Source organism: Glycomyces amatae (assembly GCF_020991375.1).
Classification (GTDB): domain Bacteria; phylum Actinomycetota; class Actinomycetes; order Mycobacteriales; family Micromonosporaceae; genus Glycomyces; species Glycomyces amatae.
Genome location: NZ_JAJLQZ010000009.1, coordinates 57318 through 111881, shown reverse-complemented (window position 1 = coordinate 111881; position 54564 = coordinate 57318). Strand labels below are relative to the sequence as shown.

General features: G+C 72.6%; 52 protein-coding genes and 1 pseudogene (2 of these 53 running past the window's edge). 16 read left to right on the top strand and 37 right to left on the bottom strand.

The features are described from left to right. The 11 genes from LO763_RS15630 to LO763_RS15580 all read right to left on the bottom strand — a co-directional run. Positions 1–1126 carry the 5' portion of a CocE/NonD family hydrolase gene (locus LO763_RS15630; protein WP_230785963.1) on the bottom strand. It extends 215 nt beyond the left edge of the window, so only the first 1126 of its 1341 coding nucleotides appear in the window; its start codon is at positions 1124–1126; the stop codon falls past the left edge of the window. A gap of 40 nt (positions 1127–1166) precedes the next feature. Next, on the bottom strand, positions 1167–2099 hold the full coding sequence (locus tag LO763_RS15625) for an HpcH/HpaI aldolase/citrate lyase family protein (protein WP_230785961.1): 933 nt from the start codon (positions 2097–2099) through the stop codon (positions 1167–1169). Further along, complete coding sequence (locus LO763_RS15620; protein WP_230785959.1) at positions 2096–3283, bottom strand: CaiB/BaiF CoA transferase family protein; 1188 nt, start codon at positions 3281–3283, stop codon at positions 2096–2098. The genes LO763_RS15625 and LO763_RS15620 overlap by 4 nt, the downstream gene beginning before the upstream one ends. Further along, the gene (locus tag LO763_RS15615) at positions 3280–5295 is read right to left on the bottom strand and encodes an SUMF1/EgtB/PvdO family nonheme iron enzyme (protein WP_230785957.1); all 2016 of its coding nucleotides are present in this window, start codon (positions 5293–5295) and stop codon (positions 3280–3282) included. The genes LO763_RS15620 and LO763_RS15615 overlap by 4 nt, the downstream gene beginning before the upstream one ends. Beyond that, positions 5282–6199 (bottom strand): ribokinase, encoded by a 918-nt coding sequence (locus LO763_RS15610; protein ID WP_230785955.1) that lies wholly within the window; start codon positions 6197–6199, stop codon positions 5282–5284. The genes LO763_RS15615 and LO763_RS15610 overlap by 14 nt, the downstream gene beginning before the upstream one ends. A gap of 322 nt (positions 6200–6521) precedes the next feature. After that, positions 6522–7880, bottom strand: coding sequence for an ADP-ribosylglycohydrolase family protein (locus LO763_RS15605; RefSeq protein ID WP_369432008.1), 1359 nt, complete (start codon positions 7878–7880; stop codon positions 6522–6524). Beyond that, positions 7880–9037: an ADP-ribosylglycohydrolase family protein gene (locus LO763_RS15600; RefSeq protein WP_230785951.1), complete on the bottom strand. Its 1158-nt coding sequence runs from the start codon at positions 9035–9037 to the stop codon at positions 7880–7882. The genes LO763_RS15605 and LO763_RS15600 overlap by 1 nt, the downstream gene beginning before the upstream one ends. Before the next feature lie 82 nt (positions 9038–9119). Then, positions 9120–10397 (bottom strand): ABC transporter substrate-binding protein, encoded by a 1278-nt coding sequence (locus LO763_RS15595; protein ID WP_230785949.1) that lies wholly within the window; start codon positions 10395–10397, stop codon positions 9120–9122. 33 nt (positions 10398–10430) lie between these two features. Beyond that, complete coding sequence (locus LO763_RS15590; RefSeq protein ID WP_230785947.1) at positions 10431–11285, bottom strand: carbohydrate ABC transporter permease; 855 nt, start codon at positions 11283–11285, stop codon at positions 10431–10433. Next, the gene (locus LO763_RS15585; RefSeq protein ID WP_230785945.1) at positions 11282–12190 is read right to left on the bottom strand and encodes a carbohydrate ABC transporter permease; all 909 of its coding nucleotides are present in this window, start codon (positions 12188–12190) and stop codon (positions 11282–11284) included. Before LO763_RS15585 ends, LO763_RS15590 begins: the two co-directional genes overlap by 4 nt. Then, positions 12187–13200 (bottom strand): LacI family DNA-binding transcriptional regulator, encoded by a 1014-nt coding sequence (locus LO763_RS15580; RefSeq protein WP_230785943.1) that lies wholly within the window; start codon positions 13198–13200, stop codon positions 12187–12189. The genes LO763_RS15585 and LO763_RS15580 overlap by 4 nt, the downstream gene beginning before the upstream one ends. Before the next feature lie 306 nt (positions 13201–13506). Between LO763_RS15580 and LO763_RS15575 the strand changes: the two genes are divergently transcribed. Together LO763_RS15575 and LO763_RS15570 are read left to right on the top strand one after the other, a co-directional pair. Continuing rightward, positions 13507–14520 carry a hypothetical protein gene (locus tag LO763_RS15575; RefSeq protein WP_230785941.1) on the top strand — a complete coding sequence of 338 codons (1014 nt, stop codon included), beginning with the start codon at positions 13507–13509 and terminating at the stop codon, positions 14518–14520. Beyond that, the gene (locus LO763_RS15570) at positions 14517–15500 is read left to right on the top strand and encodes a PLP-dependent lyase/thiolase (RefSeq protein WP_230785939.1); all 984 of its coding nucleotides are present in this window, start codon (positions 14517–14519) and stop codon (positions 15498–15500) included. Before LO763_RS15575 ends, LO763_RS15570 begins: the two co-directional genes overlap by 4 nt. Before the next feature lie 140 nt (positions 15501–15640). Here LO763_RS15570 and LO763_RS29890 read toward each other — a convergent pair. Both LO763_RS29890 and LO763_RS15565 read right to left on the bottom strand, forming a co-directional pair. After that, positions 15641–15985, bottom strand: a pseudogene (locus LO763_RS29890) (NUDIX hydrolase); the annotation flags it as partial. Between the two features lie 75 nt (positions 15986–16060). Beyond that, positions 16061–16906, bottom strand: coding sequence for a hypothetical protein (locus LO763_RS15565; protein ID WP_230785937.1), 846 nt, complete (start codon positions 16904–16906; stop codon positions 16061–16063). Positions 16907–17167: 261 nt separating this feature from the next. On the opposite strand from LO763_RS15565, the gene LO763_RS15560 reads away from it, so the two are divergent. Next, positions 17168–18130, top strand: coding sequence for a hypothetical protein (locus tag LO763_RS15560; protein WP_230785935.1), 963 nt, complete (start codon positions 17168–17170; stop codon positions 18128–18130). Positions 18131–18133: 3 nt separating this feature from the next. Here LO763_RS15560 and LO763_RS15555 read toward each other — a convergent pair whose 3' ends face one another. From LO763_RS15555 to LO763_RS15535, 5 genes are all read right to left on the bottom strand, one after another. Further along, positions 18134–19603, bottom strand: a complete 1470-nt coding sequence (locus LO763_RS15555; protein ID WP_230785933.1) for a serine/threonine-protein kinase — start codon at positions 19601–19603, stop codon at positions 18134–18136. A gap of 210 nt (positions 19604–19813) precedes the next feature. Further along, a complete protein-coding gene (locus tag LO763_RS15550; protein WP_230785931.1) occupies positions 19814–20284 on the bottom strand; it encodes a hypothetical protein in 471 nt (156 codons plus the stop codon). Next, entirely contained in the window at positions 20281–20817 is a 537-nt protein-coding gene (locus tag LO763_RS15545; RefSeq protein WP_230785929.1) for a YwqJ-related putative deaminase, read from the bottom strand. The genes LO763_RS15550 and LO763_RS15545 overlap by 4 nt, the downstream gene beginning before the upstream one ends. Before the next feature lie 235 nt (positions 20818–21052). Then, the gene (locus LO763_RS15540; protein WP_230785927.1) at positions 21053–21547 is read right to left on the bottom strand and encodes a WXG100-like domain-containing protein; all 495 of its coding nucleotides are present in this window, start codon (positions 21545–21547) and stop codon (positions 21053–21055) included. Positions 21548–21634: 87 nt separating this feature from the next. Then, on the bottom strand, positions 21635–21976 hold the full coding sequence (locus LO763_RS15535; protein ID WP_230785925.1) for a WXG100 family type VII secretion target: 342 nt from the start codon (positions 21974–21976) through the stop codon (positions 21635–21637). Between the two features lie 277 nt (positions 21977–22253). On the opposite strand from LO763_RS15535, the gene LO763_RS15530 reads away from it, so the two are divergent. Beyond that, positions 22254–22811, top strand: coding sequence for a GNAT family N-acetyltransferase (locus LO763_RS15530; RefSeq protein ID WP_230785923.1), 558 nt, complete (start codon positions 22254–22256; stop codon positions 22809–22811). Here the strand turns inward: LO763_RS15530 and LO763_RS15525 are convergent. Continuing rightward, positions 22790–23725, bottom strand: a complete 936-nt coding sequence (locus LO763_RS15525; RefSeq protein ID WP_230785921.1) for a phosphotransferase family protein — start codon at positions 23723–23725, stop codon at positions 22790–22792. The two genes, LO763_RS15530 and LO763_RS15525, sit on opposite strands and share 22 nt — an antisense overlap. A gap of 70 nt (positions 23726–23795) precedes the next feature. Here LO763_RS15525 and LO763_RS15520 point away from each other — a divergent pair, with 70 nt between their 5' ends. The 5 genes from LO763_RS15520 to LO763_RS15500 all read left to right on the top strand — a co-directional run bounded on the left by LO763_RS15520 (position 23796) and on the right by LO763_RS15500 (position 27428). After that, a complete protein-coding gene (locus LO763_RS15520; RefSeq protein ID WP_230785919.1) occupies positions 23796–24254 on the top strand; it encodes a GNAT family N-acetyltransferase in 459 nt (152 codons plus the stop codon). Positions 24255–24308: 54 nt separating this feature from the next. Continuing rightward, complete coding sequence (locus tag LO763_RS15515) at positions 24309–24959, top strand: HEAT repeat domain-containing protein (protein ID WP_230785917.1); 651 nt, start codon at positions 24309–24311, stop codon at positions 24957–24959. Next, the gene (locus tag LO763_RS15510; protein ID WP_230785915.1) at positions 24946–25953 is read left to right on the top strand and encodes a HEAT repeat domain-containing protein; all 1008 of its coding nucleotides are present in this window, start codon (positions 24946–24948) and stop codon (positions 25951–25953) included. Before LO763_RS15515 ends, LO763_RS15510 begins: the two co-directional genes overlap by 14 nt. Before the next feature lie 68 nt (positions 25954–26021). After that, the gene (locus LO763_RS15505) at positions 26022–26828 is read left to right on the top strand and encodes a nucleotidyltransferase domain-containing protein (RefSeq protein ID WP_230785913.1); all 807 of its coding nucleotides are present in this window, start codon (positions 26022–26024) and stop codon (positions 26826–26828) included. A gap of 69 nt (positions 26829–26897) precedes the next feature. Beyond that, positions 26898–27428, top strand: a complete 531-nt coding sequence (locus tag LO763_RS15500) for a hypothetical protein (RefSeq protein ID WP_230785911.1) — start codon at positions 26898–26900, stop codon at positions 27426–27428. Positions 27429–27464: 36 nt separating this feature from the next. Here the strand turns inward: LO763_RS15500 and LO763_RS15495 are convergent, their stop codons facing one another. The 3 genes from LO763_RS15495 to LO763_RS15485 all read right to left on the bottom strand — a co-directional run bounded on the left by LO763_RS15495 (position 27465) and on the right by LO763_RS15485 (position 29672). Further along, positions 27465–28229 carry an NAD(P)-binding domain-containing protein gene (locus tag LO763_RS15495; protein ID WP_230786207.1) on the bottom strand — a complete coding sequence of 255 codons (765 nt, stop codon included), beginning with the start codon at positions 28227–28229 and terminating at the stop codon, positions 27465–27467. A gap of 2 nt (positions 28230–28231) precedes the next feature. After that, on the bottom strand, positions 28232–28651 hold the full coding sequence (locus LO763_RS15490; RefSeq protein ID WP_230785909.1) for a YkvA family protein: 420 nt from the start codon (positions 28649–28651) through the stop codon (positions 28232–28234). Positions 28652–28751: 100 nt separating this feature from the next. Then, positions 28752–29672 carry an AraC family transcriptional regulator gene (locus tag LO763_RS15485; protein WP_230785907.1) on the bottom strand — a complete coding sequence of 307 codons (921 nt, stop codon included), beginning with the start codon at positions 29670–29672 and terminating at the stop codon, positions 28752–28754. A 144-nt stretch (positions 29673–29816) separates the two neighbouring features. On the opposite strand from LO763_RS15485, the gene LO763_RS15480 reads away from it, so the two are divergent. Next, entirely contained in the window at positions 29817–30845 is a 1029-nt protein-coding gene (locus LO763_RS15480; RefSeq protein ID WP_230785905.1) for a saccharopine dehydrogenase family protein, read from the top strand. Between the two features lie 169 nt (positions 30846–31014). Then, on the top strand, positions 31015–31371 hold the full coding sequence (locus tag LO763_RS15475) for a VOC family protein (RefSeq protein ID WP_230785903.1): 357 nt from the start codon (positions 31015–31017) through the stop codon (positions 31369–31371). 36 nt (positions 31372–31407) lie between these two features. Here the strand turns inward: LO763_RS15475 and LO763_RS15470 are convergent, their stop codons facing one another. From LO763_RS15470 to LO763_RS15445, 6 genes are all read right to left on the bottom strand, one after another. After that, positions 31408–32127, bottom strand: coding sequence for a cation efflux transmembrane domain-containing protein (locus LO763_RS15470; RefSeq protein ID WP_230785900.1), 720 nt, complete (start codon positions 32125–32127; stop codon positions 31408–31410). Next, positions 32127–32456: an ArsR/SmtB family transcription factor gene (locus LO763_RS15465; RefSeq protein WP_369432002.1), complete on the bottom strand. Its 330-nt coding sequence runs from the start codon at positions 32454–32456 to the stop codon at positions 32127–32129. The genes LO763_RS15470 and LO763_RS15465 overlap by 1 nt, the downstream gene beginning before the upstream one ends. Before the next feature lie 125 nt (positions 32457–32581). Continuing rightward, positions 32582–33508 carry an LppU/SCO3897 family protein gene (locus LO763_RS15460; RefSeq protein ID WP_230785898.1) on the bottom strand — a complete coding sequence of 309 codons (927 nt, stop codon included), beginning with the start codon at positions 33506–33508 and terminating at the stop codon, positions 32582–32584. Positions 33509–33589: 81 nt separating this feature from the next. Next, a complete protein-coding gene (locus tag LO763_RS15455) occupies positions 33590–34663 on the bottom strand; it encodes an alpha/beta hydrolase (protein ID WP_230785897.1) in 1074 nt (357 codons plus the stop codon). Further along, positions 34660–35778 (bottom strand): serine hydrolase domain-containing protein, encoded by a 1119-nt coding sequence (locus LO763_RS15450; RefSeq protein WP_230785895.1) that lies wholly within the window; start codon positions 35776–35778, stop codon positions 34660–34662. The genes LO763_RS15455 and LO763_RS15450 overlap by 4 nt, the downstream gene beginning before the upstream one ends. Before the next feature lie 141 nt (positions 35779–35919). Beyond that, a complete protein-coding gene (locus LO763_RS15445) occupies positions 35920–38205 on the bottom strand; it encodes an NACHT domain-containing protein (RefSeq protein WP_230785893.1) in 2286 nt (761 codons plus the stop codon). Positions 38206–38659: 454 nt separating this feature from the next. Here LO763_RS15445 and LO763_RS15440 point away from each other — a divergent pair, with 454 nt between their 5' ends. Next, a complete protein-coding gene (locus LO763_RS15440) occupies positions 38660–41098 on the top strand; it encodes an HNH endonuclease signature motif containing protein (protein ID WP_230785891.1) in 2439 nt (812 codons plus the stop codon). On the opposite strand, the gene LO763_RS15435 is transcribed toward LO763_RS15440, so the two are convergent. After that, on the bottom strand, positions 41095–41931 hold the full coding sequence (locus tag LO763_RS15435) for an MBL fold metallo-hydrolase (protein ID WP_230785889.1): 837 nt from the start codon (positions 41929–41931) through the stop codon (positions 41095–41097). The genes LO763_RS15440 and LO763_RS15435 overlap by 4 nt on opposite strands. A gap of 52 nt (positions 41932–41983) precedes the next feature. Beyond that, positions 41984–42235: a dihydrofolate reductase family protein gene (locus LO763_RS15430; protein WP_230785887.1), complete on the bottom strand. Its 252-nt coding sequence runs from the start codon at positions 42233–42235 to the stop codon at positions 41984–41986. 464 nt (positions 42236–42699) lie between these two features. Between LO763_RS15430 and LO763_RS15425 the strand changes: the two genes are divergently transcribed. Both LO763_RS15425 and LO763_RS15420 read left to right on the top strand, forming a co-directional pair. After that, positions 42700–43533 carry a hypothetical protein gene (locus LO763_RS15425; protein ID WP_230785885.1) on the top strand — a complete coding sequence of 278 codons (834 nt, stop codon included), beginning with the start codon at positions 42700–42702 and terminating at the stop codon, positions 43531–43533. 139 nt (positions 43534–43672) lie between these two features. Continuing rightward, positions 43673–44269 (top strand): O-methyltransferase, encoded by a 597-nt coding sequence (locus LO763_RS15420; RefSeq protein WP_230785883.1) that lies wholly within the window; start codon positions 43673–43675, stop codon positions 44267–44269. A 67-nt stretch (positions 44270–44336) separates the two neighbouring features. Here the strand turns inward: LO763_RS15420 and LO763_RS15415 are convergent, their stop codons facing one another. Continuing rightward, positions 44337–45218 (bottom strand): LysR family transcriptional regulator, encoded by an 882-nt coding sequence (locus tag LO763_RS15415; protein ID WP_230785880.1) that lies wholly within the window; start codon positions 45216–45218, stop codon positions 44337–44339. A 121-nt stretch (positions 45219–45339) separates the two neighbouring features. Here LO763_RS15415 and LO763_RS15410 point away from each other — a divergent pair, with 121 nt between their 5' ends. Further along, on the top strand, positions 45340–45969 hold the full coding sequence (locus LO763_RS15410) for a dihydrofolate reductase family protein (protein WP_230785878.1): 630 nt from the start codon (positions 45340–45342) through the stop codon (positions 45967–45969). Between the two features lie 43 nt (positions 45970–46012). Here LO763_RS15410 and LO763_RS15405 read toward each other — a convergent pair whose 3' ends face one another. Next, positions 46013–48193: a DEAD/DEAH box helicase gene (locus tag LO763_RS15405; RefSeq protein WP_230785875.1), complete on the bottom strand. Its 2181-nt coding sequence runs from the start codon at positions 48191–48193 to the stop codon at positions 46013–46015. A 335-nt stretch (positions 48194–48528) separates the two neighbouring features. Between LO763_RS15405 and LO763_RS15400 the strand changes: the two genes are divergently transcribed. Then, a complete protein-coding gene (locus tag LO763_RS15400) occupies positions 48529–49758 on the top strand; it encodes a glycosyltransferase (RefSeq protein ID WP_230785873.1) in 1230 nt (409 codons plus the stop codon). 360 nt (positions 49759–50118) lie between these two features. Here the strand turns inward: LO763_RS15400 and LO763_RS15395 are convergent, their stop codons facing one another. The 5 genes from LO763_RS15395 to LO763_RS15375 all read right to left on the bottom strand — a co-directional run. Beyond that, positions 50119–50778: a hypothetical protein gene (locus tag LO763_RS15395; RefSeq protein WP_230785871.1), complete on the bottom strand. Its 660-nt coding sequence runs from the start codon at positions 50776–50778 to the stop codon at positions 50119–50121. 98 nt (positions 50779–50876) lie between these two features. Then, positions 50877–51917: a LacI family DNA-binding transcriptional regulator gene (locus tag LO763_RS15390; RefSeq protein ID WP_230785870.1), complete on the bottom strand. Its 1041-nt coding sequence runs from the start codon at positions 51915–51917 to the stop codon at positions 50877–50879. A gap of 77 nt (positions 51918–51994) precedes the next feature. Next, a complete protein-coding gene (locus LO763_RS29005) occupies positions 51995–52786 on the bottom strand; it encodes a carbohydrate ABC transporter permease (protein ID WP_369432007.1) in 792 nt (263 codons plus the stop codon). Between the two features lie 86 nt (positions 52787–52872). Continuing rightward, on the bottom strand, positions 52873–53772 hold the full coding sequence (locus LO763_RS15380; protein ID WP_230785866.1) for a carbohydrate ABC transporter permease: 900 nt from the start codon (positions 53770–53772) through the stop codon (positions 52873–52875). Between the two features lie 80 nt (positions 53773–53852). Further along, positions 53853–54564 carry the 3' portion of an ABC transporter substrate-binding protein gene (locus LO763_RS15375; RefSeq protein ID WP_230785863.1) on the bottom strand. It continues 602 nt past the right edge of the window, so the window shows 712 of its 1314 coding nt (coding positions 603–1314); its start codon lies beyond the right edge, outside the window — the gene reads right to left on this strand; its stop codon occupies positions 53853–53855.

The window sequence follows — 54564 nt, the reverse complement described above, 5'->3', positions numbered from 1 at the left end:
CGCCGGTGACGGCGGTGAGGCCGTCGCACACGTTCCAGGAGCGGCCCTGCGGGTCCACGTCGCACAGCCGCACGAAGACGTCGGCGGACGGCAGGCTGGAGCGGAACCAGACGGTGGCCTTCACGTGCCCGGCGACCTCGAAGTCGACGGTGAGGACCTCGGTGGTGAAGGTGAGGACGTCGGGCCGGGCCTCCAGCCAGGTGTTGTCGACCTTGCCGCCGCGGAACTCGCCGGTGCCGCCGAAGGACGGGGTCGGGTCGTCGGGGTCGTAGCGGTAGCCCGCGGCGCCCTCCCGGAGCTTCATGCCCAGGGTGCCGCCCGCGCCGAGGTGGACGCGCCGCGGCCGGTAGCCCGGCGGCGGCCAGGTGTCGAAGTCGCGCCAGGCCTCCTCCCCCATGACGTACAGGCGCACGGGGGCGCGCACGGCGGGCACCTGGCCGCGGGCCAGCGGCAGGGAGAACTCCAGGCTCTCGGAGACGGCCGCGCCGACCGCGTCGTCGTGGGTCCAGGGGCCGATGGTGAGGCGGGCGTGCCGCCCGGCCTCCTGGAGCGCCTCGAAGTCGCGCACCTGGCCGGGCAGGGACGCGTCGTACCAGCCGCCGACCAGCGAGGCGGGGACGCGGATGTCGCGCCGCATGAGCTCCTTGGTCATCGCGGACGCGGTGGCGACCGGCGCCATGGCCTTGAGCTGGGGCGGCGCGTGGGCGGCGACGGCCCACGGGGTGTGGTCGACGCGGCCGAGCCCGGCCAGGACCATGGCCCCGCCGAACCAGGGCTGGGTGAGGATCCAGGTGATGAGGTCGAGGCCGTCCTCGCTCGCCCGCCGGTGCGGGTCGGCCGCGACGCCGGGGTCCCAGCCGTCGCGCGCGGCGACGCTGAGCACCTGGAAGCCGCGTTCGGCGAGGGGGCGGGCGATGAGCCTGCCGTGGAGGCCGCGGTGCTCGTACGTGGTGCGCACGAGCGCGGTCGGGAGGCCTTCGGGGCCGTTCTTGGGCCGCCAGTGGTCGGCGATGAGCTGGACGCCGTCGCGCATGGGGACGGCCAGGTCGCGTTCGATCCTGAGGCTGCGGGTCTCGGGGGCGGGGAGCTTGAGGTAGTGCTGGACGGCGTGGCTCATGAGGCTCATCGGCGATTCCCCCCGCGATCTGGACCCGATGCCGGGAAGCTTACCGGCGGGAAGGGCAGCTCAGGGCGGGTTTGGGCATCCCGGTGGGCGGTGTCCGGTCCGTTGCCCGCTCGCAGGGCGGCGGGGCCTCTGCGCACCGGTGCCGTACGCGGGGGCGCGGCGCAGCGGCGGGCGGGCCGGGTAACGGCTGCCGGGGGTCGAGGATCCTCTTGGCGCGGCCGAGCATCGCGGGGTCGACCATCTGGCCGTCGGCGAGGGTGGCGACGCCGCCGTGCTCGAGGGCGTCGAGCACGGCGCGGGCCCAGGCGCGCTCCTCCTCGTCGGGGGTGAAGACCTCCTTGATGACGGCGAGCTGCCGGGGGTGGACGGCGGTGCGGCCGCGCAGGCCGAGGGCCTTGCCGCGCTCGGTGTCGGCGCGCAGGCCGTCGAGGTCGCGGATGGCGGGGTAGGCGGAGAGCATCGGCGCGGGGAGCCCCGCGGCGCGGGCGGCGAGGAGGAGGCGGACGCGGAGGTGGTCGCGGACGAGCGGATCGGTGCTGCCGAGGTCGCTGGCGAGGTCGGCCTCGCCGAGGGCGACCTCGCGGACGGCCGGGTGGGCGCTGATCGCTGCGGCGGCCTCGACGCCGCGGGCCGACTCGATGAGCGCGGTGAGCGGGAGGCCGTCGGCGAGCACCGCTATGGCGTCGAGCTTGCGGGGGTCCTCCACTTTGGGGATGCGCAGGCCGACGTCGGCGCCGGTGGCGCGGACGGCGCGGATCTCGTGGGCGGCGCGCTCGTTGACGCGGACCTGGAGGGCCACGCCGGGCGGGGGCGAGGCGAGCCATTCGACGACGTTGGCGAGCGCGTCGGCCTTGGACTGGTCGGGGACGGCGTCCTCGAGGTCGAGGATGACGAGGTCGGCCCCGGAGGCGGCGGCCTTGTCGAAGCGGTCGGGCCGGTCGCCGGGGACGTAGAGGGCGGTGAGCGGGTTCAAATGACGCCCTTCTCGCGCAGGAGCTCCAGTTGCTCGCGGGTCACGCCCGCCTCGGCGAGCACCGCGTCGGTGTCCTGGCCGTGGCGGCGCCCGGTCCAGCGGATCGCGCCGGGGGTCTCGGAGAGGCGGAAGAGCACGTTCTGCATCTTCACGGGCCCGAGCTCCTCGTCGTCGACGGTCTGGACGGTGCCGATGGCCCGGTACTGGGGGTCGGCGAGGACGCCGCGCACGTCGTAGACGGGGGCGACGGCGGCCTGGGCGCCTTCGAACGCGGTGAGGACCTCGTCGGTGGGGCGGGCCCCGATCCAGGCCGAGACCGCCTCGTCGAGTTCGTCGGCGTGCTCGGCGCGGGTGTGGCCGGAGGCGAACCAGGGCTCGGCGACGAGGTCCTCGCGGCCGACCAGGCGCATGACGCGTTCGGCGATCGACTGGGAGCTGGTGGAGACGGCCACCCAGTCGCCGCCGCCGGTGCGGTAGACGTTGCGGGGGGCGTTGTTGACCGAGCGGTTGCCGCTGCGGGGCTGGAGGATGCCGAGCTGGTCGTAGGCGGTGATCTGGCCGCCGAGGAGCATGAGGATCGGCTCGATGATGGCGAGGTCGACGACCTGGCCGCGGCCGTCGCGGTCGGCGGCGCGCAGCGCGGTCGTGACGGCGAACGCGGTCGCGAGGGCGGCGATGCCGTCGGCGAGCCCGAACGGGGGCAGGGTCGGGGGCCCGTCGGGCTGGCCGGTGAGGGCGGCGAAGCCGCTCATGGCCTCGGCGAGGCTGCCGAATCCGGGCCGAGACGAGTAGGGGCCGGTCTGGCCGAAGGCGGTGACGCGGGCGATGACGAGGCGCGGGTTGGCCTCGTGGAGCGCGTCGGGGCCCAGGCCCCAGCGTTCGAGCGTGCCGGGGCGGAAGTTCTCGATGAGCACGTCCGCTTCGGCGGCGAGCCGCAGGAGCAGGTCGGCGCCCTCGGGGGTGCCGAGGTCGATGGTGGCGGTGCGCTTGTTGCGGCCCAGGGTCTTCCACCAGAGGTTGACGCCGTCCTTGGCGGGGCCGTGGCCCCGCGAGGCGTCGGGTTTGCGCGGGTGCTCCACTTTGATCACGTCGGCGCCGTAGTCGCCGAGGAAGGTCGCGGCGATGGGGCCGGCGAAGAGGGTGGAGACGTCGAGGACCCGGAGTCCTTCGAGCGGCGCGGTCATGCGGTCGTCTCCTCGTCTTCGGCGGTCAGGTCCCAGGCGATGCGGAAGCCGATGCTGCCCGAGCGTTCCAGGCCGAGGCCGGGCAGGAGGAGCTTCAGGCTGAAGGAGGGGTCGCGGAGCCCGCCGTCGGTGTACCAGTCGGAGCCTTCGGAGCGGTGCTCGCTGCCGCCCTTGAGCATCGCGAAGCGGGTGACGCCGTCGGAGTGCTCGCTCTCGGTCCAGTTCCAGACGGCGGGGGTGCGGCGCTCGAAGCCGGGCCGCTCGGCGGCGAGCTGCCATTCGAACTCGTCGGGGAGGCGGGCGCCGGCCCAGGCGGCGTAGGCGCGGGCGTCGGCGAGGGACACGCCGGTCACGGGGCCGTCGGGTTCGCCCGCGCCGCAGAGGAAGCGGTGCCCGACGGCCGGGCGGTAGCCGGTGGCGTCGAGGAAGGCCCGGTACTCGGCGGCCGTGACCTCGGCGGCGGCGACGGCGACCGGTCCCGCGAGGTCGACGTCGAGCGTCTCGGAGCGGTCGTCGTGGAGGCGCGGGGGCAGGGGCTTCCACTCCTCCACATAGGGTGCGCCCTGGTAGAAGCCGGTCTCGCGGCGGCGGAACGTCACTTCGAGGCGGCGCGGCCCGGCCTCGACGCGGACGCCGCGGCCTTGGCGCGCCGAGGGCGCGGGGACGGCCCGGACGGCCACGCGGCCGGGGAAGGTCGCGTCGGCGGCGCCGGGGTCGGCGGCGGCGGCCTCGAGGAGGCCGGCGAGCCACGCGGGGTCCTCGGCGCCGGGGGCGAGTTCGAGGATGCCGGTGACGCCGCGGGCGGGGACCTTGACGGCGCCGGTGACGGCGCTTCCGGCGGTCACGTCGTGGCGGCGGCCGCCTGCGGGGAGGGCGGCGGCGAGCGGGTCGCCGACCCAGTCGAGCGCGCCCCGGTTGACGACGGTCCACAGCGTGGCGTCGCCGCGGGTCCAGCGCGAGACGTAGATCCCGGCCTGGACGGCCTCGGGGGTCGCGCCTTCGAGCGGGGACCACTCCCCCGCCGCGAGGATCTCGTGGGCGGCGCGCTGGACGCGGAGCATCCGGCGCAGCGTGGCCTCGTCGCGGCGGTTCCAGCCGACCCAGACGCCGAAGACGGCGTCCCACACCAGGATGCCGGTGCCGTTCATCCACGCGGACTGGAGCTCGCCGCTGTGGTCGCGGTTCCAGCGGCGGATCGAGTGCATCATGTGGCGGCGCTCGTACCAGTGGGCGCGCTGCACGCCGGGCGCCTCGGAGTCGGCGAACCACTGCGCCCAGCTCAGCAGGTGGTCCTCGACCCGCTGGTTGGGGACGCGGGACTCGCCTTCGAGGACCTGCGGCGGGGTCGCGGCGGCGAGGGCGCGCGTGAGGTTCGCGTCGCCCTCCTTGAGGGTGTCGAGGAAGACGCCGTCGGCGCCGAGCTCGGTGACGAGCGCGGCGAGCTCCTCGGCGTCGGTGCGGCCGGTGCGGCGCGTCCCGGTGTCCCAGGGGTTGTAGTCGACGAAGACGCGCAGGCCGCGGTCGTGGAACTCCCGCACGAGGCCGGCGAGGCCGGGGACGTCGCGGTAGAAGTCGAACTGGTTGCGGTCGTCGATGCCGATGACCGGGTAGGCGTGCCAGAGGACGAGGCCGTCGAGGCCGCCTTGGCCTGCGATGGACTCGAGAAAGGCGTCCACGGTGAAGCGCTGCTCGGCGTGGTCGAAGAGGCGCTCGTCCCACAGCCACACCTGGGCGACGGCGTAGGCGCTGGCGGCCCAGCGGGTCTCGGGGCGATCGTAGGCCGCGCCGCTGTAGGCCAGGCGCTCCCGGGCCTCGTCGCGCCAGGCGGCGAGGTCGGCGCGCCAGGCGGGCCAGTCGGCGGGGTCGGCGGGCGCGGCGAAGATCTTGGCGACGTCCCCGGTCTCGGGGTCGGTCCGGCCGCCGGGCGGCAGCGTGGTGGGCCGGTCGATGGGCCTGGGCACCAGCGGGTCGAACTCGTTGGTGTTGGCCTCGTCGGGGTCAAAGGGTCGCACGGAGCGCCTCCACTTCCTCGAGCGTGGGGATGGACGGGACGGCGCCTTCGCGCTGCACGGCGATCGCGGCGGCGGCGGTCGCGAACTCGGTGGCGGCGACGAGAGCGGCGAGGTCGGTGGCGCGGGTGCCGCGGTCGAGGGCGGCGGCGAAGGCGCCCGCGAAGGCGTCGCCCGCGCCGGTGGTGTCCTTCGCCTCGACCGGGACGGCCGGGACCTGGACGGGGGCCTTGCCGGGGACGCCGACGAGCGCGCCGTCGGCGCCGAGCGTGATGATCACGGCGCAGCCGTGCCCGGTGAGGGCGGTCAGGAGCGCGTGCTCGCCGGCGCCGGCGGGTTCGCTCGCGAGCTCGGCGGCCTCGTGCTCGTTGACGATGAGGACGTCGACCCGGCCGAGGAGGTCGGCGGGGACGGCGGTGCTGGGGGCGGCGTTGAGGACGACCTTGGTGGAGGCGGCGCGGGCGGCGCGCACGGCGGCGGCGACGGTGGGGAGGGGCGTCTCCAGTTGGAGGACGAGGAGGTCGGCGGCGGCGATGTCGGCGAGTTCGTCGGCGGTGAGGTCCACGAGGGCGGCGTTGGCGCCGGAGTCGACCACGATGGAGTTCTCGGCGCGGCGGTCCACGAAGATCACGGCCGAGCCGGTGGGGTCGTCGACGCGGCGGGCGCGGAGGGCGATCCCGGCGCGGCGGGCCTCGTCGGCGAGGCGGTCGCCGGCGGCGTCGCGGCCGAGGGCGACGATGAAGCGGACGTCGGCGCCGGCGCGGGCGGTCGCGACGGCCTGGTTGTTGCCCTTGCCGCCGGGGAAGGACGCGAAGCCGCGGGAGAGGACGGTCTCGCCGGGGGCGGGGATGCGGTCGACCGCGTAGACGAGGTCGAGGTTGGCGCTGCCGAGCACGACGACGGTCATCGGGACACCTCCAGGGTGCGGGTGGTCGGTGCGGGCGGACTGGAGTCGGCGGTGAGCGATGCGGCCGTCCCGGAGGATGCGGGACGCGCCGCAGGGGCGGGGGGCGGGGCGGGTCGGGCGCCGCGCGGCGCGAACGGGATCACGGCGGCGCCGCTGCCCGCGCCACGGGCGCGGCCGGGGTCGGCGTTCGCCGATCCGATGCCGCTGCATCCGGCCGCTCCCGCCGGGAGTCCCCGCCGCTCGCGCCGCCGGGCCGTGCGCCCGTGCCCCTCCGAGGCCGTTCGCGCGGCTTCGAGGGCGGTCGTGCCCGGTGCCGTCCCGCTCATCGCGACACCTCCACGGTGCGGATCGCCAGCGCGGTGAACCGCGCTCCGTCGAAGCCGGGGACCGAGGTCGCGAGCCGGTCGTCGAGCGGACCGATCCACTTGGGCGGCAGGTGCTTCGCGCCGGTCATCGCCCCCGCCAGGGCGCCCGCGGTCGCGCCGACCGAGTCGGTGTCCCACCCGCCCGACACGGCCAGCGTGATCGTCCGCTCGAACGCCCCGGCGCCCCTCGCGAGCGCGAATCCGAGCAGCGCGGCGTTGTTGAGCACGTGGACCCAGTGCAGGTGCCCGAACTCCTCGTGCAGCGCGTCGACCGCCGCCTCGTCGTCGAGGCCGCCGCGGCCGATGTCGATCCCCCGCCGCAGGGCGGCGGCGTAGCGGCTGCGCGGCGGCACGACCGACAGGCCGGTCTCCAGGACGGTGTCCACCGGTGCCCCGGTCACGGCCGCCGCGCTCGCGGCGGCGGCGAACATGGCGCCGTAGATCCCGTTGCGGCCGTGGCTGAGCCGCGCGTCGGTCCAGGCGAGGCGCGCGGCCTCGACCGGGTCGCCGGGCGTGGCCCAGCCGTAGAGGTCGGTGCGGATCTGCGCGCCGATCCAGTCGCGGAAGGGGTTGCGCACCCGCCCGGCCTCCTCGGGCGCGTGGCCGTCGAGGAGGTTGCGGTAGGTGATGCGCTCGGCGGTGAAGACGCGGCCGCCGGGCAGCAGGTCGAGCCAGGCCTGGGCGACGTCGCCGGTGGTGAGGCCGCGCCCGGCGCCCTCGAGGAGGTGGAGGGCGATGAGCGGGAAGTTGAGGTCGTCGTCCTCGGGCATCCCGTCGATGTTCTCGACCAGGCTCGTAGGGCGGCTGCGCCGGTTCCACGGGTACTTCGCGGCGACCCAGGGGTCGAGGCCGATCTCGGTGAAGTAGGAGTCGAGCGGCCAGTTGCCGGTGGCGCGGGCGATGGCGCGGATGCCCTCGAGGGAGACCTTCTCGACGGGCTTGCCGAGCAGGCATCCGGCCGCGCGGCCGAGCCAGGCGCCGTGCACGCGGTCGGCGTACTCGGCTCCGGCGGCCGGGGGCGGTGCGGGCGCCGACTCGGCGCCCGCCGCGGCGAGGATCGCCTCCAGGTCCTCGGGCTCGTCGGTGGTCAGGGCCGCGGGGTCGGGGATCTCGTCGAGTTCGGCGAGGAGCTCCCTGGCGAGCGCGCGCAGCGGTGCGGGCGCGGGTTCGGGTGAGGCGCCGCTGACGACCGGTTCGGCCGCGCCTCCGGCGGCGAGCCACCGTTCGCGGACCCCGGCGGCGTCGCGGCCGTCGAGGTCGGCGGCGACCAGGGCGTGCGGCAGCAGGTCCTCGGGCTGGGTCCAGCTCAGTCGCATCATCGGGCTCCGGCGTAGGCGTCGCGGGCCTCGGCGGTACGGGCGGCGCGGGCGGCGTCGGCGGCCCACACGTCGCGGGCGACCGCGGCGATGACCGGCCCGGTGGCGGTGACGTCGATGCGGCTGCCCTCGCTCACGTCGGCGACCCACTCCTGCGGGACGGCGTCGAGGCCGCCGAGGGCGCCGGTGATGGACCCGGCCATGACGGCGATGGAGTCGGAGTCGCGGCCGTAGTTGACGGCGGCGAGGACGGCCTCGCGGTACTCGCCTCGGGCGGCGATGACCACGCCGAGGGCGATGGGGAGCTCCTCGATGGACTTGGTGCGGCTGGGGATGCGCGCGTCCATGGCCGGGGCCCGGTAGTTCGGGCCGACGGTGTCGAACGGCTCGACGGCGCGGCGCAGGTCGGCGAGGCCGGTCCTCCAGTCGTCCACGCGGGAGGCGGCCTCGGCCACGGCCTCGATCGCGGTCCTGGTGCCGTCCTTGGCGAGGCCGAGGGCGGCCTGGACGACCGAGTCGACGTCGGCGCCGGGCCGCATGGCCTCGGCGACGGCCGCGGCGAAGACCCCGGCGGCTTCGCGGCCGTAGCTGGACTGGTGGGCGCCGGCGACGTCGATGGCCTCGGCGTAGGCGGCCTCGGGCGATCCGGCGTTGACGATGCCGATCGGGGCGACGTACATGGTGGCGCCGCAGTTGACGATGTTGCCGACGCCGGCCTCGCGCGGGTCGACGTGCCCGTAGTGCAATCGCGCGACCAGCCACTTCTCCGCCAGGAAGATGCGGTGCAGCAGCAGCGCCTCGGACTCCAGTTCGGGGATCCAGCGCTTGTCGCCGATGAGGAGCGGGACGAGGTGCTCGGCGACGGCGTGGGCGTCGAGGTGGTCGCGGACGGTGTCGTAGACGTCGACGAGCGCCGAGGTCATCAGCGTGTCGTCGGTGATGTGCCCGTCGCCCTTGTGGTAGGGGGCGATGGGGCGGGCGTTGCGCCAGTCCTCGAGGAACGGGGGCACGATCCCCTCGATGAAGCCGCCGTAGCGCTGCTGGATCGCCTCGGGCGTGTTCCCTTCGGCGGCGCCGCCGAGCGCGTCGCCCACGGCGGCTCCCGCGAGCGCTCCGGTGGCCTTCGCCTCGAGCGCGTCTTTCAGCGGCAGGGTCATCGTGTCTCCTTGCTCTCAGGTGGTTTCGGCGTCCGCCGGGGCGGTCGGGCCCCGGCGGACGCTCCGGGTGTTCGGTGCGGTGCTAGCCGAGTTCGGACCAGCCGTCGGTGAGCTGCTGCCGCAGCTGGTCGAGGGTGATCTCGTCCGCCAGGTACTGCTGGAGGGCGGGCGTGGCGTACTGGTCCTTCCACTGCGGGTAGTTCACGGCCGCCTGGAACGGCGCGGCGGTCAGGCCCTCGCCGGAGGCGAGGATGGCCTCCCAACCGTTCTCGCCGGCGGTCTGCTCGGCGACGAGGTCGCGGGCCTCGCCGGAGGAGGGGATCAGCCAGTCGCCCTGCGCGAGCGCGGCCTGGTGCTCGGCCTGCATGAAGAAGTCGACGAAGGCCGCGGCCCCTTCGACGTCGTCGGACTCGGCGGCGACGGACATGGTCTGCGGGTTGGCGGCCTGGACGGGCCCGGCGGGGCCGGCGAGCGGGGGCAGGACGGCCCAGTTGAAGCCCTCGGGCGCCGACTCGGTGATCTGCTGGGCGACGTAGTTGCCCGCGACGTACATGGCGTACTTGCCGTCGAAGAAGCCGGGCAGGACGTCGGAGCCGCTCTGGGTGAGCGAGACCGGGTCGAGCGACTGGTCCTCGTAGGCCATGGCGTGGATGCGCTCGGGGACGGCGAGCTCGTCCTCGCCGACGTCGATGGCGGCGTCGGCGCCCTGGCCGGTGAAGAAGGTCCCGTCGAAGCCCAGGGCGAGGTTCATGACCGCGGCGGTCGGCTGCTGGAGGCCCCAGCCCGCGCCGTACGCGCCGTCGGCGGTGAGCTGCGCGGCGAGGGCCTGGAGGTCGTCCCAGGTGAGGGTCTCCCCGGCGGGGATCTCGACGCCGGCGTCGGCGAACGCGTCGGTGTTGGCGAAGACGACGTAGGACTGGAGCAGGGTCGGGGCTGCGACGACGGAGCCGTCGCCGGCGGTCACGGACTTCCAGACGTCGTCGGAGACGGCGCCGGTGACCTCGTCGCTCAGGTACGGGCTCAGGTCGGCGAGGTAGCCCTGCTCGGCGAAGCCCATGATGTCGGCGGACTCGTCGTGGATGACGTCGGGCGCGGTGCCGCCCTGGAACTGGGTCACGAGCTGGTCGTGGACGTTGTCCCAGCTGCCCTGCACGAGTTCGACCTGCGTGTCGGGGTGCTCCTCGTTCCAGGCGTCGACGATCGACTGCGTGGCGGCGATCGTGGTGTCCTGGAAGGCGAGCGACTGGAACGTGATGGTGCTCGATCCGCCTTCGTCGTCGCCGACGCCGAAGGCCGAGCAGCCGGTGAGCGCGAGGGGCAGTGCCAGTAGGCCCGCGACGGCGCTGTTGCGAGTGCGCATTGGTTTCTCTCTTTCGGTAGTGACCGGCATCGGTCAGCCCTTGACCGCGCCGCTGAGGAGTCCGGCGGTGAGCCGTTTCTGGATGAGCATGAAGAACACGAGGCTCGGGATGCAGGCCAGGAGCGCGGCCGCGGCGAGCTGGCCGAGCTGGACCTGCCCTTCGGCGCCGACGAAGCGGGCCAGCGCGAGCGGCAGGGTCTGCATGTCCGGGTCCTGGATGAGCACGAGCGCGAAGAAGAACTCGTTCCAGGAGTTGATGAACGTGAACAGGCTGGTGGCGACCAGGCCCGGTGCGAGCAGCGGGAGGACGACCTTCGCGAGGGTCTTGAGGCGCCCGGCGCCGTCGACGGCGCTGGCCTCCTCGAGTTCGACCGGGATGGCGGCGACGTAGCCCTGGAGCATCCACAGCGAGAACGGGAGGGACCAGACCGCGTAGACCAGGACGAGGCCCAGCAGCGTGTTCACCAGTCCGATGTCCTTGAGCAGCAGGAACAGCGGGATGATGATGAGGATGAACGGGAAGACCTGGCTGAGCAGGATCCAGCCGGTCGCGGCCGCCCTGAGCTTCGTGCGGAAGCGGACGAGGGCGTAGGCGGCGGGCAGGGCGACGGCCGTGACGATCACGGTGGTGGTGACCGCGACGAGGAGGCTGTTGCCCGCGGCGGTGTAGAGGTCGGCCTTGTCGATCGCGGCGGTGAAGTTGTCGAGGTTGAACTGCTCGGGCAGGAGCCCGGCGTCGGGCGACTGGAGCTCGCGGGGCGTCTTGAACGCGGTGCTGAGCAGGAACAGCAGCGGGAACGCCAGGAAGCACATGTACGCGAGCAGCGCCAGGTACTGGAGCGGCCGGGCGTAGGGGCGGCGCCCCACGGTCTTGGCAAGGGTCGTCACTGGAGGCGCCTCCGCATCTGGCCGCGCAGGTAGAGGAACAGGAACGCGCCGATCAGGATCACCATCACGTTGCCCATGGCCGCGGCGTAGCCGAAGTTGCCGTAGCGGAAGGCCTCGTTGTAGGCGAACAGGCTCGGGAGCATGGTGGTGCCGCCGGGTCCGCCCGCGGTGAGCACGAAAACGAGCGCGAAGGAGTTGAAGTTCCAGATCAGGTCGAGGGTGGTGATGGCGACGATGATGGGCCGCAGGGCGGGGAGCGTGACGTGCCAGAAGCGGCGCCAGGTGCTCGCGCCGTCGATGGCGGCGGCCTCGTTGAGCTCGGCCGGGACGGACTGGAGCCCGGCGAGGAGGGTGACGGTGGTCTGGGGCATCCCCGCCCAGACGCCGACGACGATGACCACGGGCAGGGCGATGGAGGCCTCGCCGAGCCAGTTGATGCTCGAGGGCAGGCCGAGGGCGTCGAGGGTGCGGTTGACGGGCCCGTAGCTGGGGTTGAGCATGAGCTGCCACATGATCGCGATGATCACCGGGGGCATGGCCCAGGGGACGAGCGCGAGGGTGCGGGCGAGCCAGCGCAGCCGCAGGTCGAGGTTGAGCAGGAGGGCGAGGCCGAGGGAGGCGAGGAACTGGAGGACCGTGACGCTGAAGGCCCAGATGAGGCCGATCTTGAACGAGTCCCAGAACAGGCCGTTCCCGGCGAGCTCGACGTAGTTGTCGAGGCCGTTGAAGTGCGTCTCGACGTTGAGTCCCGCTTCGGCGTCGGTGAAGCCGAGGGCCACGCCGTACACGAGGGGGTAGACGCTGAAGAGCATCACCGGCAGGAGGGCGGGCAGGACGAGGAGCCAGGCGTCGCGGCCGTCGCTGCTGCGGCGGCGGGGCCGGGGCGGTGCGGCGAGGGCGGTCATGCGGCCTCCCGGGTGGATTCGCGCACGGACAGGCCGGGGGCGATGACGAGTCGCTGGACGGGGGCGTCCGGGTCCTGGATGCGGCGGACGAGGAGTTTCGCGGCGGCCTTGGCGCGCTTGGTGGAGCCGAGGTCGACGCTGGTCAGGGACGGGGTGGCGAGTTCGGCGGCGTCGGTGTCGTCCATGCCGACGACGGCGACGTCCTCGGGGACGCGGGCGCCGGCGGCGGCGAGCTCCTTGAGGGCGGCGACGGCGAGGAGGTCGTTGGCGCACACGATGGCGTCGGGGCTGGCCTGGCGGAGCAGGTCGGCGGTGGCGCGGCGCCCGGCGCGGTAGGTGAAGCCGGTGGCGGTGACCTGGAGTTCGGAGCTGGAGGGTAGGTCGAAGCGGTCGACGGCGGCGAGGTAGCCGGCGAGGCGGGCGGCGCCGGGGACGGTGTCGACGGGGCCGTTGACGAGGGCGATGCGGCGGCGGCCCTGGGCGGCCAGGTGCTCGACGGCGAGGCCCATGCCGGTGGCTGAGTCGGCACGGACGTTGTCGAGTTCGACGTCGGGCGGGAGGGAGCCGATGACGACGATGGGGAGGCGGCTGCCGCGCATGGCGTCGATGAGCTCGGCGGTGATGCGCAGGGGGCTGAGGAGGAGGCCGTCGGCGTAGCCGCGGTTGAGGCTGGAGAGCAGGTCGATCTGGTCGGCGGGGTCCGAGCCGGTGGAGGAGACCACGAGGCGGTAGCCGGCCTTGCCGACGACGCCGGCGACGGTGCGCATCATCTGGACGTAGACGGGGTTGCCGACGTCGGCGACGGCGAGGGCGATCTGGTCGGTGCGCCCGGTGCGCAGGGTCCGCGCGCTGGTGTCGGGCACGTAGCCCAGCTCCTCGGCGGCCTCGCGGACGCGGCGGGTCATCTCCGCGGAGGCGGCGCCTCCGTTGAGGACCCGCGACACCGACGCCACGGAGACACCGGCCCGCGCGGCGACCAGCGCGAGGTTGGACTTCTTCGTCTCGGCCATGCGCAGCCCCTGGTTTCGTCGTTGAAAACGTTCTTAAGAACGTTCTCAGCGAACGTACCAGAGATTCCCCCACCCGTCACACGCGCCACGGTCCGAGCCGTTCCGACAGACCCGGAGACGTTGCCTCCCATGCGGAAGGCAGAGCTCAAGGCTTCGCCCGGAACAACAGCCATCGCCTATAGGACCGTTCCATCCCGTATATCCTCATCGTCCCGCGAAGCGTGACATCTGCCGAAGAAAATGCTAGAGTCTCCCTCACCTTCGGTTTCCCTGCGGAGGCGCCCCTCGTCACCACTGGAGACGATCATGGCCAATGGTCGCGTCATCGCCCCGAATGTCCAGGCGACCTCCGCCCTCTCGACTGAAGACCGCGACCTGGAGCGCCTTGCGACGGCACTGCCGTTAACCGCGGTGAGCATCGAGACCGGCGATGAGCCCGTGCCCGTCGGTCTGATATCGGATTCGGAGTCGCTGCACGCCCGGCTCAGGGAGCATTGGAAGTGCACGACCGCGAAGCCTCGATCGACGGTCGTCGCACTCGCCGCTCCGGCCGCCTCCCATCAGCTCGACGAGCGCCTCGATCAAGGCAGGTACTGGAGGCCGGGCGGATCGCAGCTCTGGATGACCGCTGCGACCTCTTACACGGAGGTGAAGGTGGCCGTTCGCGGCCTGGCGTCCTTCTCCGCGGGAGCGGGGGTCCTGTTCGCCCATGGATGCGCGCTGTCCCTCGGCATCGACGGAAGACGACACGGCGTCCTGGTCATGGGAAGCTCGGGGGCCGGCAAGACGACCTTGGTCTCGTCCGTGAAGCACGACGGCGGGCTCGAGCCGAGGATCGTCAACGACGACTGGGGCCCCGTCGGTCTCGACGGGGCCGTCGCGCACTACACCGGAGAGCTGAAGCTGCACATGAAGGCGCAGAGCATCCTCGCCTTCAACTCCGCATACGAGTTCCCGCGCACCCCCGCTCCGAGCGATCGGCTGCTGGTCGACCCGTTCTCGGTCTTCGGCGAAGACGTGCCGGCGTCCGCGACGGCGCTGCGGCACGTCATCTTCATCATTCGGAACCGCGGCGAGCGGCCCGGCGTGCTCGAGGGCCGGGTCGACCTCGACTGGTTGGCCCGAGGCCAGTACTCGCCGTTCTACGACGCGAACGAGCCCTTCCTCAACGGGTCGCTGCTGCTGCGGGACGAGCGGCGGATCGAGATCGAGAGACAGAAGTACCGCCGGCTGCTCGACTCCTGCCGAGTCGGTCTCATCAACAACACCGGCACCCCGGATCAGCTGAAACGATGGTTCCTACAGATCCTCGGAGGTTGACCTCTGCAATGCGGCGCCATTCGCCCGAACCCACCCCGCTCACCCGCATCGCTCCCGTCGCCGGTTTCAACCGCCTGTACGTGAAGGACGAGAGCCGCCACCCCACGGGCACCTTCAAGGATCGCCTCTGCGAGAAGGCGCTGGCCGAGGCGCATCGAGAAGGCCTCTCGATCGCGACCATCTCGTACGGGAACACGGCGCTGAGCCTCGCCCATTACCGCCGCCTCTATGACGACGCCGTGCCCGTGTACGCCCTCATGCCGGAGGAGGTCCCGGCGTCGTGGGTGCTGGGCCCTTCGACCTCCGGATCGTTCCTGAAAGGAGACGATCTGGTCCGGTACCTCGATTCGAGGATCACCGTCCTGCCGTTCGACCCCCGGGCCGAAATCCTGGACGACCGGCGCATGGCGCAGATCGTCGAGGAGCACCAGGGGCACCCGGTCCGGCTGCTCAACATCACGGAGGGGTTGGCGGAACCCGCCTATGTGGACGTCATCGTCGAATCGGTGCGGCAGCTCGGAAGGGTCCCCGACGTCTGCATCGTGCCCTTCGGGGCCGGCATCCTCTGCAACGAGATCATGGACTACCTCGCCCCGTACGACTGCGACGTCGTGCCGCTGAGCGTGGAGCGGCGGGATTCGCTCGCCCGCATGCTCTACGGCCCCGTATGGCTGGACGTCGAAGCGCTGACGCGCACGGGGAGGTCGCTCTCCCGCCACGCCTCCCCCGACAAGACCGGAGCCGTCAGGGAGCCCTATGTCGTTCACAGGGTCGGCGAGGACGAAGTGCTGCTGGGGGTCTCCCGGGCGGTCGCAGCGAACGTCTCGGCGGAGCCGAGCGGGGCGGTCGGCCTGGGTGTGCTCGACCGCCTCCACCAGCTCGTCGACCGACCCTCGCTGGACTCCGAGTCCCTGATCCTGGTCGTCAACACCGGAAACGCGATAGACGGGTTCTCCCGTAACATCGAGTTGAGTCGGTGAGCCGTTTGGATCTGCGGCCATGTGCGCAGTAGCCGCAGCATTCCGAAAGCGATGGTGTCCTCCTGGAACGATCCTTCCCACACCATGTCCTCGATATGCCGGAGGTCGATGCCCACCGGCTCGATGTCCTCATCGCTGTCCGCGTCCGGCTTCCATTCATCGCTCGGCATCTCGAGATTGAACGCCACGATATGATGGACATTGTGGAACAGCTTGAGCATGGGCGACGACGTATGGAACATCCGAAGCGAGTCCGCGGATATCCCGAGCTCCTCATATAGCTCCCGGTATGCGGCCTCAACAGCGGATTCACCGGCCTCGATCGCGCCCGAAACGGTCCTCAGAATGCGTTCGCTGGAAACTCCCGGTTTGATCTCGTTGATGAGCCAAAGCCGGTCCTCCCTGTCGACCGGATAAACCCTGACCACGTCCTCGCAGACGGCGAACTCATAATCCTGTCGGCCTATGGGCGTTTCCACGTTCATCTCGATGACATCGAACACTTTGCCGTGGAATCGGACTCGCGCGTCCAGTTCTTCAATTCGCTTTGCCCTCGACATTTATCCACCCATCCTTTTGAAAGACCAAGCTTCACTTTCGTCCCAGAGTCGCTCGAATTGCCGTTCGAAGTAGTTGTACCAAATCGGGGAAACGTTCGGAGCCAGACTCAGGTGCGGCCTGTAAGCAGAAGACTCGTCATATGTGTAGATCTCGACGACCATTTTGGCAGTCGGCGACTTGGCGTCGATCAGGGCGATACTGGACGTCGGTACATTATCAAGAGTCCTCACCTCAATGCGATCGGCCCATCGCTCCACAAGCCGAGACAATCTCTCAATGCTTTGAATTATCTCATTGTCGTATTTCGAAGGACTTTCAGTTTTTATGAAATGCTTGGCGACCACCGCGCTCGCATTCGACCTCGGCCGAAGGAAGAGAATTTTGCACTTTCCATTCCTGGCGGCGATGCCCTCGATCGATTGGAGGTGCTCGTTGGTGAACGACCTCAGGGACATGCCGTTGATGTAAAGACTCTTGCAGTCGCTCAAACCGAGCGGCCATTGCTCGAGTTCTCGCCGGTACTTGAGCGCCCCGTCCACCTGCGGGGTGATCAGCCTTCCCAGGGCTGCAATTTCCTGCTTGGCCGCCTCGAGGGCCGCGTTGGCCCTGATGCTGCGCCGGTCGATCACGAACAGCTGGAGCCCCACCGCCAATATGAAGCCCCCGAGCGCGCCCGCCAGGGTTCGCACGACCGATTGAATGTCGGCGATCCGTTCCGGGTCCTTCCAGGCACCAAAGGAGATCGCGACGCAGGCGATAGCGGTCGACAACAAAGCAGCCGATGTGATAATTGCAATTAAGATCTCTATTACCTTGCGATGCGTTTCTCGGGAGAGGTCCTGCATGCCAGCATGCTATCGCATATCCGACCTCCCGCCCCTCCTCACCTCAACGCGACCGGAGTGGACCGATAGAACAATTGTGATGCAATATGACCAGAGAGATCACTGGTTCTGCCAACCGTCTTGTCCCTCCTCTGATTCCCCCCTTCGGCATATTCGCTCAAAAGCGATCCGGGAGCTTCGGGCAGTGCACCCGCCGGCCGGGCGGTCGGGGGCCGCGTCCGCCATCCCGAGGGGCGTACCGCTTGGGGGGCAGGCGCTTCGGTGGGGGGTTGGGCGGGCGGCGACGAGCCGTTCACGGCGCAGTCGACCGCCGCGGCCGCCGAGGCCTGCCCGGAGGGGGCCGAGGCGCCGGGGACGCTCCGCGGCCCGCATTTCAGCCTGGGCGTCTCCTGCCTGCTCCTGGCCGGTCCCGGCGAGATCGCGGCCCTGGCCGACCTGCTCGGCGAGACCCCCGGGCTGGAGGACGACGAGCGGCTGGCGCTGGTGCACTTCCCCGCCGACCAAACGAGCGCGACGCTCCCCGAGGACAGCGCCCACGAGGTCGCGACCGAGGTCGTCCTCGGCGACGAGCGCTGGTCCGTCGAGGGGCTCCCGGAGGGGGACGCGTACTTCGCCGCGGTGGTCGGCGAGGACGCCGCGGCCACGGTCGCCGTGACCGACGCCGAGCGCACCCAGACGCTGGACCTGGCCGGCGGCGAGATCGCCGAGCAGGCCGCCGCGTACTACCACGGCGCGTTCGGCGAGCGCTCGTTCACCATCAGCGCCAACATGAACCTGGAGACCGGCGACGACGAGTGGTACATCGCCGGGGCGACCCTGGACGACGAGGTCACCGTCACCCGCAGCGCGTTCGCGGAGGACCGCGGCTGGCTGTGCGGGCCGGACGAGGCGGTCCTGACCGCCGTGTTCAGCCTGATGGTCGAGACCGACTGGAACCAGGACTGGCCCTTCGACGCCGCCTCGCAGCTGTGGATCGACGTCGGCGAGGAGGTCGTCGCCCCGCTCACCGTCGAGCACACGGACGAGAAGGGCGAGAAGGACGAGGGCGGCACCGCCCCCGTCTACCGGCACTTCACGGTCGAGTTCGTGGTCCCGGCCGACCTGCTGAGCGTCCAGTTCGCGGTCGACCTGCCCGACGCCGTCTACGACAGGGACCTCGACGAGTGGCTCTACGCCACCAGCGGCGGCGGCACCCAGCGCTACACGGTCGACTTCCGCGCCTGAGGGTCAGCAGTTGCCGGGGGCGAACTCCAGGTAGGTGATGGTCACCTGCTCGTCGTAGTGGGCGGGGGTGCCGCCTTCGGGGTCGAGGTGCAGGACGGTGCACTCGGTCTGGCCGGTGCCGGGGTCGGCGTCGCTCGTCGCCAGCCTCAGGTTCTCCCAGCCCGCCCGGTAGAGCTCGGTCCAGGCCTCCTCGAAGTGGAGGCCCCAGAGGTCGGGGAGCGTCGCCGCACCGCCGTCGACGGTGCCCGGTTCGCCGCCGGTGTCCTCGTCGGCGGGGTCGCCGCCGCCCGAACCGCCGGTGCCCTCGTCGTGGTCGTCCGCCTCGGTGGTCGCGGCCTCGTGCTCCTCGGCCGAGGCGGTGTCCGATGTGGATGTCTCCGAGTTCGAGGCGGCGTCGGAGGGCATCGCCTCGCCGTTGCTCGGGTCCACCGATCCGTACGCCCCGAAGACGCCGCCCTCGCCGTCTTCGGCCGTGTCGAGCAGGGGCGGGAGCGCCACCGCGGCAGCGGCGGCCGCCACGGCGGCGATCGCCGCTGCGACGAGGACGATCCGCCTGCGGCGCTTCGGTTTCAGGGGTTCGCGGCGCAGCGCCGTCGTCGTGTCGAAGGGAGTCGCGGGTGCCGCCGGGCCGGGGGTGTCGAAGACGTTCGGCGGGAGCGGCCGGCCGGTGGCGGCCGCGGCGAGCGCCGCGGCGCTGGGCCAGCGCCGGTCCGGCTGCTTGGCGAGGGCCCGGAGCACCGTCGCGGCGGCCTCCGGGGGAACGGTCTCGGGCAGCGGCGGGGGCGGCCGGTTCAGGTGTCCGTTGAGGATGGTCCCGGCGGTGTCGCCGGTGAACGGCGGGTTCCCGGCGAGGCACTCGTAGGCGACGGCGCCCAGGGAGTAGACGTCGGTGGCGTAGTTCAGCTCGCGGCCTTCGAGCTGCTCGGGCGAGGCGTAGTAGAGGGTGCCCAGGAGCATCCCGGTCTCGGTGATGGCGGCCCGCCCGGCGGAGAGGGCGATGCCGAAGTCGACCAGGACCGCCCGGCCGCGCCCGTCGAGGATGATGTTGGCGGGCTTGACGTCCCGGTGGACGATCCCGGCCTCGTGGGCGCACTGGAGGGCCTCGGCGACCTGGGCGCACAGGCGCATGGCCTCGGCAGGCTCCAGGGGGCCGGCCAGGAGCCGCGCGGTCAGGGAGCGGCCCTCGATGAGCTCCATGACCAGGTAGGACAGGACCGCGCCGGTCTCGTCCTCCATGTCGCTGTAGTCGTAGAGCGCCGCGATGCCGGTGTGCCGCAGGGCGGCCACGGACTGGGCCTCGTGCTCGAAGCGGGCGCGGGCGGTGTCGTCGTCCTCGAAGCCGGTCTTGAGGATCTTGACCGCCACGGCCCGCTTGAGGCGGGTGTCGAACCCGCGCCAGACGGTGCCCATGCCGCCGGAGGCGATGACCTCGTCGAGCCGGTAGCGGTCGGCGATCAGGGTTCCGGGTTCCATGACGGCGCCTCGCAGGGGTGGGCGAAGGGGTGTGTCCACAATCCTAAGCGACCCTCGCAGGCCCGGACTCCACGACCGGCCTCGGCCGGGTGCCGCCGCCGACGGGCGGGCAGTGCTTCGCGGCGTACGGCCGATCAGGCGGGATCGCGGCGGGCAGACGCCGCCGCCGCGTCCTCCGGGTTCGGAGGGCACGGCGGCGGCGTCCCGTTCTCAGTGCTTGGAGAGGTCCGCGGCGTACTCGGGGCCGGGCAGCGGCGGCATCGGGTCGTCGAGCCGCATGTTCCCGAGGGCCTTCAGGTCCCACTCGTCGAACTCGCCGCGCACGGTCGACACGACGCTGCTCCCGTCGAAGTCGAAGGTCACGGTCCACATGTCGTACCCGTACTCGTATCCGACGGCCTTCGCCAGCGTCCCGTCCCGGCGGAACGTCCGGGTGATCCCGTAGAGGTGGTTCCCCCTGAACCACCTCTCGGTGAGCAGGTCGCCGTCGGAGGTGATCGTGCCGCTGGGGCCCTCGAGCCAGCCGTCCCGGTAGCTCTGGAACCCGTGGTCGCCGTCGCTCAGCGTCTCAGCGGTGAACCCGGTGAACCGCTCCGGACCGCGCCAGAGGACTTGGTCCTGGTCGAAGTGCAGCTCCGCATAGGGCACCGCCTGCCCGACGGGATCGTATTCAGGTCTCATAGGCTTCCGTCCCAGCTCCTGTTGTTCTTGGTCTTGTTGCCGTGCCCGTCGGTGCTCCAACCGGACGAGCTGCCCTTGACGCCGTCGATCATCTGAGTGCAGTTGCCGCAGCATGGCATCTTGAGCTTGTCGACGGGGCTCGCGCTCGCCGCCATGAACTCGTCGAGTCGCGGGTCGCGGCCCTCCGCCCGGGCGTCCTTCAACGCCTCGTTGGTCGCCCTCACCTCGGAGTGCCGTCCGGGGACGCCGTGCCTTTCCTGACCGGGTTCAAGGTCGGACTTCCAACCGCTGCCGTCGTTCCTGTTGGCGTAGTCGTCGAATCGGCCGCGAAGGGCCGGGTCGAAGTCGCTCCGCCTGGGCGCCTCATTGACATTGTGGTTGTAGTAGACCCGGCCCGAGGTGCGGTCCCACACGGCACTGACACAGGGGTTGCGCTGACTATCGGTCCAGCCCGGGGGGTTCGCGTCGATGTAGTCGTCCAGTCGCTCCTGGAGCCGCCTGAAGTCCGCCGCGTCGTCGCCGGAGGCGTCCATGCGGTTCCAATCATCGGGCGTGGACGGCTGCCGGTTCGGGTCGGGCTTTCTGCCGGGCGGAAAGCCGCCTTGGCCGCCCCCGCGCCCACCGCCGCGCCCGCCGCGCCCGCCGCGGCCGCCTCTTCCCCCACCGCGGTCCCACGGTTTATGCACGCGATACGAGTCGATGTTCCGGGTGAATATCCTCGCGCCGTCGCGCCCGCCCCCGCGGCCTCCGCCGCGGCCGCCTCTGTCCTTACCCATTCATCACCCTGTCGATTGCCATGCCCATCAACTGGTCGATGATGAGCCCGGTGATCTGTTTGAAGATCGGGATCTGCGCCATCGAGGCGCCGAACGTGACCGGCGCGGTCGCGATCGCCCAGGCGATCTGGACCGCCAGGATCGCCAATTGCACGATGACCTGGATCTTGAGGGCCAGGATGATCCCGGCCATGACCGTCAGGCCGATGCTCATCTCGTTGGACGGATCACCGGCGTCGGCCAGGTTCGAAGGCGAGGACTCGCCGGACTCCCACTCGTTCTGGAAGGCGTCGATGTGCCCGCCCGAGTTGTTCTCCAGGAGTGTCCGCGCGGCCGCCTGGAGCCCCTCGATCCTGCCGGCGAGCTGGTCGGCCATGCCGGTCCACTCGCCTGCGAGATTGAACAGGGACTCCTCGTCCGACTCCGGCCACTCGTAGCCCAGCATGCTCAGCAGGGTGATGAGCTCGCCGGGTAGTTGCATGCCCATGGGGTGCGTTCTCCTTACCGGGGGGTTCGATCGAGGGGGTTCCCGACGCCTGGGGCATCGGCCGGAGGCGGATCAGGAGAGCGGCGCTCAACCGGGTTCGGCCCCGCCCCCGAGCCGGCCTTGGAGTTCGGTGAACGACCTGCTGATCTCTTCCTCGTCCCCGTCGTGGTCGTCCGCCATGTCGCGCAGCGCCTGCGAGAGCGTCGCCAGGTCCTCGATGTTGCTGGTGAAGGACTCGGTCAGCGCGTCCATGACCGACTGGTGTCCGACGCCCCCCAGAGAGCCGATCGTGTCGCCGCCGAAGGCGTCCGCGTACTCCTCGACCTTGGCGGTGAACTGGTCCAGGAGTGCTTGGACCTCGTCCTTCGCCGCGTCGAGCTCGTCCGCCGACCGGCGAATGGTCTCGGTGTCCACGTTGAAGCCCGCCACGGTCACCCGCCTCCGTCAAATCGGGCGTGAAGATCATGGGGCGCACGGTGATCGAACTGCCGCACAATCTGGTCTTCTTCGAACATTCAGACCTCCCGAGCGCACCATACCTGAAAAGTCCGGCAGGCCGGGCCCCGCACCGGCGTTCGCGACCGCTCGCCGCGGTGCGCCTTCGGCCCCGGCCTGCGAGGTCGACGGAGCCTGCTCGGGCACGGCCGCCGGTGCCGGGCAGGCCCCCTCGGCGGCGGGGGGCATGCCGTTCGTGGATGCTCTTGCCATGCAGATCACCTGGCGTCCGCTCACCGAGGCCGATTTTCCGCTGCTGGCCGACTGGCTCTCGCGTCCGCACGTGCACCGCTACTGGCACCACGACCACTCCCCCGAGGGCGTGGCGCGCGACTTCGGCCCCGGCACGCGCGGCGAGGAGGCGGGCGAGGACCTGCTCGTGTCGGTCGACGGGCGGCCCATCGGGCTCGTGCAGCGCTCCCGCATCGACGACTACGCCGAGGACTTCGAGAAGCTCCGCGCGATCGTGGACGTGCCGCCGGGCGCGGTGACGATCGACTACTTCATCGGCGACCCGGCGCTGACCGGGCGCGGTCTCGGCACCGCGATCATCCGGGCGGTCGTGGCCGACACCTGGTCGGCGTACCCTGCGGCGCCGGCGGTCGTCGTCGGCGTCGTCGCGGGCAACGTCGCCTCGTGGCGCGCGCTCGAGAAGGCGGGCTTCCGCCGGGTGGGCGAGGGCGACATGGAGCCGGACAACCCGGTGGATCCGCCGCTCCACTTCGTCTCCCGCATCGACCGCCCGGCTCAGCCGGGGGCCAGCCAGTAGCCGTCGAGGTCGGCCAGGCTCGGCGGGGCGTCCAGGAGCGGGGCGAGCCGCCGCGCCATCAGGTGGACCTCGTCGTGGCGGCCGCCGAACATGTAGACCGCGGCGCCCGCCAGTCCCGCCGCGGTCATGTAGCAGCGCAGCCGGTTCCGGTGGTCGGCCGTGTCGTCCAGGCCCGCGGCGGCGGCGCGGGCCTGCGGCGCCATCGGCGGCCAGGCGCCGCCCCAGTACAGCTGGTAGGCCGCGTCCCAGAGCGGGTCGCCGAGCATCGCGCGCTCCAGGTCGAGGACGCCGACCGTGCCGTCCTCGTCGAGGACGAGGTTGTTGGCGCTGTAGTCGCCGTGGACGAGGGCGCGGACCGGCGGCAGGGACGCCGCGGCGGCGTGGACCTGTTCGGCGAGGGCCTCCAGGAGCTTCCGGTCCTCAGTGGACTCGATGTCCGGCCATTCGCGGGGGACGCGGCCGATCCAGTCGGCCCACGCGGTGTGGCGGCCGTCGCCGGTGGCGGGGTCGACGCCGCCGTAGCCGGTCGTCCCGGAGACGTCCACGGCGTGGAGCCGCTCGAGCGTGTCGGCCACGGCGGGCGCGGCGGCGGTGATGCGGTCCATCGGCAGGTCGCACAGCCGCGTCCCCGGCAGCCGCCCGGTGAGGCACCACCAGCCGTCCCCGATCGGGCCGATCCCGTGGAACTCGGGGACGCGGACGCCCGAGCCCGCGAGCATCAGGCTCGCCCGCTCGTCCACCGCGAACCCCTCGCGGCGCTTCGAGACCCGGACCACCACGGGGCCGGTGCCGGCGACGGCGGCGAACACCTGGGAGTTCTCGCCTTCGGCGAGCGGCTCCCAGCCGGTCGTCGGGCCGGCCGCCCCTTCGACGGCGGACCGGATCTCGGGCAGCGCGAATCGAGACCTGAACATGGCCCGAGCGTACGACTGCGGGGGTTCCCGGGTCGCGCGGAGTGTCGGTCCCCGTCGGTAGGTTGGGGGCGTGAACGAGGCACCGCGGCTCGAGGCCGTCACTCCCGACAATGTCGCCCTGGCCTGCGCGATCAAGGTCGCGCCCGAGCAGGAGGCGTTCGTGGCGCCGGTCGTGAGCTCGCTGGCCGAGGCCTACGCCTCCTATGCGACCGCGTGGCCCCGCCTGGTGTACGCCGGGGACGAGCCGGTCGCGTTCGTCATGGGCGGGTTCGACCCGCACGCCGAGATCGAGTTCTTCCGCTGCGGCATCTGGCGGCTCAACGTCGCCGCCGCCCGCCAGGGCTCGGGGTACGGTCGGTTCGCGGCCGAGGCCGTGCTGGACGAGGGGCGGCGCCGCGGGGCGGACCGGGCCACCGTGCTGTGGAAGCCGGGCGGGCACGGCCCCGAGGGCTTCTACCGCCGCCTGGGTTTCGAGCCCACCGGGCAGGAGTTCGCGGGCCAGGTCGTCGGGGCGATCGCGCTCACATGAGGCTTGACCTTGACACGGTGACAAGGTCTTCACTGGGTGCCGGAGGTGGTTCCCATGAACACGAACCTGATCAGCGCCCTGGGCGCGGGCGACGCGTCGACGCGGCTCAAGGCCGCTCTCGCGGCCGGCACCGACCGCGACCCGGCCCTGGCCGAGGCCCTTGTGGAGCGGTCCGGGACCGAACCGGACTTCTTCGTGCGCGACATGCTCACGTGGGCGCTGACGCGTCTCCCGGCGGACGTCACGGTGCCGAGGCTGCTCGCGGAGCTGCGTTCGGCGAACGCCCAGGCCCGGAGCCAGGCGCTGCATACACTGTCGAAGGTCGGCGACGCGAGGGCGTGGCCCGCGGTCACGCCGTCCCTGCTGCGCGACGCCGACGACGAGGTCGCCCGGAGCGCGTGGCGCGCCGCGGTCGTCCTCGTGCCCGAGGGGCGGGAGGGCGACTTGGCCGGGGAGCTGGCGACGCAGCTCGGTCGCGGCGACCGGGAGCTGCGGCTGAGCCTGAGCCGCGCGCTGGTCGCCTTGGGCGAGGCGGCCGAGCCGGTGCTCCGGACGGCGGCGGCGAGCGGCGACCCGGAGGTCGCCGCCCATGCGGCCGCCACGGAGCGGCTCCTGCGCGACCCGGACGCCGCCTTCGAGCTCGCCGTGGACTCGGCGAGGCGGATCGTGGCGCTCGGCGGGAAGGAGCCGGATGCTGATCGGTGAGGTCGCGCGCCGCTCGGGGGTGAGCACGAGGATGCTCCGGCACTACGACGCCCTCGGGCTGGTGCGCCCCAGCGGGCGCACCGTGGGCGGCTACCGCCAGTACGCCGACGAGGACATCCGGCGGATCTTCCACGTGGAGAGCCTGCGGACCCTGGGCCTGTCGCTGCGCCAGGTCGGGCAGGTGCTGGAGGACCCGGGCTTCACGCCGTCCGCGCTCATCGGCGACCTCGTCCGGGAGGCCGAGGGGCGGCTGGAACGGGAGCGGGAGCTGCTGAAGCGGCTCCGCGCGGTCGACTCGTCGGAGCCCTCTGCCTGGGAGGACGTGCTGCGCATCGTCGAGCTGCTGCACGGGCTCGGCTCGCCGAGCGCGGCGCGGCGGCAGCAGGCCGCGCTGGCGCCGGAGGCGGAGGTGCCCGCTCCGCTGCTGGCCGAGGCGATCCTGGCCGAGGCCGATCCGAACGTGGCCGGGGCCCTGCGATGGGCGCTCGCGCGGGCCGACCGGGACGTCGTGGCGAGCCTGGCGCCCGGTCTGGGGTCGGCGGACGCGGAGGTCCGGCGACGCGCGGTGCTGGCGCTCGCCGAGATCCCCGGCGACGAGGCGGCCGCGGTGCTCGCTGGCGGCCTGGACGATCCGGACGCGGCGGTGCGCGGGCAGGCGGCCCTGGCGCTGGGGGCGCGCGGGAGGGCCGCGGCGGTGCCGGTGCTGGTCGGCATGGTGGTCGAGGGCGCGAACGACGTGGACGCGGCCGAGGTCCTGGGGGCGCTGGCGCGGGACCCGGAGGCGGCGGACGGGATCAGGGGCGCCCTGGTCGAGGAGCTGGAGGCCCCGCCGCAGGACACCGGTGTGCGGATGCGGCTGGTCCAGGCGGCCGCCGAGCTGCCGCACGGCATTGCGCTGCAAGTGCTGCGGGGCCTGGCCGACGACGGGGACCGGACCGTGGCCCGGACCGCGGCGGCCCTCGCGGGCGTGATCGAAGCGCGGGGCGGCGCCTGAGGCGCCGCCCGTCGTGCCGGCGGCGTAAACCTGTGGCCGATGCCCGCGGGGCCTGCGATGCTGTCGGGATGGACGAGACCGAGGCGCACACGGAGCACGGGGACGGCGGCATCGCCCGCGACGGCGAGATCCTGCGCACCGAGGTCGGTTCGGGCCTGCACGGCATCGCGATCGCCGGGACCGACGACCACGACGAGATGGGCGTGTTCGTCGAGCCTCCCGAGTGCGTCATCGGCCTGGCCGGGCCGATGCACCACTACGTGTGGCGGACGCAGCCGGAGGGCCGCCGGTCGGGGCACGGGGACACGGACCTGGTCATGTACTCCCTGCGGAAGTTCCTGAGGCTCGCCGTCGCCGGGAACCCCACGATCCTCCTGCCGCTCTTCGCGCCCGAGGAGTCCGTCTACAAGGCCACCGACCTGGGGCGCGAGCTCCGCGACCTGGCCCCGGCGCTGCTCTCGCAGCGCGCCGTGGAGCGGTTCACGGGCTATCTCGACGGGCAGGTCGACCGGCTCCTCGGGCGCGGGCGGCAGGGCTCGATGCCGGCCCGGCCCGAGCTGGTGGAGCGCTACGGGTACGACGTCAAGTACGCCTCGCACGCGCTCAGGCTCGGCCTGCAGGGCCTGGAGATCGCCGAGCACGGCCGCCTGACGCTCCCGATGCCCGAGGCCGACCGCGAACGGGTGCTCCGGGTCAAGTCCGGCGGCGTGGCCGAGCTCGAGGACGTCCTCGACGACATCCGGTCGGTCCGCGCCCGGATCGTCGCCGTGATCGACGACGGGGCGACGCCGCTGGCGCCGGAGCCGGACGTGGACCGGCTCTCGGCCTGGTCGGTCAGCGCGCACCGGCGGCACTGGGACGCCGAGGGGTCCTGAAGGCCGCGTCCGGGTCCCGCGGCCCGTTCGGCGGGACCGGTCCCGGGGCTCGGCGCCTAGCATCGGCGCATGACCTCTTCGCACCGACGCCTCCTGGGCGCGTTCGCCCTGCTGGCCGTGTTCGCGGGCGCCGCCTGCGGCACCGGGTCCGACGCGACCGGCGACGCGTCCCAGGCCCCTGAGAGCGGCGCCGAGCCGACCGCCGAGAGCACGCCCTCCGAGGAGGCGGCGCCGACCGCCGCCGACGGGACCGATTACGCCGCTTGCGACGACGGCTCCTGCGAGGTGGTGGTCTCCGGCGATCCGGTCGAGTTCGCGTTCGCGGACTTCACGCTCACCGTCACGATCACCCCGGACGGGATCGAGACGGACACGGCCAGCAGTGACGGCACGCGCTCGGGCAACAGCAGCATGAGCGGCGAGGGGATGGCCGACGCCTACTGCGTCGCCTACCTGACCGCCGGCAGCAACACGATGAACTGCTACCCGGACACCGATCCCGGCGACGTGGCGCCGCCGGAGCCGGAGTCGGGCGTGCTCGTGCTCGAGATGCTCGACTTCGAGGAGGGCACGGCGGTCATCCGCCTCGCGATGGGCTGACCGGGACGCCCGCGCCGCCGGCCGCGCAGGGCCGGTTCACCGCAGATCGGCCAGGAGGCCGTCGAGGACCTTGTGGAGGGCCGCCGAGTTGGCCGGGTCGAACCAGGTGGTGCGGACGCGCTCGTTGCTGCCCTTCGGGGTCTCGTGGTCGGCCGCGAGCCGGTCCAGGGAGCGGGTCTCGTCGCCCAGGGCGCGGCCGACCCCTTGGAAGAGCCCGCGGAGGTAGCGGTCGGCGTCCTCGGGGGCGATGCCGTGGCCGGCGGCCCAGGAGGTGAGCGCGGCGAGGTACGCGTAGTGGGTGGTCAGCGTCCCCGTGAGCGCGGAGCAGACGTTGAAGGCCTCCTCGTCCTGGACGTGGAGGACCCCGCCGAGGCGTTCGAAGAGGTCGTCCACGGCCGGGTGCGAGGGCCAGGTGACCGTGACGGAGCGCCGCTCGCGCACGGCGGGCAGGGGGATGGCCCGCACCAGCGGGGCCTCGGTGGCGAGGGTGCGGCGCAGGTCGTCGGTGGCGACGCCGGCCATCACGTTGACCACGACCTTGTCGCCGCCCACGCGCAGGCCGGCGAGCGCTTCGTGCCGGTCGTCCCGGCGCACGGCGATGATCACGATCCCGGAGCGGTCCACCACCTCCTGGTTGTCGGCGCACACCCGCACGCTCGCATGGCGCGAGGAGAGGTCGGCGGCGGTGCGGGCCCCTCGCGGGGAGAGGTGCACCTCCGGTGCCGCCTCACTCCCGTCGCACAGGCCCTCCACGATGGCGCGGCCGATCTCTCCTGCGCCGATGATGCCGATGTGCTGCATGGTCACTGCTCCTTTTCGATGCGGTCGGGGTGCTTGGGCTCGCCGAGGAGGCGTTCGATGAGGCGGGGTTCGCCGGGCCAGGCGGCGAGGAGCACGCCGCGCGGGACTTGGCGGCCCGCGTACCGCAGGCAGAGCGCGACCACCACGATGTCGTCGAGCGGGCCGATGACCGGGATGAACTCGGGGATCAGGTCGATCGGGCTGGCGACCCACAGGGCCGCGACGACGACGGCGGCCTTCGCCCGGCGCGGCACGCGCGGGTCCTTGCGGAGGCGGCGGGCGGCGGTGGCGCAGTCGGGGATGAACGCGGCGAGGTCGCGCATGGCGCCCGGCGGCAGCCGCCGGGCGAGGAGGATCATGACTCCCCAGGAGGCCAGGACGAGTGCGGCGGCGACCGCCAGGCCGATGAGCCATTCGCGCATCAGGCGACCCCGGCGGGCGGGGCGTCGGCCGCTGCGGTGCCGCACCCGGTCGAGTGCGCTCGGGCGTCGTTCGCGCGCGGGGGTGCGTCCATGGTGAGCATCATGCCGTGGGCGCGGGCGAGGCGTCCATCGGCCTCGGCGCGGCCGTGGGCGGGCGGGCCGGCCCGTGCTCACCGGCCGAGGAGCTGCGGTAGCGGCCCGGGGACAGGCCGAGCTCGCGTTTGAACGCCTTGGCGAACGCGAACTCGGAGGCGTACCCGGTCCGCTTGGCGACGGCGGCGACCGGGGCGTCGCCCTCGCGGAGGAGCTTGGCGGCCGTGGTCATCCGCCACCAGGTCAGGTAGGCCATCGGCGGCCGCCCGACCATCCGGGCGAACCGCTCCGCGAAGCCCGAGCGGGACATCCCGGCCGCTCGGGCGAGGCTCCCGACCGTCCAGGGGTCGGACGGCGCCTCGTGGAGGGCGGTCAGCGCCGCCAGGACCGCGGGGTCGCGCATCGCGGCGGCCCAGCCGCCGTGCGCTTCGGGCTCGGTGTCGATCCAGTGGCGCAGCATGTGCACCAGCAGCGTGTCGAGGAGCGCGGGGACCACGGCGTCGGAACCGGGCGCGGCGGCGGCCAGTTCGGCGCCGAGCAGCTCGATCGCCGCGCGCATGGGCGCGGGACCGCCGATCTTCGCTCTGATGTGGACGTGGGGCGGCAGCGCCTCCCACAGCGGGTGCGCCCGGGCGCCGTCGAGCTGGTACGACCCGCACAGCAGCACCGCCTCGGCGTCCGGGCCGGCCTCCGGGGCGGCCGTGAGGCGGTGCCCCGGCTCGCGGGGCAGGAACACGGCGTCGCCGACGCCGAGCGCGACCGCCTCGCCCTCCCGCGGGTGGAACCGGCAGGCGCCCTGGAGCACGATGTGGAAGCCCGCGCCGTCCGCGGCGGGGAACTCGCCGCTCCAGGGGCCGCGCCGCCGCTGGAGGGCCGAGTGGGGGCGGCCGGTGCGCATCGCGGTGATCGCGTCGCTGAGCACGTCCATCCCGTCAGCGTAGCCGGGTCCGGCGACCCGGACGATCGGACATGAACTCGGGGTTTTCGAGCATGGGAGGTCCATCGGATCGGCCATACCGTTGGCGGACCGCACCGGAACGAGCCGGTGCGACCGAGACGGGTGGAGACGCTGATGAAGATCGCGGTGAACGGTGCGACCGGCTACACCGGCAAGCTGGTGGCGGCCGAGCTGGTGCGGCGGGGCATCGATCTGGTCCTGATAGGACGGGACAAGGAGCGGCTGCGGCAGGCCCGGATCGAGGCGGGGGCGGAGGGGGCCGAGCTGCGCTTCGCCGACATCGCCGTCGCGGGCGCGTTCGACGGCGTCCTCGACGGCTGCGACGCGGTGGTCAACTGCGCCGGGCCGTTCGGCGCCCTGGGCGAGCCGGTGGTCGCCGCCGCCGTCGCCGCCGGATGCCACTATGTGGACACCACCGGGGAGCAGCATTACGTGAAGCGCGTCTTCGACCGCTTCGGCGACGAGGCGGCGCGGGCGGGCGTCGCCGTCGTGCCCGCGATGGCCGACGACGGCGGCCCCGGGGACCTGCTCGGGCACTTGACCGGGGCGGCCGTCTCGCCGGTCGCCGAGCTGGTCTTCGGCCTGTGGTACCGCGGCGGCGGCGGGTCGCAGGGCACCATGCGGTCCATGCTGACCGTGCTCGACGCGGCGGCGCTGGACTACCGGGGCGGCCGGTGGGCGCCGGGCGCGGCCGGTCCGCGCGAGGCGATGCGGTTCCCCGGCGCCGAGGCGCCCGTGCCGATGGCGGCGTTCGGCATCCCGCCGGTCGTCACCATCCCCCGGCATGTCCGGGTCGAGCGCGCCGAAGGGTTCGTCAACGCCGACCTGGTCGCCCGGCTGCGCGCGGTGACGCCCGAGCTGGTCGAGTCGCTGCCGCAGGGGCCCGCACCGGACGCGCGGCGCGAGCAGCGGTGGACGCACGTGGCCGAGGCGGTCGGCGTGGACGGGCGGCGCGCCCGCGGCGAGGTCGAGGGGTCGGACGGCTACGGGCTGACCGCGGTGATCGCGGTCGAGGGGGCCCGGCGCCTCGTCGCCGACGGCGCGCCCGCGGGCGTGCTCGCCCCGGCGCAGGCCTTCGATGCGGCCGGTTTCCTGGACTGGCTGGCGCCCTTCGGCGTCCGCTGGCGGGTCGAGACCGGATGAGGTTCGCGGGCCGCAACGGCACTCGCCAGTGGTGAGGTCGGGGAGCGTTGCGCCGCAGGGTGGTCGCGGATCCGCCTGGCGGTTGCGGGCCTGCGGTGGCGGAGCCGTCCCGGAAGCCGGTCTTCGGCGCCGCGGGCCCGGCGCGGTCCGCCAGCGTTAGCCTGGTGGCATGTCCGTACGTCGCATCGTCCCCGACTTCCACAGCGCCGATGTGCGCGCCTCCGCCGAGTTCTACTCCGGCCTGCTGGGCCTGGAGCCGGTGATGGACCACGGGTGGATCGTCACGCTCGCCGACCCGGACGACCCGGCGCGGCAGTTGAGCGTGGCGTCGCACGACGAGTCGGCGGCGGTCGTACCCGAGGTCTCGATCGAGGTCGACGACGTCGACGCGACGTACCGGCTGGCGCAGCGGATGGGCGCGGAGATCGTGCACCCCTTGACCGACGAGCCGTGGGGCGTGCGGCGGTTCTTCGTGAAGGGCCCGGACGGGCACGTGCTCAACATCCTGGGCCATCCCCGAACCTGAGGGCCGGGCGGCCGGCGGCCCGGCCCGGGTCTCGGGTCAGCGGTGGTCGCAGCAGCCGTCGCCGCAGCCCTCGTCCGCGCCGTCCGCGAAGGCGGCCGCGGCGGGAGCGCAGCAGTTGTCGCCGCGCCAGGCCGCGACGCCCTCCTTCACCGCGACGCCGGCGATGGCGAGCGCGGCGACCGGGTCGGCCCAGGCCCACCCGAAGAGGCTGTTGAGCGCGAGGCCGACCAGGAGGACCGCCGAGAGGTACGTGCACAGCAGGGTCTGCTTGGAGTCGGCGACGGCGGTGGCCGAGCCGAGTTCGCGTCCGGCGCGGCGCTGGGCGTGGGACAGGAACGGCATGACCGCCAGCGAGAGCGCGGCCAGGGCGAGCCCGACGCCGGAGTGCTCGGCGTCGGCCGCGCCGAAGAACAGGCCCCGGACCGACTCGAAGGCCACGTATGCGGCGAGGGCGAAGAACGAGAGCGCGATGATCCGCAGCGCCCGGTGCTCGCGGGCTTCGCGGACGCCGGGGTCCGAGGCGGAGAACTGCCAGGCGACCGCGGCGGCGGAGGCGACCTCGATGATCGAGTCGAGGCCGAAGCCGATGAGCGCGGTGGAGGAGGCGGCCGACCCGGCGGCGAGGGCCACGGCCGCCTCGATCACGTTGTAGGCGATGGTCGCGGCGACCAGGAACCGGATGGTGCGGGTCAGCTGCGCGCGGCGCTCAGGGGTCGGCCCGGTGGGCTTGAGGGACAGGGTGATCGGGGAGGCCATCAGCAGCACCCCCGCTCGTCGGTGGCGTCGCACGCCCGGGGGTCGACGGCGAGGACGACGCCGAGGAGGTCGCCCAGGGCGTGGGCCAGCCGCGGGTCGGCCAGTTCGTAGCGGGTGCGGCGGCCCTCGGGGACCGCTGCGACCAGGCCGCAGCCGCGCAGGCAGGCGAGGTGGTTCGAGAGGGACTGGCGCGAGACGCCGAGGGTCTCGGCGAGATCGGCGGGGTACCCGGGCGCCTCGCGCAGCGCCAGCAGCAGGCGCGAGCGGGTCGGGTCGGACAGGGCGTGGCCGAAGCGGGCCAGGACCTGTCCGTAGGTCAGCGTCTCCACGACCCGAATAGTACACGTAATCGTGTATTCATCAAACGATGTACTGTCCTCGTCCCGGCGGTGCCCTCGCCTCCCCGGCGGCGGGGCGAGGGGCCGGTCCCGCCGCCGGGACTCTTCGCCGGGCCTCAGAGCCAGGCCCAGCACACCGTGTAGGAGTGCTCGGGGAAGGCGGCGCTCTGCCAAGTGGCCCAGCCGTAGCCGTCGCAGAAGCCGGTGGCGTCGTACTCGCCGGTGCGGCCGGCGACGTAGGCGTTCGACCGGGAGCAGTCGGCGAACTCGAAGGTGAGGTCGTCGTCGGGGCCGCTCGCGTAGAGGCAGGTGTCGACCTCCGCGTAGCCGATGTCGTCGGGGTACACCATCCGCATGCACAGCAGCATGTCCTGGTCGTCGATGTAGCCGGGGAAGTCGAGCGACCCGTTGTAGTACTCCCACTCGGAGCAGCCGTTCGAGTCCTCCCCGCCCCAGCGGCGTTCGAGCACTTGGAAGTTGCCCGCGGAGCAGTCGGCGATCACGTACATGTCGCCGCCGCGGCCGACGCACTCGCCGGACTCGGCGTAGTACGCGTCGCCCCACGGGTGCAGGTAGCTCAGGCACAGCACCGAGTCGTAGCCGGGCGCGTAGCCGAAGGACGAGCGGTGCACGCCGTCGCAGTCGTCGGGGTCGTCGCCGCCGTAGACCTCGACGACCTCGAACGCGCCGGGGTCGCAGCCGGAGGACTCCAGCTCGAAGTCGTCGGTCGTGCCCGCGTTCCAGAAGCAGTCGCCCACGGAGGCGAAGGCGACGGGGTCGGTCGTGGGCTCTTCTTCGGGCTCCGTTTCGGGTTCTGTTTCGGCGGTCCAGTTCAGATCGGTGATCGGTTCCGCGCTGTAGGACGGCGTCGGGTCGCCCGAAGAGGATGGATCGGCGTCGTCGCCGCCGAACTGGGCCACCAGGCCGAAGGCGCCGATGACGAGGCCGGCCAGGACTTCGATGACGACGGCCATGCCCACCTTGTCGAACAGGCGCGAGCCGGGGCCGCCGGAGGATTTCGTGTCGGTCGAGGAGTCGGTCATGAGGGTCTCGCAATCTCCCCCGCCCCACCGGCGGGGGGACGGTGCGGCACGGCGATGTCGGACGCCGTACCGCACCGGGTTTCAGGGGTGCTCCAGCTCGTCCATGATCAGTGAGACGAAGTGGTGCATGTCGGCCCTGAGGCAGGGCAGCTGCGCGTGCTTGCCGGTGCAGCCGGGCGCCCACGAGGAGCCGTCGCCGTAGTCGAGGAACTCGTGCGGGATCCCGGCGGCGTCGAGGTGGTCGGCGGTCACCACGGCCATGACGCGGGCCCGGTTCTCCACGATCGCCTGGACCGGGTTCACCGTGAGGTCCCCGCCGTCGCCCACGTACAGCGCGACGCCCATGCCGCGCAGCGACTCGACGTGCTGCGCGGGGCTGAGGCGGTTCCAGGTGCCGTCGAACGGCCAGATCGGCGTCCCGAAGACCGCGTCGAGCGCGACCGTCGGGGTCCCGTAGGCCGCCAGCTGCGTCGAGCCCAGCACCGCGGCGCGCATCTCCTGGTTGAGCAGGTCGAGCCCGCCGGAGAAGCTGCCGACGTAGCCGAACAGGTCCGGCCGCCGCTCGGCGTACCCGAAGGCGCCGAAGCCGCCCATCGAGTGCCCCGAGACCGCCCGGCCCTCCCTGCCCTCGACGGTCGCCAGGTTGGCGTCGATGAACGGGATGAGCTGCTCCAGGTGGAACGTCTCCCAGTTCTGGGCGCCGAGCCCGCCCGGGTAGACCCAGTCGGTGTACCAGCCGCGGCCGCCGCCGTTGGGGGCCACGGTGATCAACGGCTCGTCGGCGGTGGCCTCCTCGACGACGTCCCTGAGCCACGGGGCGTCCGGGTAGTCGCCGCCGCCGTGGAGCGTGTAGTGCACGGGGTACTCGGTGCCGCCGTCGTAGCCCTCGGGGAGCGTCACCATGACCACGTGCTCGCCCGAGACCTGGCCCGGCATCACCGGGTACGCCGGGACCTCCTCGGTGCCCACCGTGAAGGTGAACGTGCGGTCCGAGCCCTCGGCCCACTCCGGCTGCGCGATCACGGTGAGCCCGTGGGCGTCCGCGAGCTGCGGCGGTGCCGGGGCCGCGGTCGCCGCGGGGGCCGCCACGCCCCCGGCCACCGCCGCGCCCGCCAGCGCGGCGACCAGGGCCAGCGCCCGCGCCCGGCGGGTCACGGCGTCGCCTCTTCGCAGAGCGCGGCGTCGAGCAGGTCGACCCGGCTCAGCGTCGGCTCGCTGGAGGCCCACGCGTTGGTCACCATGGAGGCGAAGCGGCCGTCCTCGGTGACCATCGTGATCGAGGAGTGGCCGGTGCCGAGGTTCCCGGCGTGGCCCCACGCCTCGCCGCCGCACGAGAGCTCCCAGCGCATGAAGCCGAGGCCGTAGTCCGCGCCGTACGCGGTGGAGGGCACGGTGGTGCGCATCTCGGCGAGCGACGCGGGGGACACGACCTCGCCGGCCAGGAGCGCCTGGTCGAACGCGACGAGGTCGCGCAGGGTCGAGGTCATCGAACCGGCCGGGCCGTTGAACGACATGTCCTGGTTGAAGGTCACGTCGATCCAGAAGAAGAACGGGCCGAGGCGACCGCCGGAGTACCCGGGCAGGTACGGGCCCGGGAGCGTCCCGTCGTCGGGGACCGGGTACGAGGTGCCGGTCAGGCCCAGCGGTTCGATGATCCGCTCGGTGACCGCCTCGCCGACCGTCTGCCCGGTGAGCTCCTCGATCAGCAGGCCCGCCAGGTGGTAGTTGACGTTCGAGTAGCCCCAGTCCGTCCCGGGCGCGAACTGCGGCGCCTGGGCCAGGCCCGCGCGGACCAGCTCGCCGAGGGTGTAGCCGCCGTCCGGCTCGGCCGCGGCGCCGACCGCGTCGCGCGCGATCCCGCTGGTGTGCTGGAGGATCTGGCGCACCGAGATGGCGTTCCCGTCGTAGTCGGCGTTGTCGACCACGCCCGGCAGGTACTGGCCGATCGGGGCGTCGAGGTCGACCAGGCCCTCGTCGACCAGTTGCAGCACGACCGCGGCGGTGAAGGTCTTGGTCTGGCTCGCGATGCGGAAGTGGTCGTCCGCGGTCAGCGCGCGGTTCTGGAAGATCACGGCCGTGCCGCTGCTCAGCGTCCAGGAGCCGGTCTCGTCTCCGGCGTGGAGGCCCGCGCCGGGGCCGCCCTGGCCCAGGTACAGGTCGAGCAGGGCCTGCGTCTCGTCGTGGTCCTGGGCCTGCGCCGGTGCGGCCGGCAGCACCACCGCGATCGCGAGTGCGACCGCCGCGAGCCACCGCGTGCATTTCCCTGTCATGTCGGCTCCTTCCGTGACCGCGGACCGCCGGTGCGCTTGCGCCCCTGGCCGGTCCGCGCCCTGCCCGCCGGATCTCGGCGGGGTCGATCTCTCGATCGTGGGCTCGGAGGATCGTCCCTGCAACGATCACGAACCGGTCACTCATCGGTCATCGATGTCCGATGGCGCTGCCAGGGGCTGCGCGGGCTCGGGGCGGGCCTCGGCCAGGTGGCGCTGGAGCCGCGCGTGGCGGAACTGGTAGACGACGCCGGCCCGGCGGAGCACGCCGCGCCGGTAGGCGTCGTCCAGGAAGGCGGGCACCGCCCACGGGAGCCGCCCGGTGAGCGGGAGCCAGAGGCGGCCGAAGACGAGCCACCGGCCCCATGCCGTCAGGGCGAGCACGTAGCCGATCGGGCCCATGGTCGCGGCGTACGCGCCGATGAGGAGCCCGAACTCGAGCTCCCAGTGCCATGCGCCGAACGCGGGCGGGAGTGCTTGCAGCACTTGGACCACGGCCCAGCCGGTGCCGGGGACGACGACGGCGAGCACGGGCGCGAAGACGAGCGCCTGCGCCAGGGCCGTCCTCCGGCAGGCCCGCAGGAGGTCGGCGGGGCCGCGCACGGACGCGAAGTCGAGGGGCCGCTCCCACAGCGACAGCAGGACGTAGGTGGCCCCGGTAGCAAGGCCGACCGATCCGCCGAAGACGACTACGTCGGCGGCCAGGACCGTGGCCGTGAACCCGGGCGGCAGCTGGAAGACGACGCCCTGGAAGAGGTCGCGGGCGGCGATCGCGGCCGCGGCGAGCAGGAACCCGGCGGTGAAGCCGATCCTGAACCGGCGCTTGAGGCCCCCGCGCCCGCCGGTGCGCGCGCCGCCGAAGCGGATCCGCACGCCCGAGGGCGCGGGCGCGCGGCCGTCGCGCCCGGAGAGGAGCGTGTGCGCGACCGCGAAGGCGGTGCCCGCGGCGAAGTCGACGGCGGCGGCCAGGGCGAGATCGAGCGGGCGGCCGATGCCCGACATGAGGGCGACCGTGCCCGTGTCGAGCAGCGTGAACACCGTGCCCACCGCGAGCGCCATCACCGCGGTCCGGGCGAGGCGGCGCATGGAGGCCCCCAGCTCCCACCAGGCGAGGTCGTGCCTGCCGAGCCATTCGAGGTGGCGGGCGAGGTGGCCGAGCCAGCGCCGGGCGCGGTCCGGTTCGAAGCGGCGGTCCTCGGTCCGGCGGCGGTAGGCCGCGGGGACGAGCCGCTCCATCAGGTGCGCCTCGACCGACTCGGGGGTGGGGAAGCGCTCCGCGTCGAGCAGTTCGGTCGGGTCGCGGTTCGGCATGTCGCTGTAGACGGTCCGGGCCAGGACGAGCATCAGCGGGGTCGCGAGCACCGCGGCGAGCACTTCGCCCGCGGGCGTGCGGGGCTCGCGGCGCATCTCGTCGAGGACCGGCTGCCACAGCGGGACGCCCTGGCCGGATTTGCGGGCGGTGCGGCGCAGGTACTCGGCGAGGTCGTCGGTGGAAAGGCGCTCCAGTTCGACGCAGGGGGCGCCGGTGAGCGGCTTCGTCGCCGCCACGGTCGCCCGGTACTCCTCGGTGCGGCTGGTGAGCACCAGCGGCATCCGCGAGGCGTCGTCGAGCCGGGCGAGCGCGTCGACCTGGAGGCCGGGGGCGATCTCGTCGAAGCCGTCGAGGACCGGGAGGACGAGGTCGTGCTCGACGAGGGCGGCGGCGAGCGTGGTCCCGTCGGGGAGCGGCGCGGCGAGGCCGGGGTGGTCGCGCAGGAGCCGGGCGGTGATCCAGGCGCGCAGGTCGGTCCCGGGGTGCCACGACTCCAGGCCGAGGATCACCGGGACGGCGCCGTCGGCCTCGCGGATCGCCAGGAGCCCCATGACGAGCCGCAACGCGAGGACGGTCTTGCCCGATCCGGCGCCGCCGGTGACGACGAGGCGGCGGGAGGGGACGCTCCGGTAGACGTCGACGACCTGCTCCAGGCGGGAGTCCAGGTCCATGGGGCGCGGCGCCTCGCCGGTCGCGGCGACGACGTTCTCCCAGTGGTCGGACAGCTCCGCGGAGGTCCGCCAGCCCACCGGCAGCGGCGCGTTGTGGACCTTGCGCTGCTCCTCCTCGCGCCGCCAGCGCGAGGCCACCTCGGCGGCGAGCTGCCCGGCCGCCTCCACCAGCCGGGCCTCGAACCGCCCCAGGGGTGCGCCGGCGGGCGGCTCGGCCTGGCGGACGGGGAACCCGGCGGCCGCCGACAGCGCGGTGAACTCGTGCGGCGCCAGGTCGAGTGCCCTGGCGAGGAGTTCGACGGTGTCGGCCTTCGGGGTGCTGCGCGCGCTGGTCTCGTACCGGCCGATCGTGCGGACGGCCACCCCGGACTTGTCGGCGAGCTGCTGCTGTTTGAGGTTCGCTCGCAACCGCAGCTCTCGCAGCATTAAACCGAAAGGGGTGGGCATCGGGCAATCATACGGTCACGGGCGGTTCACGCGCTTCCCGAGGTTTCGCGCCGGTGGAGGCCGAGAGCCGGATGCCGATCTCCGGAGGTCGACGAGACGGCATGTCCCCCAAGGCGAAGACGGAAACGAAGGAGTGGCCCTTTGGGTCTAGGCGTCGTGTCCGGGTGGCGGGTGGGGGTGGGTCGGTGTGAGAGCGGGCGGCGACGAAGAGGTGGGTGGGTGCCCGGGGTGGGGTGGCGGGCGTCTGGCCGCGGTAATCGGGGTGCGGTGGGGGTGGTGGTTCGTGTTGGGCCGCAGGGGACCCTGACGAAAGTTAGGGGTGATCGGGCGGTTTTTCATACCTTCGACCGATGATAGTCCGGAGTCGTCCTGTCACACTTGATGGAGTACGAAGGAACGACAACTGAGAACACATTCGAGAACAGCGGCACTGCCGAAGGGAGGCGAGTCCCCGATGAACACCACCACCACCGCGGATGCTCCCTCTCTCATCGGCACCGACCGCGCCGCCCAAGCCAGGGAACTGCGCGCCACCCTCGATACAGCGGCCGCCGGTATCAATGCCTTCCACGCCCAGGTGCTCGCCGCCGTGATCGACATGAAGCACCGGAACCTCCACCGCTCGGCCTTCGGGTTCTCGGCGCTGCGGGATCTGCTGCTGTCGCAGTTCGACTTCACGTTCAACACCGCCGGAGCGATCGCCGCGATCGCCCGCCTCTCGGGCAAGTTCCGGATCCTCACCGAGGCTGCTACGTCGGGCCGGGCGCGGATCGATCAGGTCGCCTACGCCGTCCGGCAACTCGACCAGACCCCAGCGATGCGCCTGTTCGCCCGCACCCCGTTCCGGGCACCCGTCCCCTCCCCCTTCGACCCTGTCGTGGAGTGCGCGACGCCTGAGGCGATGGTGGCCCAGTACTGCCAGCACGCGCCCTTCAAAGACCTCCAGCGTCACCTCGAGGGGCTGTGGGCGACCATCGCCGAGGAATCGGAACTCTTGGATGCGCTCGGGGAGCAGTCCCTCCAGCGGCTCGACCTGGTCGAGACCGGCAACGGCATGTGGCACCTCGAAGCCGAGCTCACCGCCACCACCGGCAGGCTCCTCGACAAGTACCTCAAGACCGCCTGCCCACCACCCCGCCAAGACGAAGAAGACGGCGACGGGGTCCTGCCCCCGCAAGCCAACCGGCACGCCGAAGCCCTCCACCAGCTCCTCGCCGGGTACGGATCCTCCCCCGAAGCCGCCACCCGGCACGGACACACCGCCACCCTGAACCTGACCGTGGACATCGCGACCCTGCGCGGGGAGGACACCGGGCGGGTGCCCCTGCTGGACGGCGACCCGATCTCGCTCGCCCAGGCCCGGCTCCTGGCCTGCGAGACCCTGGCCATCCCCAGCGTGTTCGACTACGAGTCCGGCGAAGCGGTCGAACTCGGCCGCGCCCTGCGCCTCCCGAATGTGGCCCTGCGGCGGAAACTTGAGCTTGAACAGCCCGCAGGGTGCGCCTGGCACGGCTGCGACCGGCCCGTCGCCTGGACCGAAGCCCACCACATCGTGCACTGGGCTGACGGCGGCCCTACGGAGGCGGCGAACCTGATCCTGGTGTGCCGGTTCCACCACGGCCGCCTCCACACCCCCGGCTGGACCGTCACCAAGACCGGCCCCGGGCGGGCCATCATCACCCACCACGACCACCACACCACCGACACCACTGGCACTGGTGTCGGTGCTGGTGTTGGTGCTGGTGCCGACGCTGAGGCGCACGGCCGCAACAGCAGTGGGGGCGGGGGCGACACCACCGGGTGCGGGTGCGCGGACTGGCGCACCGACACCGACATGGACACCGAACACGCCGACTCCGGCTGGGACCTGTTCCCCACCGGCCTCTACCGGACCGAATGGTCCGAGACGCTGCAACCCGACCTCGACGGCCACGCCGAAATGATCGAACGCGACCGCGCCCGGGCCGCCATACGCGAAGCCAGGGCCAAAGCACGAGCACGATTCACCACCGGCGGCAGTGCCGACCGCAGCGATCACAGTGAGCAGGCCCCGGCCACCACACCGACGCCTCCGGCCGCACCGACAGCCGAAGCCGAAGCATCGTCACCAAGGGAGCCCGCCCTCGCGGGAACCGCCACCACGGCCAGGACGGTCAGGCCGGTCAAGCCAGTGGTCCCAGCCGGGCCGATCGGGCCCATCGACTACGGCGAACCACCCTTCTTACCCCGCCCCAGCAGGCGACTGCTGGGGGACGCGAGGCCACACCACACGCACGGCCCGCAGCCCGAACCCCGACAGGGGCCGGGCCCTCCAGCATGCCCACACCCCAAACCCGAAACCCCGCCCCAGCCAACGATCGCCCCGTCATCGCCGCCCGCACTGAGAGCGCCCCTCCACCACCCCAAAGCCGAAAGCCCCGCCCCGTACACCACCACCCCTTCATCGCCGCCCGCCCGAACCGCGAACGGCCCGCCACGCCAAGGCCGAAGCACCACCTTGAGAGCGACCCTCTCTTCATCGCCGCCCGCCCTGACCACGCGCGCCGCCTCACCCCGAAGCCGCAGACTCTGCCCGACATCGACCACGCCTTCGTCGCCGATTGCTCTGACTGCGAACCGCCACGAGCCCAGAGCCGAAGTCTCTACCGGTGCGCGATCATCCCACCGTCGCCGCCCGCTTGAAAAGGGATCCCTTTACTGCTCCAAGGCCGCAGCATCCATGCCGGGCAGCGGTCGCCCCTCGGTCGACGCCCGCTCCGACCGCCGGTGTCGCCGGACCAGAACACGGCAATCCCGCTACCGCCCTGACCGAGCAACAGCGCTCCCGGCCTCGCATGCCACCGCGCCGTTTCTCAGAGCACGGACCTCGACCGCTTCACGAGCCGACCGTTAACCGGATGTGCCGCCGCGCTCGCTTCTCTCGGCGAGGCGCCGGACCTGCTCAGCGGATATGTCGGTCGTCCACTCCCAGCCGGGTTTGGCCGTCGGGCCGACCCTCGGATCGCGGGGAACACGGCCTTCGCGCAAGGCGAGCACGTACGCGCGGTCCTGCTCGATCCGTGCGCGCATCTCGGCGGCGCCGCCGACCGACCCGTGGCCGGGGACGAGGACTTCGACGCTGTCCGCCGCGTCCTCGAGCAGCCGCAGCCCGACGAGGTACTCCCCGATCGGGTCGTTGGTCTCGTTCAACTCGTCGAGGTTCGGCACCAGCACGTCCGAGAGCATGTCCCCTGCGACGAGCACACCGCGCTCCGGGACGAGCAGCGCCGCATGGCCCGGGGCGTGGGCGGGGTGCTCGATGATCCGGACTTCCGGACCGTCCCATGGCAGCTGCTCCGTCCCGGAGGGCAGACCGGTGATGAGGCCGAACAGGTCGAGCGGCGTCTCCTCGGCGATCTCCGGCGGCAGCCCCTCGGCGGCGCGCGCCCGCCAGTCCGCGTCCGACCGCACCTCCCGCATCCGCGCCGCGCACCGGGCGGTGCCGTAGCGGGGCGCTTCGCCGAAGGCTGGGTGCCAGAGCACGTGGTCCCAGTCGGGATGCGTCGCGAAGCCCGCCGCGACAGGCTGACCCAGTGCGCGGAGGTCGTCCGCGAGACAGGTCATCTCGGACTCGGTGAGTCCGGGGTCGACGAGCAGCGCGCCGGTCCGGCCCTGCACCACAACGGCGTTGTTCTCGAGCAACTCGCTCTGGTGGGTCAGCACGCCCTCCGCGACCTGTCTCAGCATGGCGCTTCTCCTTCACCGGGTTCGCGACCGCTTCCGGTCGTGTTCATGGACTTCACGGTCTCACCGCGACGGGGTGGCAGCGGACGTCCACTTCGGCGACGGGTGCGTCGCCCTGAGCGTGCCGGAGCCTGATCGGCCGCCCGCCCGGGTCGTCGAATACTCGGATGCCGTCGCCGAGCAGGATCGGTGCGATGTGGAGGTCGATCTCGTCGACGAGGCCGCGTTCGAGCAGCTGGCAGCCAATCGTCGGGGAGAGGACCTCGAGGTTCTTCCCCTCGGCCCGCTGCGGTCCGATGTCGGCCATCAGAAGCTCCTTCGCCTCTCACGCGGGCACGACAGCGCCCGCTGCAACAGAGACGAGACGGCCGACCGGAATTCATCGCCGCGGTGAATCTGAGACCGCCTACTCGACGGCCTCATGCCCGCCGTTCCAGCGGACGCGGTCGTAGATCAGAGAATGTTCTTGCCAAGGAATAAATGATCGGAGACGGGGCCGCGCCACCTGACGACATCCTTCGGTCGGACAGGTTCCATGACCCCGCGGTGGACTGCCGCCTCCAGCCTGATCGTCTACCCTGGACTCAATTCCCGATCGGCCACTGGAGCCCCGCTATGACCGACCGCCAGCAGCCCGACTTCAACCGCGTTCCAGGCGCCCATCTGGCCTACCACCTTCCGATGCCGGGAACCGCACCGCCACAGCCGCCTCCGGAGCAGCCCTCGCGGTGGTCGCGATACCGGAAGGCGCTCGTCATCACCGTCGTCTCTGTGGTCGGTACCGGAGGTATCTTCGGCGGCATCGTCGGCGGCGTCGTCCAATACTTCTCGAATCAAGCGAACAAGGTCGTCGAGCAGGCGTTCAGCGAGGCCCTCTTCGCCTTCGACGTCGAGATGCTCACACCGCCCGACTATCACCACACCGGTTACGCCATCCCCGGGTCGACCACCGACGCGGACTTCAACGGCATCGACTGGGACCCTGTTCAACCTGCACTCCCCACCGCGGCGTGGACGGTTGCGCAAGGCGGCTCGGCCGTGGGCTGGGGCCAGTGGGAGATCGCGCTCGAAGGCAACCGCGATGAGACGGTGACCGTCACCGACCTCTACGCGACCGACATCGAATGCTCGGCGCCCGAGAGCGGCACGTACTTTCCGGTCCTGTCCCAAGGCATCGGCGAGAAGATCGGGCTCGCCATCGAGATCGACGATCCCGGCGCGCGGATCAAGGAGCTGCCCACCGGGGAGCCGAACAGCTTCGACCCGCCCGACCTCGATGCGCTGCCGGCATTCTCGGACTCGGCCACCATCACCCTCGATCGGGGCGAGAAGGAGGTCATCACCTTCCAGGCCCACGCCGACGAGGAATACTGCGAGTTCGCGCTCGCCATCGAATACCTCGCCGAAGGCGAACGCCAGACCTCCCTCATCGCCCCCGAGGTGCCCGGGCGCTTCGCCGTCGCACCGGTCCTCGACTACGCCGAATACGAGTCGGTGATGCTGGCCCCGTGGTTCTGCATTGACGGGCAGCGGCACGTCGTCTCCGGTGAACGGGCCGAGGAGTTCTTCACCGGCACCCCCGGCGCCCCGTCCGACTGCACCTGACCACGGGGCACGAGACATGCCACGTCTCCCTCGGGCCTCGCGGCGCGCCGTCCGGCCGTGACCGGATGCCGCGCCGATGTGCGAACCTGGTCCTTCACCGCAGCGGCGAACCCAGAGGGCGCCGGGGAAGGCGGTACCGATGTCCATCATGGGTACAGCGAGCTATGCGGGCGCCCAGGGCCTGCCGGAGATCGTCACGGCCGCGGTCGCGCTCGCGGACGAACTCGGCTTCGCGTCCTCCTGCCGCCTGGAGCAGGGCCGCCTGCTGCACGCGCTGGCCGCCGGTGCGACCGCCCGCATCGGCGAGACCGGCACCGGCTGCGGCGTGGGACTCGCCTGGCTGGTCGCGGGCCGGCGCCCGGGTGTGCGCGTGGTCAGCGTGGAGCGCGATGCGCAGCGGGCCGCGCGCGTCTCCGAGCTGTTCGCCGATGTCCCCGATGTCGAGATACTGCACGGGGACTGGACCCGCATCAACGATTGCGACCCGTTCGACCTGCTCGTGGTCGATGGCGGCGGCAACGGGAAGCGCGGTGGCGCCGCCGATCCGGAGCAGCTGCTCCGCGCGGGGGGCTGCCTCGTCATCGACGACTTCACTCCGATGATCGAATGGCCGCCCGTGCACAGCGGCCGGCCTGACAGCGCCCGGCTGAGCTGGCTGGAACACCCGGCGCTGCTGGCCGCCGAGGTGCGCCTGGCCCCCGACCTGTCCACGATCGTGGCCACTCGGCGCCCGTAGCGGAACCGGGCGGCTCGGCACTCAATGCATGTCGGCGGCGCGGACGGGGCCGGTCGGCACTCGCGCGTCATGAGGGTCGGTCGAGCCGGGCTGCGACGTTCTCCAGGATCTCGAGCAGCGCGGCCGTGGCGGGCGGGTCCGGCGGGTCCCCGTACGTGGCGGCGTAGATCCGGCGCGGGCTCTCGTCGAGGCGCGTGGCGTGGACCCCCGGGACCTGGTGCACTTGCAGTGCGAGGCCGTTGAGCACGGCCACGCCCATCCCCGCGGCCACCAGCGACTGGGAGATGACCGTGTCGTCGCAGAAGTGGGCGATGCGCGGCGAGAAGCCCGCGCGTGCGCACGCCGCGACCGTGGCGGTCCGGCAGCGCTCGCAGCCGCCGACCCACGCGGAGTCGCGGTGGTCCTCCAGGCGCTGGCCGGGGCGGTCGCTGACGAGGTAGAGGGGGTCGTCCAGGAGGTGGACGAGGCGGAACTCCCCCGCCTCCAGGGGCGTGTCGGCGTGTCGGAAGATCAGGGCGATGTCCACCCGCCCGGAGCGCAGCATCGCCAGGCCCTCGACCGGGTGGGCGTCCATGAGGTTCAGCTCGACGCCCGGGTGCGTGCGGGCCAGCTCGGCGGCGGCCTTCGGCACGATGCTGCTGAGGACCGTCTGGAAGCCGGCGAGGCGCACCCGTCCGGCGCGGAGTCCCACGTGGGCGGCCAGCTCGGCGGACGCGGCCTCCATGCGGCCCAGGATCTCCGCGGCCCGCCCCGCCAGCAGCTCGCCTTCGGGGGTGAGCCGGATGCCGCGGCCCACCGGCTGGACGAGCCTGGCCCCGGTGGCGGCCTCCAGGCGCCGCAGGTGGTGGCTGACGGAGGGCTGGGAGTAGTGCAGCTCCTTGGCCGCCTCGGTGACCGACCCGTGCCGGGCGACCGCCTCCAGCACCCTCAGGTGAGTGGGGTTCAGCATTCATCAAGTTTCTCTATGAGAAGCGCGCAGTTTTGGCATTGGACATCATGACACCGCGCGGGCACGATCATTGCACCACCGGGCCGATCCCATGGGCCCGGGCAGCAGAAGGAGCATCCCCATGTCACTCGCGCGCGTCCACAACTTCGCGATCTCCCTGGACGGGTTCGGCACCGGTGAGGGCCAGGACCGCGACCTCCACTTCGGCCACGCCGGGGAGCGGCTGCACGAGTGGATGTTCGCCACGCAGTGGTGGGAGGCCGGCGGCAGCGGCGGGGTCGACGACGCCTTCGTGCAGCGGCACGACCCGGGGATCGGCGCCGAGATCATGGGGGCCGGGAAGTTCGGGCACCCCGGATGGCACGAGGACCCGGACTGGAAGGGCGCGTGGGGCCCCAACCCGCCGTTCCACACGCCGGTCTTCGTCCTCACGCACCACGCGCGGCCGTCGGTCGAGATGGAGGGCGGCACGACCTACCACTTCATCGACGCCTCCCCCGCCGAGGCGCTCGAGGCGGCCCGCGAGGCCGCCGGGGGCAAGGACGTGCGGCTCGGCGGCGGCCCCACCATGATCCGCGAGTTCCTCGCCGCCGGACTGGTCGACTACATGCACCTCGCGGTGGTCCCGATCGTACTGGGACGCGGTGTGCGCCTGTGGGACGGCGGGCTCGAAGGCCTGGAGGAGGGCTACCGGGTCGAGGCCGTCTCCGCGCCCAGCGGCGTCACGCACTTGACGTTCACCCGCAACTGAACCTGCGCGGCCGGAGCCCGCGCCGGTTCGGCCGCGGGCCCGGTCAGTCGAGGCCCAGGCGGATGCGTTCGGCGGTGACGATCCGCTCCTCCAACGGAACGGACTCGTCGTCGAGCGCCAGGGGGCGTGTGCGCCTCGTGTTCATGGCCGTCTCGCCGAGCTGCCCGGCCTCGCCGCGGTGGGCGAAGTGCTCGAACAGCAGGGGCCGGCCCTCCCGGAGCTCGCCGATGCGCTCGTCCACGCAGTCCTGCGCCAGTAGCCGCCGCACCTGCGCCCGGCGGCCCCGGCCCGCCGGAGGGAGCGCCTGTCCTTCGAGGCCCGGGTCCCACTGCGGCTCGCAGACGACCACCAGGGACGCGGCCCGGAGGTCGAGGGCCGCACCGCCCTCTTCGAGCCGGGCGAGCAGCACCGCCGGCTCGTCCGCGCGCGCGAAGGCGTCGAGGAGGCCCCTGCGGGCCTCCGCCGGGACCTCGCTCGTGAGCGTCCCGATCGCCAAGGGCCCCAGCCGCTTCTGCACCGCTTCGAGCACGTCGGGGAAGGAGGAGCACACGGCGGTCTTGCGGCCCTCGGCCTCGGCCGCCTCGACCAGTTCGGCCAGGCGCTCGAGCTTCTCCGAGTCCGGCAGCGCGGACGCCGCCCGCCGCATCCCCGCGAGGCTCCCCGCGCGCACCTCGGCGCGGTACCGCTCCTCGTCCAGGCCGGAGAGGCGGACCCGGTCCTGGACCTCGATCCGCTCGGGCAGCTCGGCGAGCACGTCCTCCTGGTCGCGGCGCAGGTAGACCGGGGCGACGAGGCGCCGGAGCGCCCCGGCGGCCGTCCCGCCCGGGCCGATCTCCCCGGCGAGGCCGGGCTCCAGGTAGGACACCAGGTCGCGGAGCTCGTCGACGCGGTGCTCCAGCGGCGCGCCGGTGAGGAACAGGGTCCGGCGCGCGTGCTCGCGCACGTCGAGGACCGCCAGCGCCCGCCGCAGCTCGGGGCTCCCGGCGCGGTGGGCCTCGTCGACGACCAGCAGCGCCAGGTAGAGGCCGTCCCGCTCCAGGCACTCCAGCCGGTGCAGGGCGTTGAACGCGGCCACCGCCAGGCCGCCCTCCCGCAGCCACTTCGCGCCCTGCTCCTCGCGGTCCGGCCCGTGGAGGTCGTAGACGTCCAGCGAGGTGCGCCTCCGGGCCTCGGCCGTCCAGTTCGCCTCGACGCTCGCCGGGCAGACCACGAGGAAGTGGCGGCCGCCGCCCGCCGCGAGGTGGGCGCAGACGGCCAGCGCCTGGACGGTCTTGCCCAGGCCCGTCTCGTCGCCGATGACGGCCTTGCCCTGGTGGACGGCGAACTTGGCGCCGAAGGCCTGGTACTCGCGCAGGCGGCACGTGAGGAGGCCGAGGTCGAGTTCCACGGTGTCGACGCGCTCGCGCAGGTCCCCGCCGATGTGGTCCTCGGCCGGGGCGGCGGCGCCGGTGAGGTTCGCGATCGCGGCGCTGTAGTAGGCGGGTTCGGCTTCGAGGGCGCGCCAGAGGTCGTCGCGGTCGTAGGCGTCCGGGTCGGCGCGGTGCCGGGCGTCGGCGAGGGCCTGTTCGAGGCGGCGGACGCCCGGTTCGTCGAGGACCGCTTCGAGCGCGGTGAGCGCGTCCAGGGCCTCGGCGGCGCGGCGGCGGCCGGCGAGGGACATGCTCGTGCGGCTGGTGGCGCGTTCGGCGGCGGGCAGGTGGGCCGCGAGGCGCTCGGCGTGCTCGGCGAGCGGTTCGCGGAGTGCTTCGGCGGCGGTGCGGGCGTGGCGTTCGGCGGTGAGCGCGGCCAGGAGGCTGGTCTGGTCGTCGTCTCCGCGGTCGGGGTCGAACCGGAAGCGGGTCGCGGCCTCGATCTTCGCGGCGGCGGCCTCCGCGGCGTCCTTGGCGTCGCGCGCGGTCCGCCTGCCGACGCCGGGCAGGGCCCGCAGGCGGTGGACGGGGGCGGCGCGGATCTCGGCGACCGTGCCGAACCCGGCGTCCAGGAGGCCGCCGAGGCGCAGGTCCGGGGCGAGCTTGCGCAGCTCCTCGGCGGGCGTCTCGGCGAGCCGGTCCTGGACCAGGCGGCGTTCGAGGGCGGCGACTTGGGTCCGGATCGAGTCCTGGAGCCGCTCGGTCGCGGCGGGCAGGTCCGCGGCGCCGCGGGAGAGGGCGCGCGCCCGGTCGAGGACGGCGCGCGCGTGCCCGCCGGTCCTCCGGCGGTGGTCCGGTCCTGATCGCGCTGCCATGGCGACCCCTCCCCGAGGCGCGGGCGCAGGCGGTTCGCTGCGCCCGGGGCGGCGGCGCCGGAGGATCCGGCGGTCGCCGTCCTCCTTCAGGGTGCCAGTCGCGGGGAGCTTCGCACCGGGTTCGCGAACTTTCCTCGCAAGGGCGGGGCGGGCGTGCTCGGAAAGGCGCGCGTGCGGCCGGGAGAGGGCATGAAAAAGGGGGCGTGATTCCCTCGCCCCTTTCATCATTTATATCGCGGCGCGGGGAAAGGGGTGCCACCGGGTGGCCGACACCCCCTCTGACCTGGTGCACAATAGCCGACCGAGACAGAAACTTCGAGGACGGGAGACCGGTAATGCGCGTATTGCTGTCGAGCCGCGGATCGCGCGGCGACGTCGAACCGCTCGCGGCGCTCGCGGTGCAGTTGCAGTCGCTCGGCGCGGAGGCGGTGGTGCTCGTGCCGCCGGACCGCGAGTTCGCCGACCTGCTGGACGGGGTCGGCGTGCCGCACCTGCCCGTCGGGGGCGAGGTCCGGGCGCTCGTGCGGGAGCTGCGGACGAAGCAGAAGGCCCCGCGCACGGCCGCGGACCTGCGCGGGCACGTGGACGAGGTGATCGCGACCTCCGCCGGGCCGCTCGCCGAGGCCGCGAAGGGCGCGGACGCGATCGTCGCGACCGGGCTGTTCCCGAGCATCGCCGCCGCGCAGGCGGTGGCCGAGCGCCAGGGCCTCCGGTTCGTGACCGCGTTCCTCCAGCCGACCACGCTGCCCTCGTCCCTGCACCCGCCGCACCCGATGCCTGGCTGGCCGCTCCCGGAGGGGGTGACGGACAACCGGAAGCTGTGGGACCACGACGTGCTGGTCAAGAACGACCTGTTCGGGCCCGCGGTCAACGCCTACCGCGAGTCGATCGGCCTGGCGCCGGTGGACAACGTCCGCGACCAGGTCCACACGCCCCGGCCGTGGCTCGCGACCGACCCGGTCCTGAGCCCCTGGGACCCGGAGGAGCGCGACGTGGTCCAGACCGGCGCGTGGATCCTGCCGGACGAGCGGCCGCTCCCGGCGGACCTGGAGGCGTTCCTGGACGCGGGCGAGGCGCCGGTGTACGCCGGGTTCGGGAGCATCCCGCTGATGAACCCGCAGGAGGCCGCGCGGGCGGCCGTCGAGGCGGCGCGGGCGCACGGGCGGCGCATCGTCCTGGGCAGCGGCTGGGCCGGGCTGGACGCGGTCGACGGCGGGGACGACTGCTTCACGGTGGGCGAGGTGAACCAGCAGCGGCTGTTCCGGCGGTCGGCCGCGGTGCTGCACCACGGCGGGGCGGGCACGACGACGACGGCGACCATGGCGGGCGTGCCGCAGGTGGTGGTGCCGCAGATCGTGGACCAGCCGTACTTCGCGGGCCGGGTGGCCGAGCTGGGCATCGGCGCGGCGCACGAGGGCCCGGTGCCCACAGTGGGATCGCTGACGGCGGCGTTCGCGAAGGCCCTGGACCCGGCGGTCAGGGAGCGGGCGGCGGAGGTGGCCGCGATGACGGTGAAGGACGGCGCGCTCGTGGCCGCTGAACTGCTCGTCGGCGGAGCCGGGTAGGGCCTGCTTCAGGCGGAGAGGCGGCGAGTCGCCGGTGGCGTGGGGCAGCGGTCAGGACGGCGGCGAGGCGAGGGCGGGTGCGGGGCGGGGCGGGGCGGGGCGGGGCGTGCGGGGCCGGGCTGTCGGGCTGAGGGCGGCGATGTCGGGGCGGGCGGCGGGCTGGACTCGTGGGCCGACCCGGCTCCGGCGGCCCGCCCGGGACCGGCCCTCCACCCGCACCGCCGAGGACCGGCCCGGCCCCGGCGACGCATCCGCCTCCGGTCCGCTGCTCTTCCGTCACCGAGCGGGCTGCGCACCGACCGAAGACCGACTCCCCGATCGAACGGCGTTGCCCCTAGACGCTCCCGTCGACACGCAGCGTCATGCGTCGTCGCGTGGCGCGCGGGCGCCGCGCTCTACGGCGTCGGACTCGGCTGTCGGATCGGCGTCCCGGTCTGCGCTGGGTTCGGATGCGGCGCCGCGGCCAGCAGACCGTCCGGGCGCGTCCTCCTCGTCGGCGCCGTGCGCCTCCGACCGATCCCGCTCGGCGCGGAGCGCTTCGGCCTGCTCCTCGCCTTCGCGGATCGCCTTGCGCCGCTTGCGGAGCCACAGCCAGACCAGCAGCCCCGCCGCGATCACGGCCGCGGCGGCGCCGCCGATGGTCCACCACATGACCGCCGGATCGTCGATGCGGGCGGGGACCGTCTTGAACTCGGCTTCGGCGTCGATCGCCGGGAAGTCCTCGGTGACGATCATCTGATCGCCCTCCTCGAACAGCTCGTTGTTGATCTGGAAGTCCTCCAGCGACGTGTAGTCCTGGGCGTTCTCGTCCACGATCCCGACGGTCCGGTCAGGCGTGCACACCAGGAACACCGTCGTCTCGTCCCACGACCCGTCCGCGCTCTCGAAATAGATGACCTGCGCATACGTGGTTCCCGGATCGTCGCACGCGGTCCGTTCCTCCGACGCGCACCCGGCCACGAGCGGGATCGCGGCGATCGCCAGGAGCGCCGCGCGGGCGGCCGTTGCGGCAGTAAGCATGGGGGCCTCCGTTCTCGGCCGACTGCGTCGCGACCAGTGTCGGCCCTTCGGCGCGGGACCCCTCCCGGTGCGCACGGCGATCGGCCTCTCGGCCGCCCTCAGCCGCGCGGCTTCGGCTCCGCGGTGCTCTCGCGCAGGACCAGGCCCGGCCGCTCCGAGGAGAACCGGCGGTCGCCGTTGCCGTCGATCGCCTGGAGCAGCAGTTGGAATCCGCGGCCGCCGAGCCCGGCGAAGTCCTGCTTCACGGTGGTCAGCGGCGGCGACCAGAGCCCCGCCAGCGGATGGTCGTCGAAGCCCGCCACCGAGACGTCCTCCGGCACGCGCAGGCCCGCCTCCGCGATGCCCCGCATGACGCCCATCGCGATCTCGTCGTTCCCGCAGAACACCGCCGTGACCTCCGGGTCCGCGGCGAACTCGCGACCGATCGCCACGCCGCTCCGGGGGTCCCAGGTCGCGTCGCGCACCGGCGGCACCGGGGCGTTCGCGCCGGTCAGCGCGCGCTTCCAGCCCGTGGTGCGGCCGTCCACGCGCCGCGAGGGCGGGACCCGCACGTGGTGGACGGTCTCGTGCCCCAGGTCGAGCAGGTACCGCGTCAGCTCCTCGGCGGCGGCGGCCTCGTCCAGGACCGCCTGCCGCACGCCGGGCTCGCGCGTGCCCGACAGCGCCACGACCGGCAGGTTCGCCGGGATCTTGCGCAGGGCCGCCACGCCGGGCGGGTCGAACTTGAGGACCACCACCCCGGCCAGCGCCTGCGTCAGCGTCGCCGCGATCGCGCGGTCCACCTCGTCCTCGTCGGCGCTCTCGACCACGGTGATCATGACCGTGTAGCCCCCGGCGCGGGCGGCGATCTCGATGCCGCGGATGGTCTCCGCGTAGCCGTACCGGGAGGTGTTCCCGGCGATCACGGCGATGGTCTGCGACCTGCGGGAGACGAGCACGCGGGCGGCGGCGCTGGGCCGGAAGTCGAGTTCGGCGATCGCGGCCTCGACCAGCTCGCGCTTCGCCGGGCTCACGCGGGCCGCGCCGGTCAGGACGCGGGACACGGTCGGGACCGAGACTCCCGCGCGCTGCGCGACGTCGGAGATCGTCGGGTTCCTCCGGCGCTCGTTCACCCTGCCCACCGCCTTCCTGGTGCTCACTCCGCCGCTCCGCGGGCGCTCACTTCACCGCTCCGCTCGTGCCGGAACTCATTTCACCGCTCCGCTCGTACTCGAGCTCATTTCACCGCTCCGCTTGTGATGCCGGAGATGATCCTGCGCTGGGCGACCACGAACGTGATCAGCAGCGGCAGGCTCATGAGGATGATATAGGCGAAGATCAGGTGCCAGTTCTGGAGATAGAGGCCCGCGCTGGCGACCTGGTACAGGTTCAGCGGCAGCGTGTCGATGCGGCCGCCGATCACGAACAGCGCGTAGAACACGTCGTTCCAGATGTAGAGGCAGATCAGGATGGTCGCGGTGGCGAGCACCGGCTTCAGCAGCGGCAGGATGACGCGGACGAACACGCGCACCGGCCCGGCGCCGTCGACACGGGCGGCCTCTTCGAGCTCGTGCGGGATGGTCCGCACGAAGCCCGTCACGAAGAAGACCACCGTGGACAGGTACATGCCCATGTAGACGCCGACCATGCCGAGCGCGGTCCCGGCCAGGCCGAGCTGGCGCAGCAGGAGCACGATCGTGACCACCGCGGGCGGCAGCACGATGCCGGAGATGGCGAGCGCGTAGACGGCGGCGCTGAGCCGCCCGCCGCGGCGGCCGAGGATCCAGGCGGCCATCGAGCCGAGGACGAGCACGCCGACCACGGCCGGGACCATCACCAGGAGGCTCCCGAAGAAGGCCGACATCATGCGCCCGTCGCTGAAGACCGCGGCGAAGTTGTCGAGCAGCCGCCATTCCGAGGGCGCTTCGAGGTTCGGGTTGAGCGCCTCGGCCTGGTCCTTGGAGGCGGTCGCGACGACCAGCCAGAAGGGGACGCCGAGCACGAGGGCGGCGACCAGGATCGCGGCGATCGGCTGGAGCGGGAGGCGGCGACGGCGCGGGGCGCGCCGGGCGGGGGCCGTCCGCCGCGGCGCGGCGGTACCGGTGGCGGTGGTGCTCACAGGACGTCCTCTCGCTTGCGCAGGAAGCGGATCACGGGGAAGGCCAGGATGGTGACGAGCAGGAACAGCACCAGGCTCATGGTCGTGGCCTGGGCGAACAGGCCCTGCCCGAAGGTCCGGAAGATGAAGATGTTCAGCAGCTCGGTGGTGCCGCCGGGGCCGCCCTCGGTGGTGGCCTGGACGATGTCGAAGCCGTTCATCGAACCGAGCAGCGCGGTCGCGACGTTGAAGGTCACCGCGGGCGCCAGGAGCGGGAAGCGGATGGCGCGGAACATGGTCCAGCGGTTCGCGCCGTCGAGGCGGGCCGCTTCGAGCACGTCCTCGTTGATCGTCTTGAGCCCCGCGAGGTAGATGAGCATCGACAGGCCCATCCACTTCCAGGCGTGGACGACCGCGACGACCACGATCGTCCAGGTGGTGTCGCCGAGCCAAGGGATCGCGACGTCGGCGCCGGTGAGGGCGCCGAGGATGCCGTTGAGGGCGCCGTCGGGCTTGAGGAGCGCCTGGAAGATGTAGCCCACCGCGAGGGCGGACATGATCACGGGGATGAAGAACGCGACGCGGACGGCGCGGTTGACGCGCGTGTCGCGCTCCAGCAGCAGCGCGAGGCCGAGGCCGAAGGCGTTCTGGAAGAGGGCCACGAGCACGGCGTAGACGAGGGTGACCTTGAGGGAGTTGAGGAGCGTGCCGTTGGAGAACAGCGAGGTGAAGTTGTCGATCCCGGCGAAGTTGATGGCGCTCTTGAAGCTCGACCAGTCGGTGAACGCGTAGACGAAGTTGAACAGGGTCGGGACGAAGAAGAACACGACCAGCACCACGAGCGCCGGGACGAGGAACCACAGCGGGTGGTCCTGCTGCCGGGGGCGCGCCTTCGCGAGCGTGAGGTTCGTTGACACGGTTGCGGGCCTTGACCTTTCCAGTGGCGGGGACGGGAGGGTCGCGGGGGCGCGGCTGCGCCGCGCCCCCGCGTCGCGCGTCAGAAGCCCTCGGCGCCTTGGGCCTTGGCCAGCTCGTCGAACTGGGCCTGGGTCGCCTCGGCGACCTCGGCGGGGGTCTTGGTGCCCTGGATCATGTCGGCCAGGTAGAGGTACAGGTCCGGGTTGGCGATCGCGGAGGCCTGCATGGAGCCGACGGCGGTGCCGAGCGAGTCGCTGACCGACAGGAGCGCCTCGGGGACGTCCGCGGGGGTCTCCACATCGGACTGGAGCGAGACGGTGGACTGGGCGTTCACGAAGCCCTCGTAGCCGTCGCCCATCCAGTAGGACAGGAGCTGGCGGGCCGCGGACTCGCGGTCGGCGTCGCCGGTCTTGAAGGCCACCAGGGCGTTCGACTGGTCGGGGATGAAGGTGCCGGTGTTGCCGGACGGGGAGATCGGGAAGAAGCCGATCTTCCGGTTCAGCTCCTCGGTCTCGGCGAGCGACTGGAGCTGGCCGAAGAAGGAGTTGACCTGGACGACCATCGCCGCGTCGCCCGCGAGCAGGGCCGCGCCCTGGTCCTCGAAGGTGGCGGTCTTGATGTCCTCGTTGAACAGGCCCTCCTCGATCAGGCCCTGGTAGGTGTCGATGGCGCCCTGGATGGTCGGGTCGGTGAACAGCTCCTCGCGGGTGTTCACGCGGTCCCACAGGCCGTCGGCGGCGGCGTCGGCGAGCTGGACCTGGACCCACCACTGGGTGCCCCAGCGGTCGGCG

What these genes read in the sequence shown, in the direction of transcription:
- LO763_RS15565 (WP_230785937.1), bottom strand. Translation starts at nt 16,906, where the DNA reads ATGCAGGACCTCTCCCGAGAAACGCATCGCAAGGTAATAGAGATCTTA.
- LO763_RS15415 (WP_230785880.1), bottom strand. Translation starts at nt 45,218, where the DNA reads ATGCTGAACCCCACTCACCTGAGGGTGCTGGAGGCGGTCGCCCGGCAC.
- LO763_RS15480 (WP_230785905.1), top strand. Translation starts at nt 29,817, where the DNA reads ATGAAGATCGCGGTGAACGGTGCGACCGGCTACACCGGCAAGCTGGTG.
- LO763_RS15555 (WP_230785933.1), bottom strand. Translation starts at nt 19,603, where the DNA reads ATGGAACCCGGAACCCTGATCGCCGACCGCTACCGGCTCGACGAGGTC.
- LO763_RS15420 (WP_230785883.1), top strand. Translation starts at nt 43,673, where the DNA reads ATGTCCATCATGGGTACAGCGAGCTATGCGGGCGCCCAGGGCCTGCCG.
- LO763_RS15530 (WP_230785923.1), top strand. Translation starts at nt 22,254, where the DNA reads ATGCAGATCACCTGGCGTCCGCTCACCGAGGCCGATTTTCCGCTGCTG.
- LO763_RS15495 (WP_230786207.1), bottom strand. Translation starts at nt 28,229, where the DNA reads ATGCAGCACATCGGCATCATCGGCGCAGGAGAGATCGGCCGCGCCATC.
- LO763_RS15510 (WP_230785915.1), top strand. Translation starts at nt 24,946, where the DNA reads ATGCTGATCGGTGAGGTCGCGCGCCGCTCGGGGGTGAGCACGAGGATG.
- LO763_RS15595 (WP_230785949.1), bottom strand. Translation starts at nt 10,397, where the DNA reads ATGCGCACTCGCAACAGCGCCGTCGCGGGCCTACTGGCACTGCCCCTC.
- LO763_RS15430 (WP_230785887.1), bottom strand. Translation starts at nt 42,235, where the DNA reads ATGGCCGACATCGGACCGCAGCGGGCCGAGGGGAAGAACCTCGAGGTC.
- LO763_RS15405 (WP_230785875.1), bottom strand. Translation starts at nt 48,193, where the DNA reads ATGGCAGCGCGATCAGGACCGGACCACCGCCGGAGGACCGGCGGGCAC.
- LO763_RS15395 (WP_230785871.1), bottom strand. Translation starts at nt 50,778, where the DNA reads ATGCTTACTGCCGCAACGGCCGCCCGCGCGGCGCTCCTGGCGATCGCC.
- LO763_RS15575 (WP_230785941.1), top strand. Translation starts at nt 13,507, where the DNA reads ATGGCCAATGGTCGCGTCATCGCCCCGAATGTCCAGGCGACCTCCGCC.
- LO763_RS15620 (WP_230785959.1), bottom strand. Translation starts at nt 3,283, where the DNA reads ATGACCGCGCCGCTCGAAGGACTCCGGGTCCTCGACGTCTCCACCCTC.
- LO763_RS15580 (WP_230785943.1), bottom strand. Translation starts at nt 13,200, where the DNA reads ATGGCCGAGACGAAGAAGTCCAACCTCGCGCTGGTCGCCGCGCGGGCC.
- LO763_RS15505 (WP_230785913.1), top strand. Translation starts at nt 26,022, where the DNA reads ATGGACGAGACCGAGGCGCACACGGAGCACGGGGACGGCGGCATCGCC.
- LO763_RS15445 (WP_230785893.1), bottom strand. Translation starts at nt 38,205, where the DNA reads ATGCCCACCCCTTTCGGTTTAATGCTGCGAGAGCTGCGGTTGCGAGCG.
- LO763_RS15450 (WP_230785895.1), bottom strand. Translation starts at nt 35,778, where the DNA reads ATGACAGGGAAATGCACGCGGTGGCTCGCGGCGGTCGCACTCGCGATC.
- LO763_RS15540 (WP_230785927.1), bottom strand. Translation starts at nt 21,547, where the DNA reads ATGGGCATGCAACTACCCGGCGAGCTCATCACCCTGCTGAGCATGCTG.
- LO763_RS15400 (WP_230785873.1), top strand. Translation starts at nt 48,529, where the DNA reads ATGCGCGTATTGCTGTCGAGCCGCGGATCGCGCGGCGACGTCGAACCG.
- LO763_RS15610 (WP_230785955.1), bottom strand. Translation starts at nt 6,199, where the DNA reads ATGACCGTCGTCGTGCTCGGCAGCGCCAACCTCGACCTCGTCTACGCG.
- LO763_RS15600 (WP_230785951.1), bottom strand. Translation starts at nt 9,037, where the DNA reads ATGACCCTGCCGCTGAAAGACGCGCTCGAGGCGAAGGCCACCGGAGCG.
- LO763_RS15475 (WP_230785903.1), top strand. Translation starts at nt 31,015, where the DNA reads ATGTCCGTACGTCGCATCGTCCCCGACTTCCACAGCGCCGATGTGCGC.
- LO763_RS15410 (WP_230785878.1), top strand. Translation starts at nt 45,340, where the DNA reads ATGTCACTCGCGCGCGTCCACAACTTCGCGATCTCCCTGGACGGGTTC.
- LO763_RS15585 (WP_230785945.1), bottom strand. Translation starts at nt 12,190, where the DNA reads ATGACCGCCCTCGCCGCACCGCCCCGGCCCCGCCGCCGCAGCAGCGAC.
- LO763_RS15460 (WP_230785898.1), bottom strand. Translation starts at nt 33,508, where the DNA reads ATGACCGACTCCTCGACCGACACGAAATCCTCCGGCGGCCCCGGCTCG.
- LO763_RS15550 (WP_230785931.1), bottom strand. Translation starts at nt 20,284, where the DNA reads ATGAGACCTGAATACGATCCCGTCGGGCAGGCGGTGCCCTATGCGGAG.
- LO763_RS15470 (WP_230785900.1), bottom strand. Translation starts at nt 32,127, where the DNA reads ATGGCCTCCCCGATCACCCTGTCCCTCAAGCCCACCGGGCCGACCCCT.
- LO763_RS15545 (WP_230785929.1), bottom strand. Translation starts at nt 20,817, where the DNA reads ATGGACGCCTCCGGCGACGACGCGGCGGACTTCAGGCGGCTCCAGGAG.
- LO763_RS15435 (WP_230785889.1), bottom strand. Translation starts at nt 41,931, where the DNA reads ATGCTGAGACAGGTCGCGGAGGGCGTGCTGACCCACCAGAGCGAGTTG.
- LO763_RS15440 (WP_230785891.1), top strand. Translation starts at nt 38,660, where the DNA reads ATGAACACCACCACCACCGCGGATGCTCCCTCTCTCATCGGCACCGAC.
- LO763_RS15525 (WP_230785921.1), bottom strand. Translation starts at nt 23,725, where the DNA reads ATGTTCAGGTCTCGATTCGCGCTGCCCGAGATCCGGTCCGCCGTCGAA.
- LO763_RS15485 (WP_230785907.1), bottom strand. Translation starts at nt 29,672, where the DNA reads ATGGACGTGCTCAGCGACGCGATCACCGCGATGCGCACCGGCCGCCCC.
- LO763_RS15515 (WP_230785917.1), top strand. Translation starts at nt 24,309, where the DNA reads ATGAACACGAACCTGATCAGCGCCCTGGGCGCGGGCGACGCGTCGACG.
- LO763_RS15500 (WP_230785911.1), top strand. Translation starts at nt 26,898, where the DNA reads ATGACCTCTTCGCACCGACGCCTCCTGGGCGCGTTCGCCCTGCTGGCC.
- LO763_RS15490 (WP_230785909.1), bottom strand. Translation starts at nt 28,651, where the DNA reads ATGCGCGAATGGCTCATCGGCCTGGCGGTCGCCGCCGCACTCGTCCTG.
- LO763_RS15605 (WP_369432008.1), bottom strand. Translation starts at nt 7,880, where the DNA reads ATGCGACTGAGCTGGACCCAGCCCGAGGACCTGCTGCCGCACGCCCTG.